Origin of the sequence: Nostoc sp., assembly GCF_036916655.1 — a bacterium.
Taxonomy (GTDB): domain Bacteria; phylum Cyanobacteriota; class Cyanobacteriia; order Cyanobacteriales; family Nostocaceae; genus Nostoc.
Genome location: NZ_JBALFY010000046.1, coordinates 1 through 57,671, shown reverse-complemented (window position 1 = coordinate 57,671; position 57,671 = coordinate 1). Strand labels below are relative to the sequence as shown.

The following is a 57,671-nucleotide window of genomic DNA, read 5'->3' as shown; positions in this document are numbered from 1 at the left end:
AATCGATGTCTGCTATGGTGAGTAACTCACTACTGTTACGAAAGGATTTTAGCAGACGACGCTGGGCGATCGCTTGGGCTTGGGGTGCAGAAAAACCTAATTTAATCAAACTTGCGACACTTGCACTATTAATATTTGTAGCCGTCAGACGACGGCCAAACTCTATTAATCGCAGTCGTTGTTTGGTATATTCCAGTTCATTAGCATCGGCAACTTGCTGTTGCTGACGGAAGTTTTGCCCCAAATTTCGCAAGATATTTTGATTACCTTGTAATGTTGGGATGCAGAACATCTTACCAATCTCACCGGGATTACCTAAAATTTTCGCTTGGTTGGAATTAAAAGTTAAACCAGATACACTTAAACAAGCTTCTGTACCAAACCTCGCATCGCTAAAATCTGCTTGGTTAAGAATATTCGCACCTTGGAGATTTACCAATTGGTTAAACTCCGCTTCTCGGAAGCTGACAGCTTGCTCAAAAGTCGCTTCTGTTAAAAAGAGAAACTGATTAAAATCCGCTTTAGTAAACTGGACTTGATTGGCAAAATCCACATCCGAAAAATCAGCATTTCCTTGCCACTGCACATTATTGAATTTAGCCAACTGTTTAAAATTTGCTTGGTTGAAGTTGGCAACTTTTTCAAAGATACTATTTTGAAAATCAGCGAATTCCTGAAATTTTATTTTTTTGAAATTAGCTTTCTCAAAAAAAATACTGCCCTGAAAATTGCTTGGTTGCTTGAAGATAGCACTGGTGAAACTAACGGGACGAGCGAATCTGCTTTCAGTCCAATTAGTGGATTGGAGAAAAGTTGCACCTTGGGCATCCACAGACTGAAGAAAAAATGTATTAGAGAACTTCACTTCCCCATTGAAGCGAGTTTGCACCAGTGTTAAGACACCACGAAAAACAGCGATTTCACTGGCGGGGGTTGACTCTGTTCCTAAGAGCGATCGACAATCTTTCGAGTTGGGTAAAGAAATTGCAAGTGACTCTAGACAAACAAAGCGCAAACGTTCTAGTTCTTTTTGTTCAGTAGCGGTGAAAATGGGAGCAATGGCTTTTGCATACAATGGTGTTCTTAAACCCAAATCGCTGCCCACAAAATCCCCCAAAATCAAAGTATAACTGAGGTCTAAACCCAGAGGTTTCGCACCTAGTTCTTTTCGCAGCAATTGGTAAAAAACATCACGAAAGCTAGCGTTTTCTGGCCGCAAATCAATCACCATTTTCTGCAAATCTATAGTTAGATTGCCTTCGCGGAGTGTCGGAGTACGCAGTCGTTCTTGTAATAATTCTAGAGTTAAGGGTGTGCGTTCTGGTTGTGCTGCCCAAACAGGTAGGGGGAGGAAGAGGAGAAGAATTAAAACGCAAAGGAACGCATTCGCAAAGCGTCTGTCTGCGACACGCTGCGCGAACGCAGAGAAGTAAAGCGCAGAGGTACGCAGAGAAAACCCTCTGTGTACCTTTGCGTTTAACCTCTGCGTGCCTCTGCGTTGAAAAAATAAATTATGCAAATTGTTCGATCATTCATTGCTAATTAGCAGAACAATTTTACCCGCTACAGACCCGCTTTCAATCAGTTGGTGTGCCTTAGCCGCTTCTTTTAAAGGAAACTTGTGGCTAACATGGATTTTTAACTTGCCCTCATCGATCCAAGTGGCAGATTGTTCGAGAATTTCTGCATGATGCTGGAGACTCTCTTCTAATCCTAGCAACGCTGGTGTCAACATTAATTCTAAACCAATGCGGAGATTGCGTAGTCTCGCAGTTTTCCAAATAGTATTGGCATCTGGTTCCAGAATCGTCACAATATCGCCATAGACTCGCACTGCGGGGAAAGTTTTGTGAAAGGTTTCGCCGCCTACGGTATCAAAAGCTAAGTCTACACCTTCGCCGCCTGTCCAATCTAATATCGCTTGCACAAAGTCGGTTTGTTTGTAAAAAATTACATGATCGGCACCGAGTTCTTTGACGAAATTAGCTTTTTCTTCAGAACCCACTGTAGTGGAAACAGTAGCACCTTTGAGTTTCGCCAATTGAATTGCTACATGGCCGACACCACCAGCACCCGCATGAATCAAAACCCTTTCCCCAGGTGACAAGCGTCCCCGTTCATATAGAGCTTCCCAGGCAGTGATTAACGCCAAAGGCGCTGCTGCTGCTTCGGCAAAGGAGATAGACGCGGGTTTACGTGCGACAAACCGCTCATCCAAAACGGTATATTCAGCGTAATTGCCTTGGTGTGCGCCTAAGCCACCATAGCAAAAATATACCTCGTCGCCTGGGCGAAAACGCTGAACGCCAGCACCCACCGCCTCGACAATACCCGCACCATCACATCCTAAAATTGTTGGCGTGCGATCGGGGTAGAAAGTACCTCGACTACGAAGTTTAGTGTCAATGGGGTTAATGCCAGCCGCTACTAAACGTACTAAAAGTTCAGTATTCTCAACAGGAACAGCAGGGTTTGGTACATCCTGTATTTGCAGAACTTCGGGACTGCCTGCTGCTGTCATCAAGACTGCTTTCACAATTCTTTCCTCCTGCCTTTAGATGCACGTTCTTATGCAACTTTAGCGCAATAGGGTAGATACACAGCGATGTTTGAGGGAAAACTGCGATCGCACTCATTAACGCGATCGCTACTTATTCTAATCACAATACCCCTTGACTATTTGTTACAAATTTCGGTTATATAACCTGCGATACGATCTTTAATAGATTGACTTTTATTTCATGTATCTTTATCTTTTTACCACATTCTGGTAAAGCAATAGTGTAAATACGTTCTGATGATGTTGCTGATTAATCAGTCAATAGGGACAATCTCGTAAAAACAAATATCTTGAGTACTTATTACATTGTTTGAAGTTATGTAGCCTTTTGATTACGGCCTATCAACCACTGCGGTAGACTATGCGTTGATTATGATTCTTTCGCAGAGAAGAACACTCGAAAGGAGCCGTTTATTCAATGTCTCATTCCGTAAAAATCTACGATACCTGCATTGGCTGCACCCAATGCGTCCGCGCTTGCCCTACTGATGTACTTGAGATGGTTCCTTGGGATGGCTGTAAAGCTGCTCAAATTGCCTCTTCACCCCGTACAGAAGACTGTGTAGGCTGTAAGCGTTGCGAAACCGCTTGTCCCACCGACTTTTTGAGCATCCGGGTTTACCTGGGCGCTGAAACAACTCGCAGTTTGGGTCTAGCTTACTAAAAAGCTGAGTGCTGATCGGAGTGCTGAGTGCTGAGTCCTAAGTGCTGAGATAAAAAGAAGTAAATCAGAAATACAATTTTTTGGTTCTTTACTCGGAACTTGGAACTCGGAACTTGGCACTCAAGACTTTTAAGTGTCTCAATCAGGAAGCACTTTTAGCAAGCATCGTACAGTGGACACTGCCCGCTTTACGAAATCGTAATTTTAGATTGGGGATATAATCTCTGGGTATCTAAATCCTAGAAGCCGTATTTTTCCCGTCAGCTTTTAACCTGACGGTTAATCAGTTGTAAAACCCTAAAATCCATAACAATACCTAGTGGTAGAGGGAGTATTTACTCCCTTTTTTCTTTGCAAAACGTCCACTTTATGCTACCTACTATACTGGATTTAATCATCCTGAAAAAAAAGTGGTGTGAACAATGTGCGGAATTGTTGGATATATAGGCACTCAAGCGGCGACAGAGATTTTACTGGCTGGGCTGGAAAAACTAGAGTACAGGGGCTATGATTCTGCTGGAATCGCCACTATTTGGGAAGGTGAGGTAAATTGTGTGCGGGCAAAGGGCAAACTCCATAACCTGCGTTCTAAGCTCGAACAAATAGAAACTCCTGCCCAAATTGGTATTGGTCATACACGCTGGGCAACTCATGGTAAACCAGAAGAGTACAACGCCCATCCCCATTTGGATACGGCAAAGCGAGTGGCGGTTGTGCAAAATGGCATTATCGAAAACTACCGCGAGTTACGCGAGGAACTCAAAGCCAAAGGACACATATTTCTTTCTGAAACCGATACCGAAGTTATTCCCCATTTAATAGCCGAATTTTTAAAGAATCTTTCCCCCTCATCTTCCTCATCTCCCTTCCTAGAAGCAATTCGCCAAGCTGTTAACCACCTAAAAGGAGCGTTTGCACTTGCAGTTGTTTCTGCTGATTTCCCCGATGAATTGATTGTTGTCCGCCAGCAAGCGCCTTTGGTAATTGGTTTTGGGCAAGGGGAATTCTTTTGTGCCTCTGATACGCCTGCGATCGTTGCCTACACCCGTGCGGTGCTACCTTTAGAAAATGGCGAAATTGCCCGCCTCACTCCTTTGGGCGTTGAGATTTACAATTTTGCTGGCGACAGGTTGAAAAAACAACCCCGACTGCTCAACTACAATCCGGCAATGGTTGAAAAGCAGGGCTTCAAACACTTCATGCTCAAAGAAATCCATGAGCAACCAGGGGTAGTAAGAGCTAGTTTAGACGCTTACTTTAATCCAGCCGAATCTACCGAATCGCCAATCAATCTTGGTTTACCTGGAGATTTCTACAACGATTTAGAACAAATTCAGATCCTCGCCTGTGGTACTAGTTGGCACGCAGCATTAATCGGAAAATATTTACTCGAACAATTAGCAGGAATTTCCACTCAAGTACATTATGCTTCTGAGTATCGCTATGCACCATCACCCGTGACGGCTAACACGTTGATTATCGGTGTTACCCAATCGGGCGAAACTGCTGATACCTTAGCAGCTTTGACGATGGAAAAAGAACGTCGGCAGGGGAAAGAACCCAAATATCAAGCGCGACTACTGGGTATTACCAATCGCCCCGAAAGTAGCCTTGGTCATTTAGTGCCGCACGTTATCAGTACCCTAGCGGGAATTGAAATTGGGGTAGCAGCAACGAAAACTTTTACCGCCCAACTGATGTCATTTTATGCTTTGGCATTGGATTTAGCGGCTCGTCGTCAGACAGTTTCAAAAGATACATTAGATCAAATTATTAGTGGGTTGCGGCAGATTCCCAAAGAAATTGAGGCAACTTTGGAAAGTCAGGAACGTTTAACCGAACAGTTAGCCCACGAATTCGCCGAAACCCAAGATTTCATTTTTATAGGAAGAGGAATTAACTTTCCTATTGCTTTAGAAGGGGCATTGAAATTAAAAGAAATCAGCTATATTCACGCCGAAGGATATCCGGCTGGAGAAATGAAACACGGGCCCATTGCACTTTTAGATGCGAAAGTACCTGTGGTGGCGATCGCAATCCCTGGTAGTGTTTACGAAAAAGTTATTTCTAATGCTCAAGAAGCCAAAGCCAGAGATTCTCGGTTAATCGGCGTGACTCCCGTCAACGATGGCGAAGCTGCGGAAATCTTTAACGATCTTCTTCCCGTCTCTCATGTGGAAGAATTACTTTCTCCGATTCTGACAGTAGTTCCTTTGCAATTATTGGCTTATCATATTGCCGCCCGTCGCGGTTTAGATGTCGATCAACCTCGTAACCTTGCTAAAAGTGTTACTGTAGAATAGTATAATTTCATGCTTAAAAAATATAAGTATAATGGCTTCTGAAGAACTTAAATGGCTTGCAGAAGCCATTTTTATAGCAATAATAATCAGTATAATATATTGATTAATACTTAAGTAAGTATTCGCTGGATTTGCAGTAAAGGGTAAAATTATCCAAATGCGATCGCTTCCTTGAAAGGATAGCTGTAATACCGCCAGATTGGGAGTGGCAACCCATCAAGCGGGAAACACCTGTGCGCGTTAACACAGATAGAGGATTGCGATTTCAACCTATTCCCAGCCTTCTCACAACCATGTTGCACGGGAAAAAATGCTTAATTAACTCTGGAAAAACAGAGCAGGAAATTCAATGGCGGAAAGTACAAGGAGGCGGTTGCAGTAAGGTTGGACTCTACTTAGTTAGTAAGCCGTTTAAAGCGAATTACACGGATAAAAATGGCAAGGAAAGAGAAGGTTATTTTGCTTAATGCCTATTCCCATTGAAAATGACGCTCATTACAGCGCTTCCGGCTATTATGCAATACAGTTTTTCTCCTCGTCCTCTCCTATCAAAGCTTTTAGATTTGAGAATGTACCTCATAGCTGCTGTAAGTGCTGTATCGAGCAGATTTACTTCTAGTGGCGTCTCCAGTCTCAAGTTACTTTTGCTAGCGTAGTGATATAGAGTTTATCGCTTCCCAGTAAGCAGCTGAAAGCAAAAGGATTAATATGGCTCATTTAAATCAGCGTCGTCCCCAAAATGTCAACGGCGATTTTTATGTAGATACTACCTGTATTGATTGTGATACCTGTCGCTGGATGACTCCTGAAGTTTTTTCTCGTGTTGATGAACAGTCGGCGGTTTATCATCAACCAACCAACGAGGCGGAAAGATTAGCAGCACTTGAAGCACTTTTAGCTTGTCCTACTAGTTCTATTGGCACAGTTGAGAAACCAAAAGATATCAAAGTTGCTCAAGAAAAGTTTCCCATATTAGTAGCAGAAAATGTTTACCACTGTGGCTATCATTCTGAAAAATCTTACGGTGCTGCTAGCTATTTAATTCAACTTCCAGAAGGTAATATTTTGGTGGATTCTCCCCGGTTTACGCCGCCTTTAGTTAAGCGTTTAGAAGAACTGGGGCCAATTCGTTATATGTATCTAACTCATAAGGATGATGTGGCAGATCATCAAAAGTTTGCCGAGCATTTTCAGTGCGATCGCATCCTCCATACTGATGATATTACTGCGGATACTCGCAATGTGGAAATACAGCTAACTGGTTCTGAACCATTTGCCTTGACTCCAGATTTATTAATTATTCCAGTTCCCGGTCACACCAAAGGACAAACAGTCCTACTTTATAAAAATAAGTTTCTCTTCACTGGCGACCATCTCGCTTGGTCAGAAAGCTTGCACCAACTGGCTGCATTCCACGGTTTCTGCTGGTATTCTTGGTCAGAACAGACTAAATCAATGCGTAATTTGGCTAATTACTCTTTTGAATGGGTGCTACCAGGTCATGGACGAAGGTTTCATGCCGATCGAGAAACGGTTCGCCAGCAGATGCACAAGTGTATTGAGTTAATGGAATCTTTGGATTGACATTAAAAAATAACTGACTTTTCACGTTATCTAAAAAAACCTAACCCCCTTCCCAACGCGAAAAGCGGTAAAAGTCAAAGTCTCTCTCCTTTTAGGAGAGAGATTTAGAGAGAGGTCAAACTATATTGCATACAAACCAGCGATCGCTATAACCTGGGTTTTACCACCCTTTTAACCAAACACGGATTATGAAAAAGCTGATCAACAAGCCGGAAGACTTTGTGCGGGAAAGTCTAGAAGGTATGGCGGCGGCTCATTCTGATTTAATTAAACTGAACTACGATCCGACTTTTGTCTATCGAGCCGATGCACCAATACAGGGTAAGGTAGCAATTATTTCTGGTGGTGGCAGTGGACATGAACCAATGCACGCTGGCTTCGTGGGCAAAGGAATGCTGGATGCAGCTTGTCCTGGCGAGGTTTTCACTTCACCAACTCCCGACCAAATGCTAGAAGCCGCAAAGCTTGTAGATGGAGGTTCAGGTATCCTTTATATCGTCAAAAATTACAGTGGCGATGTCATGAACTTTGAGATGGCAACGGAGTTAGCCCGTAGTGAAGGCATTCGATCGCTAAATATTTTGATTGATGACGATGTAGCAGTGAAAGATAGTCTTTATACCCAAGGACGGCGGGGTGTCGGAACAACAATCCTGGCGGAAAAAATTTGTGGCGCGGCGGCTGAGGCTGGGTATGATTTGCCACAAATAGCGAATTTGTGTCGCCGGGTAAATCTGAATGGGCGGAGTATGGGAATTGCTCTAACATCCTGTACAGTCCCGGCTAATGGAACGCCGACATTTGAATTGAGCGATCGCGAAATCGAATTAGGTATCGGTATTCACGGTGAGCCAGGAACAGAGCGTACAGCCATCAAACCAGTAGACGAGATTACCGAAATTTTGACGCGATCGCTCCTTGAAGATACAGCATACAGCCGCATACTCCGCGAGTGGGATGAAGACAAAGAAGAATGGGTAGATTTAGAACTAACAAATCTCCCATTTACCAAAGGCGATCGCTTGTTAGCTTTTGTCAATAGTATGGGTGGAACCCCGATTTCCGAACTGTATCTTGTTTATCGCAAACTCGCCCAAATCTGCGAACAGCAAGGATTGCAAATTGTGCGAAACTTGATAGGCCCTTACATCACATCTCTAGAAATGCAAGGTTGTTCCATTACCCTGCTGAAATTAGATGATGAGATGATCCGGCTATGGGACGCACCAGTAAAAACGCCAAGTTGGCGCTGGGGAATTTCATAATTACGTTAGCGTAGCGGTAGCAACGTAGGAGCGTCATTACAAATTATGTTGAGTCAAACGCAGATATTGCAATGGTTGCAGGCTTATGCAACCGAGATAGAGCAGAATAAAGCATATTTGACAGAATTAGACGCTGCGATCGGAGATGCTGACCACGGAATCAATATGGATCGCGGCTTCAAAAAGGTAAGCGCTCAGTTACCAACTCTTACAGACAAAGACATCGCCAGCATTCTCAAAGCTGTGAGTATGACCTTAATTTCTTGCATTGGCGGTGCTAGTGGCCCTCTTTATGGCACCTGGTTTTTACGAGCCAGTACAGCAGTAGTTGGTAAACAAGAATTAACAGAACAAGATATTTTAGGACTACTCCAAGCAGGCTTAGACGGTGTGCGACAACGCGGTAAAGCGCAACTAGGAGACAAAACGATGATTGATGTGCTATCTCCTGCTGTAGCCGCTTTTAGGCAAGCTGTAGAAGAAAATAAGGGGACACTGGAAGCTATGCAAGAGGCTGTAGCAGCAGCCCAAAATGGGTTGCAGGAAACTATACCAATGCAGGCGAAAAAGGGACGGGCTAGCTACTTGGGTGAACGGAGTATTGGACATCCAGACCCAGGAGGGACTTCTGCTTATTTGATGTTGAAAAATTTACTAGCTGTATTGGAAAGTTCTAGGGAATTTTGAATTGAAATTTTTAGCGGTTTTCGTATGGACAAACTATCAAAAATAATAATTAACCACAACTCAATATATTATATTTAACTCATTCAATAAATGCTTCTTGAAGAGTAAATGCAAATTATCTAGCAGTCGTGTCCAGTGTATCTATGCTAAAAAACATCGAATTTACATAATCGAATTAAATAAATATAACTCTTGTGGGGTGGGCATCCTGCCCGCCCAGTTTATGCAAGTTTATTTGTGGAACAGCTTACTTTTCTACTGCATAGTCTAACACCATGCACCAATAAATTGAACAGCGTATGAAAATTTGGAATAAAAATAGTAACGAACATGGCATCTTTGGAATCGAATGAAATTACCGCCATTGAAGTAGATAATGTCAGGTTTGAAACTGTAGTATCGGCAAGTGCTGTAACCATCCCTGAAGCCAGGCGTGGTGTTTTTACTTCTATACAGCTTGGTATTCGGATTACCAATAATACGCAAAAACCCTTTTACTTTTCATCCAATGTTTATTCGATATTTCCAGAAATGATAGCACCAGATGGTCAAGTGATGGTAACAGGTTTGCACTCTGAACGAATTAACCCACCAATTGAATCTGATTATATGTTGGTAGCGCCAGGAAAATCAGTAACTTTTGTTTGTGATGCCTTTCTTTTTTGGATACAGAACCGAAAGAAAAAGCGTGACCGAAAGCTAACTTTTAACATCCCGTTTCCATTTGATGATATTTATGTTTTTCGCCCAGTGTATCCAGGTTTATATCAATTTCACTTCAAGTATCGTAATTCTCGTGAAGGTATGGAGGAATATAATAACTGGATTGAACCAATAATATTACAAACAATATTACAAAATATTTGGACTGGAGAGATACTAACTCCGTTTGTGGATATTCAATTAGTAGAGTCATCACCTTAAGTCATGAGGATAGAAAATATGACAGTAAGCGTACTGTAGACATTGCCTAAGAACTCAAATTTATCTAATTATCTGATTCACAACAGATGCACTCTGAATACGCCATTTACCTCGTTCTCGAATCAAATCATATCTAACTCGCAAATTCTCGTTAGAAGACTTTTGAAACTGACCATTTTCATATAACTGTGTCGCTTCCTTCACCGTAGCTACCACTGCGGCACGATCTGCAAATAACTCAATTTTCTCTACAGATTCCACCTTCATACTATGATCGTACTTGCGGTAGCGGTTGTCTGTCTTATCTTGTTGAGCAATCAGCCGCCATTGAGACAAAGCGGAACCAGTTAAAATATTCTCTAAATTATTGATATTATGATTCGGCCCTAAAGCTTCGGCTTTGGTAGATAGCCAATTCTGAATAACTTCTTCTGCCGTTGCATCTGTTAAAGGGCCATCTGTTGGTTGTGGTTTACTACCTGGAGGGGGAATAAGTGTTGGTGGTTCATTTATTTGTATAAACAATTGTGAAACAGGTGGAGTTCGTGTAGGAAAAAACAGATTTTTTAACCATCCAAAAGTTGTTGTGGCTAACACCCAGAAAACTAATAGACTCACCAAAGAAATAAATACTCTCCATACCAGCCGTGTTTTCCCTTCGATGGTGTTAGCAAAGGTTCGCCGCCGCCGGGGACGACGCGAATGAGGACGATTATCTGGTACGCGTACTCGGCTAGCAGATGGAGTCGGTTTTCTCCGGCGACGCTTTTGATTATGATTGGGTGTAGCACTTTTAGCTGAACCGTTCAAATGCTCCTTTGTGCCTCTACTCATCCGTTCAGCAGCAGGAACCTCTGATTTTACACTCTCTGATGAACTCCATATAGGAGGTGGTGAGAAATTTGAATATTCAGGTGTTTCTGGCAAATCTAGGTCAGGTATTCTGTTGTGATTAAATTTCCCGGAATTCCTAGTTGAATTATTAGGGAAAGGCGAATTATTGGTCTGCGGCTTGGTAAAATATTGGGGGTTAATTACAGCCCATTCATTAGTTGTTTCTGCATCCGTTGGCAGTGCTTCTAAATAAGCTTGTACCTGTTGGTTAGCAAAGTAATCTTTTAGAAAAGCTTGCTGGTTTGCTAAATCTCGAAAATGGGGAAATACTTCGTGTTGCAACCACTGTTCTGCATATAAACACAGCCCTGGTAACAAATCTGGAGAGTCTTGAGATTTTTCGCGAATAAAAGCTAAAGCTTCGTACTCTTGACTAAGTTCTAAAACACGGGTTGCTTCTTCAGTTTGTCCTAAGAGTAAAGCACATAGCGACTGTTCTAAATGGACATCTTGGCGCTTACCCAGACGTATGAGCATTTGCCTTGCTTGACGAATTAAAGCCGGTTGCCGTTGAGCAAATCCCCGTGCTATCAAGGCATAAACAGCTAAGTAAGTGGCAACAGCAGAATTACGTTTGCTTTGGGCTTCAAATAACTTGTGCTGTTCTGCGACTGTTAAGTGGTTGCGTAACTGCTGGATAAAACGCAGAAAGTCATCTATATTTAAACCAGAGTCATCATTGTTCGTGCCATCAATTCCGCCACGATCTTCTAAGAGATTTTGTAATAATTCTAAACCTTGGCTGCGTTCGGCAGTTTTCTCTTGAGGTAGTGCCAACAACTCCAAAATTCGATATGGCCGCAATTTGTAAAGATCCGCCTGAATTTCCGCCTGGACACTGGTGAACAACCCTTCGCGTACTAACAGTTCTTGACCAGTTTCTAAGGATATGGCGGCATTTTCGTAGTGACCTTGTTGCCACTGTTCGCGACCTAATTCTAGACAAGCAAGGGCAACAGTGAGAACAACATCGGGATGTTCAGCACTTTCGTGTATTTCTTCGTCTGCTAAATTATTGCTTTTTCTTGCACTTGTAGCACCATTTTTATTTACTAGGTACGGACGACCTAGTTTGAGTACAAGTTCGTATTCCCCCAACTCCTGCAAAATTAATAAAGCGCCAACTAATTCATCTTGGGTAATTTCGATCCCCAGACTTTGGATGTCACTACCCCGTTTGGTGCTTTCTGGACGATTTTCCAGTGCTACTGCGGCAGCAGCAAGGTTATCAGGGTCATAGGCGTGAGCAAGATAAAGCTGATCGTAGGTACTGCGTTGTTTTGGATCTGATAAAACCACGTAAGCTTCTTCTATGAGTTGTTTACGAGAAGAAATTGCTGCCTGAGAATACTCACGTCGAGGCAATTGTACAATGCGATCGCTGTATGCCTGCCGCAATTGTTCTTCACTTGCCGCTAACGGTAGTCCTAAAATTCGGTAGTAATCTAGCGGAATTCGCACAGCCTACTTCCCCTGCACCGTGATCAACATAATTCACCTAGAGCGTTCCAGGCCTGTAAAACCGTGCCATAACAGTGCCGTATAGAATTTACTCTACAAGTGTATATTGCAACAACTTGTTTTGTACCTTCTCGAAATTTTGAGTCACATTCTAGTACTAATTTTTTGTTTTCGCCTAGAAAGCCTCAATTTTTTGTCTTATTTCTTAGTATTTTTGTTTAACACAACTATTATCAGCCTTCGATATCACAAACCACAACTACCGCTTTTAATCACGGCATAAATGTTGTGGTTGCAAGAATCTATTGATAATTGATTTTTTCGGGACTTTCCCAGTAGAGGGTAGCAAAAATACCACTATTGAGGATTAGACCCTGATAACAGGAGAAGCAAATCATATCATAATTAACTTTTAATTACAATTACCAATTTGGGTACAAAGACTTTTGCTTCTTTTTTTTAAATTGTTAATGGATATGCAGAAAGCAACCTATCTTGATTGCTAGTCTATGAAGGGGAATATTTAGGAGTGCTGAGTTTTGAATTCTGAATTCTGAGTTCTGAGTTCTGAGTAAGACATAATACTTATGAATCTTTTTACTCAGCACTCGTTACTCAGCACGGGCTAAACCTTAGCTATCTGCTAACAGCACTGTTTAGGTGAGAGAGAAAAACCCAAAACGGTAAATATTGCCGTTAGAGTCAAATCCTCACGGGGCATGGGCTGAAAAGTTAAAAATCAAAAATTAAAACTCCAGCTATTCCCTAAGACCCTTTTTTGGTGCATAAATAAAGTTTGATTGTTGAGTCTTGCAAACGCTAGCCTGTTAAAAGCTGAGTTGTTATCAGACCAACTTATTTTAAGACTGTAACTTTAAGTTGTACAACAGGGATACTCAAAAATAATGGTTCAAGAGCGTACTTTACCCACATTTAATCCTGCTACTACGCACATTACGAAGGAAGAAGGGTTACGGTTGTATGAGGACATGGTATTAGGACGCCTGTTTGAAGACAAGTGCGCTGAAATGTACTACAGGGGCAAAATGTTTGGTTTTGTCCATTTGTACAACGGTCAAGAAGCCGTTTGCAGTGGTGTTGTCCAGTCAATGCGACCAGGTGAAGATTACGTTTGTAGTACTTACCGCGACCACGTTCATGCTCTAAGTGCGGGTGTACCAGCAAGAGAGGTAATGGCAGAATTATTTGGCAAAGCCACAGGTTGCAGCAAAGGGCGCGGTGGTTCCATGCACATGTTTTCTGCCGAACATCGCTTGCTCGGTGGCTACGCTTTTGTGGCTGAGGGAATTCCTGTAGCTGCTGGAGCGGCTTTTCAAAGCAAATACCGCCGCGAAGTGCTAGGAGATGAAAGTGCTGACCAAGTTACAGCTTGCTTTTTTGGCGACGGTGCAGCTAACAACGGTCAGTTTTTCGAGACGTTAAATATGGCAGCCCTGTGGAAACTGCCAATTCTGTTTGTGGTCGAAAATAATAAGTGGGCTATTGGGATGTCTCACGAACGAGCCACTTCCCAGCCAGAGATTTATAAAAAAGCCAGTGTGTTTAACATGGTGGGCGTGGAAGTCGATGGTATGGATGTACTAGCAGTAAGAGCCGTCGCACAAGAAGCTGTAGCCCGTGCCCGTGCAGGTGAAGGCCCAACATTAATTGAAGCACTTACCTACCGCTTCCGGGGTCACTCCTTGGCAGATCCAGATGAAATGCGAAGCAAAGCGGAGAAAGAATTTTGGTTCGCCCGTGACCCTATTAAGAAGTTAGCAGCTTATTTGCTGGAGCAAAATCTGGCGGATGAGGGAGAAATCAAAGCCATTGACCGTAAAATTCAGGATGTAATCGACGAGGCAGTTAAGTTCGCCGAAAGCAGCCCTGAACCAGACCCCAGCGAGTTATATCGTTTCGTGTTTGCAGAAGACGAGTAAATTTTGGGAATTGGGGACTGGGGACTGGGGATTGGGGACTGGGTACTGAGGACTGGGTACTGGGAAAGAGTTATTTTAATCCCCAATCCCTAATCCCCAATCCCTAATCCCTAATCCCCAATCCCTAATCCCCAATCCCTAATCCCCAATCCCCAATTAGGACTAAATTTGTGTTTAGCATTGCAGTTCAACAGCAACAGTACAAGACCTATATTCTTTCTGATGAAGCCGCTGGTTCTCAGTTGGAAGTCGTACCCGAACGGGGTGGTATCATCACTCGTTGGCGCATTCAAGGGCAAGAAATTTTCTATCTGGATACTGAACGCTTTACTAATCCTGAGTTGAGTGTCAGAGGTGGGAATCCAATTTTATTTCCTATTTGTGGCAATCTACCAGATAATACTTACACTCATAATGGTCAAAAATATACACTCAAGCAACACGGTTTTGCTCGTGAATTGCCGTGGTTAGCAACAGAGCAAAAAACTAAAGATCAAGCTAGTCTCACTATCGTTCTGAATAGCAATGAGCAAACTAAGGCTGTTTATCCTTTTGATTTTCAACTGGCTTTCACCTACGAACTTCAAGGTAATACCTTAGAAGTCCGCCAGCAGTATAAAAACTTGTCATCCACACCAATGCCCTTTTCGGCTGGTTTCCATCCGTACTTTCTATGTGGTGATAAAACTCAGCTAGAGCTTGAAATTCCCTCTCAGCAGTATCAAGACAATCAAACTAAAGAATTTCACTCCTTTGACGGCAATTTTGACTTTAGCCGTGATGAAATTGATTTTGCCTTTGGACAGCTAACGAGTCAATCGGCCACTGCGATAGATCGCAGCCGAAAGTTAAAACTCAACTTGGATTATGATGATTTCTCCACCTACCTGGTATTTTGGACAGTCAAAGGCAAAGAATTCTACTGTCTAGAGCCGTGGAGTGCCACTCGTAACTCTCTCAATACTGGTGATAACCTGACTGTGTTAGCACCAGGAGCTAGCCACACTGCATCTGTAAGGTTAACGGCAAATTTTTTCTAAACCCCTTTACAAATCTACAGATGTTTGTGCTATGATGGCAAAGTTGCGAAATGCAGCGAAAGGGTCGCTAACTCAACGGTAGAGTACTCGGCTTTTAACCGATTAGTTCCGGGTTCGAATCCCGGGCGACCCATATAGAAGCTTATTGGATTAAATAAAGGGGCGATCGCTCCTCATTTATAATTTTAGTAAAAAGCATTTGGGATACTGGGCTACCAAAGCTACTAGTTATAGGGTAGCTAAATGTACAGCAGTAGGGAGCGTGTATGAGACATAGTACAGCAGTAGGGAGCGTGTATAGGACTTTTTTATATTAACTATGACGTAAACTTTTTCAACATAGGCACACGACACTAGTTATAATTTCCTATAAGTTGAAAAAACTCTTAAGATTTAGCGTAATGATTACGCTTCTCTCAGACCGATTAGCTGACAACCACATTAGGAGGACTATCTATGGCGCTTGTACCACTGCGGCTGCTGTTGGATCACGCAGCTGAAAACGGTTACGGCATCCCAGCTTTCAACGTTAACAATTTGGAGCAGATTCAGGCAATCCTGAAGGCTGCTGTCGAGACAGATAGCCCCGTAATTTTGCAAGCTTCACGCGGCGCTCGTAATTATGCTGGCGAAAACTTCTTGCGCCATCTGATTTTGGCTGCGGTAGAAACCTATCCTCACATTCCCATTGTCATGCACCAAGATCATGGGAATGCGCCTGCTACCTGCTACTCAGCAATTAAGAACAACTTCACCAGCGTGATGATGGATGGTTCTTTAGAAGCTGATGCGAAAACCCCCGCTAGCTTTGAATACAACGTCAATGTTACCCGCGAAGTTGTAAATGTAGCTCATGCTTTGGGTGTCAGCGTTGAAGGTGAACTCGGTTGTTTGGGTTCTCTAGAAACTGGTGCTGGTGAAGCTGAAGATGGTCACGGGTTTGAAGGTACACTCGACCACTCTCAATTGCTAACCGACCCCGATGAAGCTGTTGACTTCGTAGAAGCAACCCAAGTAGATGCTTTGGCTGTTGCCATTGGCACTAGCCACGGTGCTTACAAGTTTACCCGCAAGCCGACAGGTGAAATTTTGGCAATCAGCCGCATTGAAGAAATTCATCGCCGTCTGCCTAACACCCACCTGGTAATGCACGGTTCTTCTTCTGTACCTGAAGATTTGCTAGCACTGATTAATCAATATGGTGGTGCAATTCCTGAAACCTATGGTGTACCTGTAGAAGAAATTCAAAAAGGTATTAAGAGTGGTGTACGTAAGGTAAATATTGACACCGACAACCGTTTGGCTATTACTGCTGCTGTCCGTGAAGCTTTGGCTAAAAAACCAGAGGAGTTTGACCCCCGTCACTTCCTCAAGCCTTCGATTACATACATGCAGAAGGTTTGTGCTGAACGCTATCAGCAATTTGGTACTGCTGGTAACGCCAGCAAGATTAAGCAAATTTCTTTGGAAGATTTTGCTGCTAAGTATGCTAAAGGTGAACTCAACGTTGTTACCAAAGCAGCTGCTAAAGTTTAATATTTACAGCTAATAAATAGGGGCATAGCGCTGCTATGCTCCTAAAAACTGAGGATTTTAATGTTGTCAGAAACCGGGTGTTTATCCGGTTTTTTGTTTTATAAGAAGAATTCAGAACTCAGGAGTCAGAATTCAGTATGAATTCTGTACGAGTGGGTGATAGCGCCGACGGCAAGCGAGTCCGCGATAGCGGAGCGGTAGCGAGTATTTTCGAGGCTTTGAATCTCCTTTCCCTTGAAGGGAAGCGGGGTTAGGTCTGTATTCCATGCAATTGAAAACCGCTATATTTGCAAAAGAAACTGATATCTAAAGTGGCTAATCTTCTGTTTTGGGAGTTATCAAGAGCGATCGCACTTAGTTCCGCATTATTGAGTAATTAAATTTTACCCTCAAAAAACCTTAACCGAATCGTATTGGGGGTTATTGTTTCTACGGATTGCAATTCTCACGAGTCTTTAATTACAAATTACGAATTATTTTAATCCCCTTGCGGATGTTCATCCCACAAGGTTGTTATTTCCCGTAAACTCTGATGATTGCCATTGCCCAAAATCAGATGATCTAGTACCGGAATGCCCAAAAGCTGCGCCCCTGCTAATAACTGACGCGTCAATTCTATATCTTCCTGGCTGGGTTCAAGGTTCCCAGAAGGATGGTTGTGGGCAACTATTGCCCGTGTTGCGCCTTGACGAATAACTTCTCGAAAAATATCACGGGGAGAGGCGAGGGTTTCAGTTGCAGTGCCAATGGTAATTACTTGCGTACCCAGCAAACGATTTTTGACATCTAACAGCACCACTGCAAAACGTTCTTGTGTCTGCCACATCAAATCTTGGCTGAGGGTAGCAGCAGCAGCAAGTGGGCTATCAATTAATGTGCGATCGTTTGGACGAGATTGAAAGGCGCGTTTACCTAATTCAATTGCTGCTAAGATACTTGTCGCCTTTGCTGGGCCAACACCAGAAATTTGCATCAACTCTGCGGGGCTAACTTCTCGCAGAACTACCAAAGGATCGCGTTGATGTTTGCCTAATTCGCTCAAAATATATTGCCCCAAACCGACAGCAGATAGTTTTCCCGGCCCTTGACCGGTGCCTAGAAGAATTGCGATTAACTCTGCTGTCGCTAAAATTTTGGCTCCATGCGTCATTAATCGTTCACGCGGACGCTCATTTGTAGGTAGGTCGGCAATTCTGAGGCAATAGGTCATATTAAACTAAGAAAATAGCACCAGACATAAAACTATTCTTAGTTATCCCTCGTTTGCTCTTAAAATCATCTTTATTTGAGAAAATCTTTAAGCTTGGTAAGTTTGTGTGGGTAATTTCATTTGCAACTTTCAAAGGGAACACTAAAAATAAGTTAACTAAGTCTGACAACAAGCGGGTTTGCCTCTACACAAACCCATTAAACCCCTTTATCTTCGCTGATTACTGATAAATTTGAGTTGCTTTCAGCATGTGGTAGGTAATAATTAGCTGGGTGAGTGCGAGAGGATAACTTTGCAGTGTTTCTCCAGTTGTACCAGCAATTTTACCCAGTTCGGGATTACTTTCGCGATCGCAAATACTTCGTAAGTGGGGCATATCAGAACAAATAATATGCTCTAATTTATTCACCTGTTCTAAGGTGGCATGACCATCAACTTCTAAGACATCGACAGGTTTACTCATATCTCTGTCTAGCCCCAAGCGGATTGCTGAGTCAGAATTACCATAGCCAGAGTTGATAATCTCGGTAAAATCTGGGTGGGGAATTGTCGGACGTAATACCAGACGGACATTTAGATGTCCATTGATTTCATCGTCATTCTCGGCGGGTGGATAGAAACTAATGACTATATCAGACCATTGTCGCTGCGGACGAATAAATTGTGCTGAGTCTGGTTCACGTTTTTCTAGTTCCGCTAGCACTTGTTCCGCAGTGTAGCCGCGCTTTTGCGTGTCTCGCTTGACTTTCCATTTAGCGCGTAGTTCTTCAGGCGGTGCAAGGTAAACTTTTACGTCGTAAGAGTCACGGGCGGCACGAGTAGAATAACCGAGTAATCCCTCAATAATTACAAATTTACTGGGCTTGATATACTGCGGTGGCTCGAATGTACCAGTTTTATGGCTGTAAACTGGCTTTAGAATTGGCTGTCCTGTACGTAGCAACGATAGATGTTGCTGCATAACATCTAAGTAGTTGCAGTCAGGGTGGAGGGCAGTGATACCAATTTCTGCACGTTGTTGGCGATCGTAACGGTGATAATCATCTGTACAAATGAGCGTGACATTTTCTGGGCCGAGTACTTGAGCGATTCCTCGCGTTAGTGTTGTTTTACCAGCCGCACTGTCGCCGACAATACCAAGAATGATTGGACGGCTCATCATAACCTCCCACAATAAAAACAACTTTAGTAATAAAATACCCACAATAGTTTTTATTCTAGAAGGGTTTAAGCAAGTAACTCAAACAAAGACTTGGTATGCAATATCTCTACACATAAAATGTTTGTGCGATGCCTACGGCGGTAAACTACGTTTTTTGCACAATAATTTATAATCTACATGATTGTTAAATTTATTTATACGCATAAAAACTAGTACACACGGCGGAAATAAACCACCCATTCAAAATCAATGAAATGCTTACACTGTATTAATTTTGAATTCTGTCTTGCGATACTAGTCATTCCTTAATGAACCCACTCTCAACCGCAAATATTCAATTTTGATACAAGCATCCATAACTACATTGAGTCCTGCATCTATAGCTTTTTGTGCTGATAGTTGATGCCAGATACCCAGTTGTGTCCAGACAGTTTTCGCATTGATAGAAATTGCTTCATCTACAATTTCTGGCAAGTACTCAGAACGGCGAAACACGTTAATAATATCCACAGGTTCGGGTAATTCCTGGAGTGCAGCATAACTGGCTTGACCGTCAATTTCTTTAATTAGAGGGTTGACGGCATAGACTGTATAGCCTGTTTGCCTCAAGAATTGGGCGATTTGATAACTGGTGCGATCGCGTTTATCAGAGTGACCGACAACAGCGATGGTTTTTGCTTGAATCAACACCTCACGCAGGGCGTTATCATTTTCTTTAAGGTTTGGCATGATTTAAAATATCCTGAGCGTAGGCGCAGCCCATCGTAGACATTGCTTTGGGGAACTCCAAGAAATAAATTATCCAATATTGTGTGGTGGGTATCCTGCCCGCCATACAGACTGGGCGGGCAAGATGCCCACCCCACAAGAGTTAATTGGAGATTTTTTTATTTTTTAGTTCCTTGTTTATCATACTGAGTTGCATTTAAATATAATTTTGACTTTTAAAAAATCATTTACGAGCAAAAAAGACTCGTCTCCTATTATCAATGCCCAATTTTATGACAACTAAAACATTAGGACTCGAACAACACCTGTATGATTATTTGCTGTCAGTCTCTCTGCGAGAACCAGAAATTTTAACTCAATTAAGACAGGAAACAGCCGAGTATCCAATAGGGAGAATGCAAATTGCTCCCGAACAGGGGCAGTTTTTGGCGTTACTGGTGCAGTTGTTGGGAGCGAAGAAAACTTTGGATATTGGGGTATTTACAGGTTATAGTTCCTTGGTGGTGGCATTGGCGTTACCGAGGGACGGTAAGGTGGTAGCCTGTGATATTAGTGAGGAGTTTACAACGATCGCTCGACGCTATTGGCAAGAAGCTGGAGTGAGGGATAAAATTCAACTGCATATTGCCCCAGCTTTGGAGACTTTGGATCGGCTACTGGCAACTGGAGAAGCGGAAACTTTTGATTTTGCTTTCATTGATGCAGATAAGAGGAACTATGATGATTATTATGAGCGATCGCTGCAATTAGTACGTCCGGGGGGATTGATTGCCATCGATAATGTCCTCTGGTCAGGTAGGGTTGCTGACCCCCAAGTGCAGGATAATAGAACTAAAAGAATTCGTGCTTTTAATCAAAAGCTGCATCAAGATGAGCGAGTTAGTCTCAGTTTAGTTGCGATCGCAGATGGTTTAACTCTGGCATTGAAGAAGTAATACTATTTTGGATTTTGGATTTTAGATTATATTGGTATAATCTTTTTCAAAGCAGCTTATCTGGCGTAATCGGTAGGTCACGAATCCGCTTACCTGTGGCATGATAAACTGCATTAGATATGGCAGCAGCTACCCCAACAATCGGAAGTTCCCCTAAGCTTTTGGTTCCTAGTGTATTCACATAAGCATCGTGTTCTTCAACAAATTGCACTTCCATATTGGGAATATCTGCATGAACCGGAATCAGGTAATCTGAAAGGTTAGCACCAACTATTCTGCCCTGATTGATATCCATTACAGTTTTTTCCATCAGCGCCATACCGATTCCCCAGGTAATGCCGCCGATAACTTGACTCCGCGCTGTCTTAAAGTTGAGAATTCGTCCAGCACCATAAACGCCTACGCAACGTCTAACTTTGATTTCTCCCAATAACTCATCGACTGCAACTTCGACAAATGTTGCACCAAATGAGTGTTTGGCGTATTGTTGGCTTTCTGGATTGAGTGAAGATTCTTCTGTAACTTCTAAACTTTCTAATCCATGACGGCGGAGAATATCGGTGTAGCTGTCTCGCTTTGATGGATCTTGTTTTAAAAATATTTGCCCTGACTCAACGGTAATATCTTCTGCTTGAGATCCATAAAGCAGAGAATTTGCATCTGCGATCGCCATTTTAATTATTCTATCCCGTGCAGCGATCGCAGCTTTATGCACCGCCGGCGAAACACTAGCAACGGTAATTGAGTTTCCTGTAATCGGGGCTTTGGGAAGATTGCTATCACCTAATTCAAACTGTACTGGTAAGCCTAATACTTCAGCGGCTACCTGCGTCATTACTGTATACGTGCCAGTACCGATGTCTTGAGTACCACTTTGTACTTTCACTTCTCCGGTGGCAAAAATTTCTACCCTTACCGATGCTGTTTGAACGTTGGTGGGAAATGTTGCACTTGCCATTCCCCAACCAATCCGAAAATGATTATCCCGCATGGAACGGGGAACTGGGTTGCGTTGTGACCAACCAAAAATTTCTGCCCCTTTTTGGTAACATTCTTTTAGGGATTTACTTGACCAAGGTAATCCTTTGTGGGGATCGATATCTGCATGATTTTTTAGTCTTAGTTCTATTGGGTCAATATTTAAGGTGTATGCCAGTTCATCCATTGCCGACTCTAGGGCAAACATTCCCGTGGCTTCTCCTGGCCCACGCATGAAGGTTGGTGTACCGACGTTGATGCGTGCTAAACGGTATTTAACTTCCAAATTGGGACAGGCGTACATCATTATTGTGGCTGTACCCACAGGTTCTACAAAGTCATCGAAGAGGGAAGTTAAGGATGTGCCAATGTGATTGATCAGGGTTAGTTTACCTTCTTTGGTTGCACCTAACGTTAGCTGCTGCTGAGTTTGGGATCTATGCCCGCAAGCAGTGTACATTTGCGATCGCGTTAGCACGACTTTCACGGGGCGCTTGACTTGACGAGATGCGATGGCAGCTAAGATTGTATGCGATCGCAGCAGTGCCTTACAACCAAATCCACCGCCTAAATATTTGGAGATGACGCGGACATTTTCTTGAGGAATATTCAGAACAGATGCGATCGCTCTTTGGGTTGCAGAAACGCCTTGAGTGGTTTCATACAATGTCAAATTATCCCCTTCCCATATTGCGATCGTTGCAGAAGGTTCTAGGGGATTATGATGTTCTATTGGTGTGGTATATACTTGCTCCACCAACACATCTGCCTGGGCTTTCCCCAATTCAACGTCCCCTCTGGTGATTTTACCCGGCATCATGCCAAAAAATATTGATTCGGGTTCAAATATCTCTGCACGTGCCATTGTGAGCGTTGGAATGGCTTCTGCGTAGATAATTTTTATCTTAGAGGCAGCAGCTTGGGCTTGTTCTAAAGTTTCGGCAATTACAATCCCCAAATGTTGACCATCGTAGTAGATATTATGGTCTTTTTCGGTTGTCTGGGGTTGTTGAGGGCCAAAGAAGGGTATTTTTATCAGAGATGGAGTTTGTTGGTAAGTAATAACATCGATCACACCAGGGGCGACTGCGGCGGCGGATGTGTCTATTTGAATAATTTTACCGCTAGCGATCGCACTTTGAAAAATCACTCCATAGGTTAAATTCTCTATTGGCACATCGGCTGTGTAAGGTGCTTCTCCGGTAACTTTCAGCCTACCATCAACGCGATCGAGTGGTTTACCGATAATTTTATTCATAATTTTTCTGCCACAACTGAGAGTGCGCGTACCAAAGCGCGTTTGACTAATTCAATTTTGAATTCATTGTGTGTTTGCGGTTTCGCTTCTTTGACGGCTGCTTCGGCTGCGACTGTAAAGATAGCTTCGTTAATTACTTTCCCTTTTAATAACTCCTCAGCTTCCCATGCACGCCAAGGTTTAGGTGCTACTCCCCCCAAGGCGATGCGCGCTGATTTGATGATATTTTGTTCTATATCTAAAGTAACAGCTACGGAAACGAGAGCAAATTCGTAGGAAGCACGATCTCTAACTTTTAAATAATGGGATTTATAGGCAGAATTAGCCACTTCAATCGCAACAATTAATTCTCCCGGCTGTAATATAGTTTCTTTTTGTGGCGTCTCACCTGGTAAGAGATAAAAATCATGAATTGAAATTCGCCTATTTTTTTCTATCCCTTGGATGCAAATCACCGTATCTAATGCTGTTAAGGCTACAGCTAAATCTGAGGGATGAACGGCAATACAATGTTCACTCGCTCCGAAAATAGCGTGCATTCGATTGTAACCTGTAATTGCCGAACAACCGATACCGGGAGTATGTTTATTACAAGGAAAAACCGGATCGCGAAAGTAACCACAGCGGACTCGTTGCAGTAAATTACCGCCCACTGTTGCCATATTTCTTAGTTGCGGTGAAGCACTTTGTAATAAAGCTTGGCTAATTACTGGATACAATTCTTGAATTTGGGGATGAAAAGCCACATCGCTCATACGAGAGATTGCACCAATGCGGATTCCATCAGGCTGAAATTGAATATCTGCTAGAGGCAAACCATTAATATCAATTAATATATTCGCTGTTTGGACACCATCTTTCATTAATCCGAGTAAATCTGTGCCACCAGCAATAAATGCAGCAGTTTTGTCTTGCTCAACTGTTGCGATCGCTACTTCTTTTGAGGTAACTTTAGCATAACTAAATGGCTGCATTTTCTGTTTCCTCTAGCACATCCTGAATCGCTGCGATAATATTTGGATATGCTCCACAACGGCAGAGGTTTCCACTCATTTTTTCTCGAATTTCCACCTCAGATTTTGGTAGTTCTTCCAATATCATCCCTACGGCTGAGACAATTTGACCCGATGTGCAGTAACCACATTGAAAAGCATCATGGGTAATAAAAGCTGTTTGCATGGGATGAAGTTTGCCATCTTGTGCTAATCCCTCAATTGTGGTAATTTTACTCCCAATGTGCATTATGGCTAGAGTCATACAAGAGTTGATTCGCCGATTATCAACTAATACAGTACATGCACCACATTCACCGCGATCGCAAGCTTTTTTAGTGCCCATCAAACCCAGCTTTTCGCGTATTGCATCCAGTAAAGTAACACGAGGTTCTAGCTTTAGGGTGTAGGAAACATTATTGATATTCAAAGATAATTCTACTTCCTCTAAACCCAATATTTTCAATTCCTGGGTCACGTCGCTTCGCTCCGAATTCAAAATTCAAAATTAATAATCCCCATAAATTTATTTATGGGCTTGAACAAGTAAAAAGTTAAAATAAACAAAGAAGTTTATTAATATTTTTACTTTTTACCGAAAAATTTGGTTTAAAGCCCCGTGCTAGAAGCACGGCTTTAAAGTAATGAGTAATGAGTGGATGAAAAATGGGTATTTACTCATTACTCATTACTCATTACTCATTACTCCAGAATCACCGTGCGTTCACGGCGGTGAGGATGTCAATTCTTAATATCGTGTTACCAAAAATTTAGAGTTGTTTTTGGTAATATTCCTCAATTGCACCGACAGCTTTTAATAATGGCGAATCCAACGGCTCAATCCAATCCGCCACACCATGAGCTAGACCAAGGGTTGAAGTTCCTCCTGATGGTTCAAGTTTATCATTCAATGTCTGGTTTTTAATCGATTGTAAGGATGCGATCGCACTATTTATCTGTGCTGAAAGCTCAGGTTTTTTATCTTTTAGCATCTGTTCAGCAATCTCAGAGGCTCGATCGATCAGCTTGATAAATTCTTCTGTTTTGGTTCCCATGATTTTTACGGACAATTAAACTTTTCTGCAACGATATTTTCTCCATCAGACCACTTGATATTTGGATCTTTTGAATCTTTAATAAATGTCTGTTGACCACCACCTGGATAGCATTCCGCAGGTGCTTGAGGACCAACAATGCCTTGATAAGTTATCGTTCCGGCTGGCAAAGTTATTTTTTCTATCATAGTGGCTTGATTGCCCCATGCTTGATTTAGAGCGAGATTCTTGATGACTTCTACATTTGTTTTATATTTGTCCGCTGTTAAATACCTGCCGTATTTATTTCCACTGTTACTATAGTAGCGATAAAAAGTCTGAGGCTGTTCTATTTTTACTTCCTGACATTTAGAATTCAGAAAAGTAATCGCAACTTCATATTCTAGAGGACATGAAGCGCTAACATCTTGGGCGAGGACTTGTGGTGAGTTTACAAAACGTGGCAATGAACTGACTGAAAAACTTAGCAGGCTTAAACCGATACATATAGAAGCTGATTTAAATTTCATCCCAACACCTCTTCACAATCTTTTTTGAATATAAGAATGATACAGCAAGCTTAGTTCTGTTACAGTAAGTTTATGAAATTTAAAAGTCAAATTTAGTCAATTTATTGCCAAAATTGACGTAATGGTATTTATTCGAGGTTGTCAGATTCGCAAATAATTCTGAGAGCGTGTAGTTTTTATTACCAGCAGTAATCGTAAATTAATATTGTTTCTTTCCCCAGTTAAGAGTTCCCTATTCCCTATTCCCCTGAGAAAGATGAACACAAATCTAACTGAGAAATCATCCAAACCTATAGTAGAGAAAGTTGCTATTGTCGGTGCTGGCCTAGGTGGTTTAGCTGCTGCCATAGCACTGAGAAGCCAAGGGATAGACGTTCAAGTATACGAAAAAGCTCAAGAATTTCGTCCGGCTGGAACTGGACTCGGACTTGCCCCCAATGGCTTGAATTCCTTAGATGCGATGCCTACGGCTGGCTGCGCCAACGCGCCGGGAATTGTCGAATCGCTCAAAAGTTCAGGATGCGAAGTTCACCACACGGTTTTAAAGAATATTCAAGGAGAAACAATCCGAACTAACGCAACTAAATATTTAGAGCAATACGGACAACCATTGTTGACTATTTGGTGGTATCGTCTACAGCAAGTCTTAGCATCAAGATTACCATCTGATATCATTCACCTCAATCATCGCTGCATCGGTTTTGAGCAAGATGAAAACGGTGTGGAAATTCATTTTGACGGTGAAAAATCAGTACATACAGATTTGCTGATTGGGGCTGATGGCGTCAACTCTGTCATCCGAGAAACTTTATTTGGCGAGGGTAAGCCTAATTATATTGGTAGTATGTGTTGGCGTGCCGTCATCAAGTATCGCCACGAGCTATTTAATGACTATGAACTAGTTTTTGTCAAAGGCAATAAACAGTTTATGTATCTTCTTAATGTGGGCGGCGGCTATACCAGTTGGATTAGTCGGAAATTCTCGCCTGAATACTCCCTTTCTCACAGTGCTGATGAGGTGAAGTCTCGTATTCTCCATGAATTAGCCGATTGGGATGAATCCTTTCGAGCGGTGGTAGAAGCGACACCAGCCGAGCAAATTTGGGAAGGACCGATTTGCGTAGGCGTAGCCCGCCGTAGGCATCGCTCGCCGTTAAGTCGCTGGAGTCAAGGCAGAGTCACGCTCTTAGGCGATGCCGCCCATCCAATGGCTCCTGCTATGGGACAAGGAGCCAATACCACTTTTGAAGATGCATACCAACTGCGAGAGTGTTTTTCTGATTCAGCGAATCTCCAAGCAGCTCTGACTAGCTACGAACAGTGTCGCATCGAGCGCACGAAAATCATTCAAGCTCGTAGTGCCTTAGGCGAGATGCGATACTACGACAACCTCGCGTCATCTACAGGGCAGACGCAAGAACGGCAAATGAGTCTTAATAATGATTTTCACAAATGGGTGTATGATTTCAAGCCATCTGTAAAAAGTTAAAGCTCCGCGTCTACATGAATTGCCTCTACACCTTGCGATATAATTTTGTGCAGAAAATTAAAATCTTTCCACACCTTCAAACTGTTTGAGTGCTGATGCATTTGCAGCTTCACCACAAGTTCGTGGTGTGGGGAATATCTTTTCAGGATTTGCTAACCCTTTAGGATTAAAAACTTGCCGTACCCATTGCATAGTTTCTAAATCAACTTGGCTAAACATCTGTGGCATATAGCATTTTTTCTCTTCACCGATGCCATGTTCGCCAGAAATACTACCACCAACTTGGACGCAAAGTTTGAGAATTTTTCCACCCATTTCTTCTACTTGCTCTAACGCACCAGACACAGAATTATCATAAAGAATTAGCGGATGAAGATTGCCATCCCCAGCATGAAATACATTAGCAACACGATAACCGTATTGTTTACTTAATGCCTCAATCTCATGTAAAACATAAGGCAACTGAGTCCGGGGAATTACACCATCTTGTACATAATAATCTGGACTTAAATGCCCAGCTGCCGCAAAAGCTGCTTTGCGTCCTTTCCATAATTTCAATCGGGTTTCTGGGTCAGTAGCAGAAGTGACATTACGCGCACCATTTTTTTTACAAATTTCGGTAACTCGCTGCTTATTTCCTGCAACTTCCACTTCTAAACCGTCAATTTCTATGAGCAGAATTGCAGTAGCATCGCGGGGATAACAATTAGTTGCAACAACATCTTCAACTGCATTAATGCTGAAGTTATCCATCATTTCCATCCCACCAGGAATAATGCCGGCGCTGATGATGTCAGAAACAGTTGCTCCAGCAGCTTCAATGCTAGTAAAATCTGCCAACAGCACACAAATTGATTCTGCACTTTTGAGAATTCGCAAAGTAATTTCTGTGGCAATTCCTAAAGTGCCTTCAGAACCAACAAAAACACCGGTTAAATCGTAACCAGGCATTTCTGGGATTTCTCCGCCTAAATCGATAATTTCCCCTTCTGGTGTAACAATTTTTAATCCCAAAACATGGTTAGTCGTAACACCGTATTTGAGACAATGCACCCCACCAGAATTTTCAGCAATGTTGCCCCCAATAGAGCAGATAATTTGACTAGAAGGGTCAGGAGCGTAGTAAAATCCAGCACCACTAACGGCTTGTGTTACCCAACTATTAATCACCCCTGGTTGTACAACTGTCCGTTGATTTTCCAAGTCAATACTGATGATTTTCCGCATTAACGAAGTTACAATTAAAACAGAGTCTTTCACTGGTAAAGCACCACCAGATAGACCAGTGCCAGAGCCGCGTGCGATGAAGGGTATAGAATATTGATTGCATATCTTCACCACTTGGGCAACTTGTTCTGTAGTTCTGGGTAACACAACCACAGCCGGACTTTGGCGATAGCCAGTTAAACCATCGCATTCATAGGTAATGAGTTCTTCTCGGCGTTGCACCACACCATTTTTGCCAAGGATAGCCTCAAATGCTTTGAGAATTGGTTTCCAGTTGCGTTGTTTTTTATCTTGGGCAAGCATAGTTTTTTAAAGTTCAAGGTAGATGTTGCAGGCTGGTTAGTATAGCTGTAATTACTATTGTTGCAAGAATAGCAGTCAAGGGTGAGTAAAAGCGATCGCATAATTTGAGTACGGAAGGTGCGATGTCTCTTAACAAGTGCGTTGAATGATGGTAAAATCCGATATTCTGTGAATTGTGGGATTAAAGTAATATAAAGTAACACATTCAACAGGAGAGGGTGAAATGACTTACCAAGTTTTAGATTCCACCTCAAAATTAATTGCCAAGCTGCAAACCCTAGCACCCGAACAGCAACAAGAGGTGCTAGATTTTGTAGAGTTTTTAGTACAAAAATATGCTCAACCCCAACAACCACCTCAAAAACGGGTACTAGGTTTAAACCAAAATAAGATTTGGGTAAGTGATGATTTCAATGACCCTTTACCTAATGACTTTTTGTTAGGTGAAAGTGAGGAATGAAACTGTTATTAGACTTTGCAATAATGATTAATCAATAAAATTTCCAGTTTTATCAATACAGTAACCCTCTCCACCAATCTCTACCGAGGCTAACCCATTATAAAAGCACTCAGCCTCATCAAACTGAGGTTGGATAATAAATTCGCCTTTAATATTTATGTAACCAAACTTCCCACCAATCCTTACTGCTGCCAGCCCTTCTGAAAAGAATTTAGCTTCCTCAAACTGAGGTTGAATAATAATTTTCCCTGTTGTGTCTATATATCCCGATTTGCAGTTAACACTAATCTCTGCTAGTCCTTCAGCAAAAAACCAAGCCCATTCAAACTGTGGCTGGATAATTATCCGCCCATTTTTGTCTATGTAGCCCCACTGTTTGTCAATTTCAACTGCCGCTAACCCTCCACAGAATTCTAAAGCATCATCAAACTGTGGTTGGATCAGCACTTCTTTTGTTTTCCGATGTATATAACCCCACTTGCGATAAATTTTGATCGGTTTTAGCCAGTCGGCAATAGACGGTAGTAAGTTTACTACAGTAAAAGTCAAGGCTTGCAATGCCTCTGAAGCTGAAGCATAGCGATCGCGAAAATTATATCGCACCATCTTGGTCAAAATCTCTGCTAGTGCATCACTAACTTGGGCACGATTTTGCCAAATTATCTCATCATTATCATCTTTATCCAGCTTCATAGGATGATTGCCTGTTAGCGCCTGAATTGCCGTCATACCTAATGCATAAATATCACTACTAAATTTTGGTATACCTATTGCCTGTTCAGCGGGTGCATAACCTTGACTTCCAATAGCAATTGTACTTGTCAATAAACCTGATACACTCATCGTTTTAACAAATCCAAAGTCAATTAAAATTAATTTGTCATCACATTTGCGCCGCATGATATTTGATGGTTTTATATCCCGATGAATAACATGATTCTGATGCAGAAAAGCCAATGTTTTTAGTATCTCTTCTAAGAATTCAATTATCCTAGTTTCATTCCACACTTTACCCAAAGCTATTTCCTGGCTCAAGTCATGCCCATCAATGAATTCTTGAACAAGATAAAATTCTTGCTTTTCCTCAAAATAAGCGTAGAGTTTGGGAATCTGGTTGTGACTTTGACTCAATTGGTAGAGAATTTCGCCTTCTTTCTGGAATAGGCGCAAAATATCGGAATTAGGAATATCTCCATTCCTTTCGTTGGGCTGAAGCCGCTTGACAACGCATTTAGGCTTAGGGTTTGTAGGGATATCTAAATCTTCAGCCAAATAAGTTTCCCCAAAACCACCAGAGCCCAACTTATCAATGATTTTGTAGTGTTGCCGTAGTGTTCTTCCAATCATTGCGCTGATTTTACAGACTTTTCTCTTTAGATTTTGACACAACCTACCTAGTTATTGCGGGTCAAAGACTACGCACTCTCTCATCCCCAATCAACTAACCTAGAAATAACGCTCTCAAATACTGGATAAAATCATGGTTCAGCAAGTTCTAATCAATGATGATGATTACTATGTGCCAGATGCTAACCAGCTAGTCACTGAAGATGACACTTTAGATAATTTTGCTACTTCCAAACAGAAACGCCTTTTAATTAGCTCACTTTACAGTTCTATACAGCAGCAGACTTTTTTAGCAGCAGCTAATGTCGGTATTTACCATACGGACGGTCAACCTGCAATTGTACCCGACGTTTTTCTCAGCTTGGATGTGCAAGTACCTCAAAATTGGTGGGAAAAAGAAAATCGTTGTTATATGGTTTGGCGTTTTGGCAAACCTCCAGAAGTCGTCATTGAAATTGTATCTAATAAAGAAGGTGATGAGCTTGGCAAAAAACTGCAAATTTATGAACACATGCGGGCTAGTTACTACATCGTATATGACCCAAATCAGCAATTAGGAGAAAAAGTACTACACATTTATGAACTCAGAGGAAGGCGCTACTTTGAAACTTCCGAAAATTGGTTAGAACAAGTTGGTTTAGGCGTAACTTTGTGGGAAGGTGAATTTGAAGGCAGACAAGATAATTGGTTACGCTGGTGCTACCAAGATGGTAATATTTTATCGACTGGAGATGAACGCGCCGAACAGGAACGAGAACGTGCCGAACAAGCAGAACAACGTAACCAATTGCTAGCAGAAAGGCTGCGTGCTATGGGCGTAGATCCTGACACTCTATAGGACACTGGCTGTAAAGACACAAAGTTTTTTGCGTCTTTAGTATGAGTCAAAAAGTTATTATGAACTTGTGCAACTTATAAACTCATTTATACGCTGCCAAACCTTCTCTAATAAATCGGGATCATTGGCATCAAACCATTCAATTTGCGGATATCCTCGAAACCAAGTACGTTGTCGTTTGGCAAATTGTCGCGTATGCAAAACTATTAATTCTTTCGCTTCATCTAAAGAAATATCCCCAGCCAAATATTGCTTAATTTCTTGATAGCCCAAAGTATTTAACAAAGACAAATCAGCGCTATATTTTTGACAAAGATTCTCCACCTCTTTAACCAAACCATTTGCTATCATTTGCTCAGTACGCTGTTGAATCCGAGCGCCTAATTTTTCAACATCGCAATCTAAACCAATTTGCAAAATCGGATAATCCGGTGGATTCTCTCCTTGCTGTTCTGAAATTGGATATCCGGTTACGTAAAATACCTCTAATGCTCGTAAAGTCCGTACTGAATCATTGCCATGAATTTTTTGTGCGGCAGTTGGATCAACTTGTTGTAACATAGCGTAGAGTTGTGGTTGACCCAGAGATTCAAGCTGCGATCGCAATTCTGTTTGCGGTGCAACCCTCGGAATTTTCATCCCTCGAACAATAGAACGGATGTATAAACCAGTGCCACCAACTAGTAGAAGTGGAGCAGATGAAGAAGATGGGGGAGAATTAATTAAGGCTTGTGCTTGTAGTTGATAGTCTGCTACCGTCATTGTGTCTGTGGGAGCGCAGATATCTATTAAATAGTGCGGCACTAATTTTTGTTCCGCCACAGCTGGTTTCGCCGTCCCGATATCAAACTCACGGTAAACTTGACGAGAATCAGCACTGATAATTACAGAACCCAAGCGCATCGCCAAAGCCAAAGCCAAACCCGATTTACCTGTTGCCGTCGCCCCACAAATCACAATTAATTTAGTCATTAGTCATTGGTCATTGGTTATAGGGTATGGGGCATTGGGCATGGGGCATTGGGCACAAAAGGCAGAGGTGCGGAGGGGCAGAGGGGCAGAGGGGAAAAACTTACTGCAACTTCTCCCCTGCTCCCCTGCTCCCCTGCTCCCTCATCTCCTCTACCCTCTCCAACAGGACTACAACCCCTGTATAAACTTCTCTTGAAAATGCCCTACAGACGCCAACAAGGCTTTTGTGTTACAATTTTGGAGTGTTTTTACTTTTATTTGCCTTTTGGCGAGTTCAACCCCACACATCAGGAGAGTTTACATGACGAGCAGTTACAGTGCCGATCAGATTCAAGTTCTGGAAGGTCTGGAAGCCGTCCGCAAAAGACCAGGAATGTACATTGGTACTACTGGACCGCGAGGACTCCACCATTTAGTTTACGAGGTGGTGGACAATTCAGTTGATGAGGCTTTGGCAGGTTATTGCACTCATATAGAGGTCGATATCAACGCTGATGGTTCCGTTACTGTAACAGATGATGGTCGCGGTATTCCCATCGATACTCACTCGCGAACCGGGAAATCGGCCTTGGAAACCGTGATGACGGTACTGCACGCTGGTGGTAAGTTTGGCGGCGGTGGCTACAAAGTTTCGGGAGGATTGCACGGGGTTGGTATTTCTGTTGTTAATGCCCTCTCTGAGGTTGTAGAAGTTACAGTTTGGCGAGATAAAAAAGTTCATATTCAGCGCTATGAACGGGGTGTGCCAGTTACCGAACTACAAGTCAAGCCTTACAAAGAAGCTAGAAGCGGAACTTCTGTTACTTTTAAACCAGATACCCAAATATTTACTACTAGTATTGAGTTTGATTACATCACTTTATCAGGTCGCCTACGGGAATTGGCATATCTGAATGCAGGTGTCAAAATTACCTTTACTGACCACCGTCTGGAATTACTAAAAAGCGATACATCTAAGGTAGAATCTTACGAGTACAAGGGTGGTATTAAAGAATATATCGCCTATATGAACCGCGAGAAGCAACCACTGCATGAAGAAATTATCTATGTGCAGGGGGAACGGAATAATGTACAAGTGGAAGTTTCATTGCAATGGTGTACTGATGCTTACACGGATAATGTACTAGGTTTTGCTAATAATATTCGCACAGTGGATGGTGGTACGCACTTAGAAGGCTTGAAGGCGGTTCTAACTCGGACATTAAATGCGATCGCCCGCAAGCGCAATAAAATTAAAGAGAATGAAACTAACCTCAGTGGCGAACATGTCCGCGAAGGTTTGACAGCCGTCATTTCCGTTAAAGTACCAGACCCAGAATTTGAAGGACAAACCAAAACCAAACTCGGTAATACTGAAGTACGGGGAATTGTTGATTCTTTGGTGGGAGAAGTCCTCACTGAGTATCTAGAGTTTCATCCTGCTATAGCCGACTCAATTTTAGATAAAGCTATCCAAGCTTTCAAAGCCGCAGAAGCAGCCCGTCATGCACGGGAATTAGTTCGGCGCAAATCGGTGCTGGAATCTTCGCCATTACCTGGTAAATTGGCAGATTGTAGTTCTCGCGACCCTAGCGAATCTGAGATATTCATTGTGGAAGGGGATTCAGCAGGTGGGAGTGCCAAACAAGGACGCGATCGCCGCACTCAAGCAATCTTGCCTCTACGTGGTAAAATTCTTAACATTGAAAAAACCGATGACGCTAAAATCTATAAAAATAACGAAGTTCAATCGTTAATTACAGCCCTCGGTTTAGGTGTCAAAGGTGATGAATTCGATTCCACTCAACTGCGCTATCACCGGATAGTCATTATGACTGACGCTGACGTAGATGGCGCACACATTCGGACTTTGCTGTTAACATTCTTCTATCGATATCAACGGGCACTCATTGAACAAGGCTTTATTTATATTGCTTGTCCCCCATTGTTTAAAGTAGAACGGGGACGTAATCATGAGTATTGCTATAGCGATCGCGAAAAAAATCAAGCGATCGCCAAATTCCCTGCTAACGCCAACTATACCATCCAACGCTTCAAAGGTTTGGGTGAAATGATGCCACAACAACTCTGGGACACCACCATGAACCCAGAAACTCGTAAAATGAAACAAGTCGAAATTGAGGATGCCGCCGAAGCCGATCGCATCTTCACAATTTTAATGGGCGATCGGGTCGCACCCAGACGAGAATTCATCGAAACCTATGGTTCTAAGCTCAACTTCACCGATCTAGATATCTAATACCAGCATTCCTAAATCATTCGTCAAAAACAAGATCCCCGACTTCGTAAAAGTTGTCGGGGATCTGTCGTATAGAAGTGATGCCCCTTGCTCTGCTTTACCGAAATAACTCTTTTTCGTCAGGCTTAGGTTTGAAAGCCACGCTAACAACTAAATTAAAAAAAATTTAGGTTGACTTGTAACATAAGTAGTATCTTAGCACTACATAACTACAAAAATTCTAAATTTACGTTAGCCAAATACACATAATTTGCACATTAGCAATTTTTTCCAAAAAATTAATATTTGAGCGCTAGCAAAATTACCAACTTCGTTAGAAGCCTGAGTCTAGACAGTACTCTTTGCTCTGACTAACTGATTAATTTCGCCTAAACTAGAAACACGTTTGTTATAACCCCAGAAAATAACTGAATATCGTCTATCAAACAGCAATTAATAAGTATTCTGAGGATTTATCATCATAAGATGACAGAAACTCACCGAAATAAAAGTATTTAAATTTACAATTAAGTTACGTAAAAAAGCTTTGTAACTAAAATCATCAAGTAATATTCTGGGTTCTGTATGATGGCTGGTGGAAGTACACACCAGAAGTCTGAAAACTTGTTAATATCTTCATGTAGAGTCATGGCGATCGCGATTGTATCGTATGTATCTAATGTACTTTTGCCTAAGATAGGACTATATTGGCGAATTCGCAGGACAAAATGTTTTTGAATTGATTAAAATATCCTTGTATACAATAAGAAGAGTTTGTCAACTTTCATAGGGCTGAAATCGCCACAGTGCGCTAACGTGTGAATAAGGCCGAATTAGTGAAACCTAAATTGATCTCCGATCTGGTCGATTCCGTCACCGCCTTAACTCCTTAGTTAAGGTAGTTAGTACGCAGAAGGTTAACTGCTTTCAGGCAAGCACCACCACAGTTGTTGTATTTACCCAAGGTCAAGACCCACTTGAGTCTAAGGGATGCGTAATTTATGAAGGAAATGTAAAAATGGGTAGGTTAAGATTAATAGTCTGAGTTAACATAAAATACACTCTTCCTCAGTAATTAATGTTGTGTAAAATACATGAACTTCGGCAAAAGCAAACGTACTTACTTCGTAATGTCATAAGAATGTCACTGCAATTCCGAAAAGTGGAAAAAAAATTTCAGGGTATTAATCCCGTTTTTAATGTCTTTTTGGTGAAAGTGGCTAACAGTTGCTTAATGAATTCATGATTAATACACAAAAAGAGTGCAATTTCTGTGAAACAGGCTACAATCGGAAGAGTCTTTATAGGAAAATCTGCCAAACAGTCTGAACTCATTTGTATAGAGTGGCAAATTTTTTGAAAAAGGCAAGTCTTTATTTGACCAGCTAGTTGAAAGCAATATGTGATAGCAACACATATAACATTTACGAAAGTGAGCAAGTCACCTTTAGTAATTGCTGAAACTAAAGTAAAAACCCTCCTACCAAAGGAGTAAAACGTCCGAAAATATCTCTGGCAAATCTGCCAATAAGCTTATTTTCGGTTGGTAATTGGCTCGTTTAAAAGAGCAGTAAACACATCTTGAGTAATTGATTCTGCAAGGAGCATGAGGAACGCGGCATGAACCAGGCTAACAACGTACTCGAAAGCATATATCAGCCTGACCTAGAAATAATAAATCAGCCTGAGCTCGAGTTAGAAGAACTCTTAATAGACGATGAAGAGGACTTGCTGATCATCGATGAAGGTGACGAGGAATTTTTAGAGCCTCAGTCTGATGAGGACGACGCAAAGTCTGGAAAAGCCGCTAAATCGCGTCGTCGGACACAAAGCAAGAAAAAGCATTACACAGAAGATTCAATTCGGCTTTACTTGCAAGAAATTGGTAGAATTCGGCTGTTGCGGGCAGACGAAGAAATTGAATTGGCGCGGAAGATAGCCGATTTACTGGAATTAGAGAGGGTACGCGAAAGACTTTGTGAACAGTTAGATCGCGATCCTCGAGATAGTGAATGGGCAGAAGCAGTACAACTGCCACTACCAGCCTTTCGTTATCGTCTCCATGTTGGTCGTCGGGCGAAAGACAAGATGGTGCAATCTAACCTCCGTCTTGTAGTTTCAATTGCTAAGAAATACATGAATCGTGGTTTGTCGTTCCAGGACTTAATTCAGGAAGGCAGTCTCGGTTTGATTCGTGCCGCTGAAAAGTTTGACCACGAAAAAGGTTATAAGTTCTCCACCTATGCAACATGGTGGATTCGTCAAGCAATTACCCGTGCGATCGCAGATCAATCCCGCACAATTCGTCTTCCAGTTCACCTTTACGAAACCATTTCTCGGATTAAGAAAACTACCAAGTTGCTATCTCAAGAGATGGGTCGCAAACCCACTGAAGAAGAAATCGCCACTCGCATGGAAATGACCATTGAGAAGCTGCGGTTCATTGCAAAATCTGCCCAGTTACCTATCTCATTAGAAACGCCTATTGGTAAAGAAGAAGATTCTCGATTGGGCGATTTTATTGAATCCGATGGTGAGACACCAGAAGACCAAGTTTCCAAAAATCTTCTGCGCGAAGACCTTGAAAAAGTCCTCGACAGTCTCAGCCCACGCGAACGTGATGTTCTCAGATTACGTTACGGCTTGGATGATGGTCGAATGAAAACCCTTGAGGAAATCGGCCAGATTTTCAACGTTACCCGCGAACGGATTCGTCAAATTGAGGCGAAGGCACTCCGCAAGTTGCGTCATCCAAATCGTAATAGTGTTCTCAAAGAATATATTCGGTAGTCAATCAGTCATTGGTCATTAGTAAATAAACAAATGACAAATGACAACTGACAACTGACCTATAAATAAAAAGCCTGGTAGTGAATTCGCACTCCAGGTTTTTTTATTTATAGGTCATCTTAAATATTAAAACTTACAGGATGCCCCAAAAATGTAGGAAGCCTTGACCAGAAAAAACCTCGACTAAAATGGCTGCTGAAAAGCCAATCATTGCCAAGCGACCATTCCAAATTTCTGCTTGTGGGGTAAAGCCCCAACGCCAAGCGTTGCGATCTTCAATTATAGGAGTGGTGACTTTTGTTGTGCTTGCATTTGTCATGGTTAGGACTCCAAACTTATATTTTTAAGGTTTATTGCCTTATGTAAACTAATATAACAAATATTTTGAGAAAAGCAACATTTTTTATACTTTTGTTTCTATACCTTGACATCAATAGGAATAGCTATTTATACAAATCAAAACATCTGCCTCCAGTGAGATTTACTGAGGTAGAAGAGATGTTATCTAGATTTCTACTATCATAGATAATCTTATTTTTATTGAGAGTTATTATCAAATAATTCTTTTGTATTGCTTGATTTTCAATAGAGTTTGTTATTTTAAATTTAAAACTATTGATAATATATAGAGATATTGGAGTCAAATACTGCCCAGAACCCCGACTTCTTTAAGAACTCGGGGTTAATACTGTTCGGTTAAGACAAGAGACGCGATGAATCGCCGTCTCTACAATAATCAGTCTGTCGGAAACTGGGAACGAGATCAGCCCTACATAATTTACGATCGCACTTCAGCCACAGTAATGATTTTTTCATCGCGGCTGAGTTGAATAATGCTTTCACCTTTCACATCTCTACCTAAGAGTGGCACTGTTTCCACAGGGATTCGCACTACCCGTTCCTTATTCGTCACTAAAGCTACCTCGCCAGATGCGTTGGCGTAGCCCGCCGTACCACTTTGTGGAAGCAAGCTACGCGTAGCGTCTCCAAGAGTTGGCATCGCCATCACCATGCCAGCTAAGTTGTCAGTTTTGGTAGCAAATTTCAGCGCTTGCGTGCCTAAATCACCGCGATTAGCCGCTCTTAACTGACTCGCAGCCATCCGCTTGGCATATCCTTCTTGAGTAACTAGCAGCAGTTGGTCATCCTTACCGACAGTCACACAGCCAACCATTTGCTGATTTTTCAATAAGCGAAATGCTTGTAAACCCATCGCGGTGCGTCCCATAATCGGTAATTGTTCATCATTGACTGCAAAGCGCAAGATTCGCCCACCAGAACTAGCTAAAATCAGATGCTCCCCTGGAGCGATGAACTGGGTAAATGATAATTCATCATCGTCTTTGAGCTTCAAAATCGTGATTCCGCGCCGAGTCAGGTTAGTAAATTCTTCCAGAGACAGGCGCTTAATTCTTCCTTGTTTTGTTAGAAGAATCATCTGCTTAGTTGCGAGATTTTCTGGCAGCAAAAAGCGGCTGACTACAGCTTCTTGAGCGCCTTGAGCAGTACTACTCAGCATCGTAATCAAAGGTTTTCCCCGTGGAGAACGCCCAGTAGTTGGCGGAATTTCTCCCACATTCACCGGATACACTTTGCCACCACCCGTTAGTATTAGCAAGTCTTTCCCGGTGTCAGTCAACACAGTTTGGATAATGAAGTCATTATCATGTAGACCATTTTCAGCTTTTGACTTTCTCCCAGATGGTTGAGTGCGGCGGACATAACCCCGTTGAGTAAATTCTAAAATCGCTTCCTCTACTGGTTCAGAAGATTTAAGTTCCTCCTCCTGTGCCCCTCTGCTCCTGTGCCCCTCTGCTCCTGTGCCCCTCTGCTCCTCTGCCCTAGACTTCTGCTCCTCCCCAATTTTCGTCCGCCGGGGATCGTTGTACTTGCGCTTGAGCGATCGCAAATCTTTTTTCAGTGCCTTGAGTAATTCGCGGCGATCGTTGAGTAATTGCTCCAATAAACTAATTTGTTCGCTGATCTGCTCAAATTCTTGCTGCAAATTTTGCTGCTCTAAACTAGTGAGGCGGCGCAACGGCATCGCTAGAATTGCATCTCCTTGTACCTCACTCAAATCTAGTTGGCTACAAAGATTAATTTTTGCCGTACTACCATCGGGAGCTTGGCGTAAAATTTGAATTACCTCATCCAAATTAGATAGCGCTTTCAGCAAACCTTCCACCAAATGCACGCGACTTTGGGCTTTACCCAACTCGTAATTGTAGCGACGGTTCAGCGTCTCTTCTCGGAATCTCAAAAACTCCTGCAAGAGTTGGCGCAAACTTAATTGGCGGGGTTGTCCATCCACGATTGCGAGAAGAATTGCCCCAAAAGTCACTTGTAAAGCAGTCTGGTGATATAAATGCTGGAGAATTTCTTGGGGATTGGTATCGCGCTTGAGTTCAATTACCACCCGCATCCCTTCGCGATCGCTTTCATCTCGAAGATCGGAAATTCCTTGCAAGCGTCCTTGATTTACTAAGTCCGCTACCTTCTCAATCCAGGCAGCCTTATTCACCTGATAAGGCAATTCTGTAATGATAATTGCCGTCCGTCGCTTACTTCCCCTGCTGGCTGGAATTTCCTCTAAAGTTGCGACTCCCCGCAGCAGAATTCCACCTTTACCTGTGGTGTACGCTTCCCGAATTCCCGCTTCACCAATGATTTCTCCACCAGTAGGAAAATCTGGCCCTGGAATTAACTCAAATAATTTTTCATCTGGCAAATCTGGGTTGTCGATTAAGGCAATTAACCCATCGACAATTTCCCCCAAATTGTGTGGCGGTACATTTGTCGCCATGCCTACGGCAATCCCAGAACAGCCATTAAGTAACAGAAACGGCAACTGAGCAGGTAACACCGTTGGTTCTTGCTGTGAATTATCGAAGTTCCCGACAAATTCCACAGTTTCTTCCCCAATTTCTGTCAACATTCCCTCATGGCTGATGGGTGCGAGGCGCGTTTCTGTGTAGCGCATCGCTGCTGGCGGGTCATTATCGACACTGCCAAAGTTCCCGTGTCCTGCTAGTAAAGGATAGCGGCTAGAAAAATCCTGCACCAGCCTGACTAAAGCATCGTAAACTGATTGGTCGCCGTGAGGATGGTATTTACCCAACACATCACCCACTACACGGGCACATTTTCGATAGGGTCTATCTGGTACTAAACCGAGTTCGTGCATTGCATACAAAATGCGCCGATGCACTGGTTTTAAGCCATCACGCACGTCTGGTAGCGCTCGCCCGACAATCACGCTCATGGCATATTCTAGATAAGACCGCTGCATCTCGGTATGCAGGGCTGTTGGAATTACCTGTCCCGATGAGAGAAGGTTTAACTGTTTTGCCATGAGTTTTTTCCCTGAAATTTAACTACACAAAAGCCGATGGAACTCAACACTGCGGCAACCACAGCATAACGGATGAAATAGGATTCATAACAAAATTTTGATAGTCACAGAAAAAAAGCAGTAGTATCATCCTTGATGACGAGGATGCAATTGACTATTAAAAAGGATGCACACGAGTATAATCTACATAAACTTAGTAGCCATGATACTTACCGAAGAAGAATTCAGAATTCAGGAGACAGAATCCAGAATGGATTTTGTGGGACTGGATAGAGAATCGAGGTTTAAAGCAAGCGATTTTAAACGCGCGTGTCCGCTCTTAGCGTCTCCCCTTCTCCCAAAGGGAGAGGCTGCGCCAAGGGAGAAGAAAAAAATTTTTCCATGACTGTTACGCCTGACTTGACTGCTGGGTTATTCTGAATTCTGAATTCTGTTTTCTGACTCCTTTTGATCGTGATTGCATTTGTTAATTTTGAATTCTGGAATTCTTGAATCTCCTCACCTCTATAACTAAAATTCTCATGAAAACTGTTTTAATTGTTGAAGACGATCTAATTAATGCTCGTGTTTTTTCCAAAATTTTGTCCAAGCGTGGCGGCTTGGGTGTGAAACACACTGAAAATGTCGAAGAAGTCATAAAAATTGCCCAATCAGGAGAAGCCGACCTGATTTTGATGGATGTTTCTCTATCCAGAAGTGTTTACCAAGGTAAGTCTGTCGATGGCATCAAGATTACACAAATGTTAAAATCCGATCCAAAAACAGCAAACTTACCTGTGATTTTGGTAACAGCACATGCTATGGAAGGCGATCGCGAGAACTTTCTCAAGCAAAGCGGTGCTGATGGCTACATTTCTAAGCCAGTTGTTGACCATCAACTGTTTGTTGACCAAATCATCGCACTTCTACCCACAGACTAACACTGAGAATTAACGACTTATTTCAGGAATACTCGCCCGCCAATGTTTTTGGGCGAATAGTTCCTGTATTTTGTTAGTATATATGTACTACGAAAAGGTACTGTTATGCAAGAGGGGAATGGGAAGTGGGGAATAGGGAGAATAAAAAATTACCTCTTTCCCCTCTGCACCTCTGCTCCCCTGCTCCCCTGCTCCTATTGAGTAGGCTGTTTTCTAGGCGTAGGCGCTGATGATGAGTTTTCTCTTTGCTGTAGAGCTGCTTGAATACGGGGTAATTCTAGGAATTTTTTCGTATCAGACAGGAGGCGATCGCCCCAAAGATTTTCTTTGAGGAAATTCAAATTAGCATAGCGCGAATCGATACGGAGTGCAGCTTCTCCTAAGGTGAGTGCTTGTTGGCGATCGCCTTTAGTATAGAGTGCCACTGCCAAGGCTAATAAAGGTTCTGCGGCTTGTTTATCAAGGGTTACAGCCGATTGCCATCGCTTAATCGCTTCGGGGATATTACCCTGTTCGTAGTTGATTAAGCCAATATTGTTAAGCGCTGGCCAGAATTTTTTATCTTGAGAGACAGCTTTATCGTACTGGGCGATCGCATCTGGCAATCGACCCAGCAAATAATAAGCATTACCCAAATCAAATAAACCCTCTGGGTCATTGGGTTTTAACTTCAAACCATCTTGGTAATTGACAACAGCAGCCTGGTAATTTTTCTGTTGAAAATTAGCTGAACCCAAGGCAAACAAAATATCACCATTTTTGGGGTTGATAGATTGCGCTTTTTTTAGACTAGCGATCGCCCCGTCAAACTCTTTAGTTTGCAGTTGCAATCCACCTAACAGCAACCACACCTTATCATTCCCCGGAGCCAGTTGGCTAGCCAGCCTCGCTCGTGGCAAAGCTAAGTCAACCTGTTGAAACTGAGCTAGTTGAGCTGCCTCTTGTGCCAAGCTCAACCCCTGCTTCTCTAACTTTGTCGCATCTAGTTGCAGCGTGTGGGGTATTAATGCCTGCGCGTTAGCGGCTTTTGGCATACTCCACAAACTACAGATCATTAGAAAAGAAATCAAACGTACATATTTAGGCACACTACCGCCTTTAAGCCACTAATCAAAGAATCTTTCAGCTAGCTTAAACGATCTCCGCTGTTGACGGTAGCAAAATCTTACCAATCTTGGGGAGAGGGATGCAAGAAGAAGCAAGGGAGCAGGGAGCAAGGAAGAATAGTTTTCCCCTCCGCACCCTGCCCCTCTGCTTCTTTTCAATGCCCCTCAAGAGTACTGAGTAATGAGTGGGGGAGAAGAGGGAGCAGATAGCAAGGGAAAAGAATTTTCCCCTCCGTCCCCCGCACCCTGCCCCTCTGCCTCTTTTCAATACCAATCCCCATTAGAAAAACTTATTACTTTGGTCATACATCAGTCTGGGCTTACTAATGACTTTGGTCATACATAGGTTCGGAATTTTTGAGTGATAATCGTTATGTATGAATTTATACGGAGAAGTAAATATTAGACATCTTGATGCCAAAACAAAGCCAACTGTTTAAATTACTGAATCCGAACCTAAGCAAAATAGAACTTTAATGCAAATAAGGAGTTAATTTCATGTTGAAAGCCAACCGTTTATCGATAGTCTTAGCCGCTACTGCCTTGATCGTTGTTCCTACTCTTTTGACTGCGCCTGCAAATGCCCAGACGAAAGTCCAGGTTGTTGCTCAAAGGGATCAAGATCGCGATCGCGATGACAGACCCAATTCTAGAGAAGTTAGAACACCAGTAGACAGAGGCAATTTGAACCGCGACGGCAGACTCAATCCTGGAGAAGTCAGAAACTCTAGAGACAGGGATAATTGGAACCGCGACGGCAGAGCTTATCCCGTACAAGTCAGAAACCCTAGAGAGCGGGATAATTGGAACCGCGATCACCGCGACAACCGTGACAACCAATTCAATAACAGAGTAGTCAGACTTGGCAATGGTGACATCAGATATCCCAATGGGCAAATTATTCCTGCGAGATCCATAGCCAGACTGCGTAATCAAGGTTACTTCCGACTTCCCAACGGCGACATTCTTCTTCCCAATCAGGAAATTGTTCCCGCTGGGAGATTAGTGAGAGTGCGTGATGATTACTTCAGACTTCCTGATGGATTAGTATTGCAAATAAACCTTTAAAACAAACACTAAAAACCCAAAATCATTGTCAGTATAGCGCTACCAGGCTATAGTTTTAGCCGTGAATAACTAGCTTGGTAGCTGTTCTTTATAGACAAAATGGACATGAAAATTGATACACCAAATACCGTAGATTCTTCAGCATCAGTTCCAGAGGTAAAGAAAAAAAAGGGCAGACGCAATTGGCTTTCTTGGCTAATAGCTCTTTGCCTTGTGGGTGGAATTGGCTATGCCGTCTATTACCAAGTAACGGTTGCTCCCCGTCAAGAAGCTAGACGCCGGGTATTGACAAAGCCTGTAGAAAGGCAAAGTTTAACAATCACAGTTTCAGCAAACGGAACAATCAAACCTGAGCGGTCAATTAACCTCAGCCCGAAAAATTCTGGTATCTTGAAAAGCCTACTTGCAAAAGAAGGAGATATTGTCAAACAAGGACAGATTGTCGCCTACATGGATGATTCCAACCTGCGGGGGCAACTCACTTCTGCTCAAGGACAATTGGCACAAGCTGAGGCAAATTTGCAAAAAGCGATCGCAGGTAATCGTCCTCAAGATATTGCTCAAGCACAAGGAGTATTAGACGAAGCCGAGGCGAATCTGCAAAAAGTACAAACAGGCAATCGCTCTCAAGATATTGGTCAAGCACAGGCACGCTTGCAAAGCGCTCAAGCCGCTCTTCGCCAAGCAGAAGATAATTTTATTCGGAATCAACAACTTTACAATGCAGGCGGTATCTCCCTCCAAACTCTTAACCAAAATCGTTCCAGTCGCGACAGTGCCCAAGCTAATGTAAATGAAGCACAGCAAGCACTGGCTCTGCAAAAAGCCGGGTCACGTCCAGAAGATATTCAGCAAGCACAAGCTGTAGTGAAGCAGAGACAGCAAGCTTTGGCACTGATTAAAGCTGGAACCCGCCAAGAAGATATTAACGCAGCCCGTGCCCAGGTAACATCTGCTCGTGGATCGCTGCAAAACATCCAAGCCGAAATCAACGACACGATTATTCGCGCACCCTTTGAAGGTGTGGTGACAAAGAAATATGCCGATCCTGGTGCTTTCGTGACACCCACAACTGCCAGTAGTGAAGTCGCTTCTTCTTCTTCTTCTTCAATCTTGTCTTTAGCTTCAACCAATGAAGTTGTCGCCAATTTAGCGGAAACAAATATTTCCAAAATCAGCCTTGGTCAAAAAGTCTCGATTAAAGCAGATGCCTACCCAGGAAAAACCTTTGAAGGTAAAGTGAGCCAAATTGCTGCCCAAGCAATCGTAGAGCAAAACGTTACCAGTTTTGAAGTGAGAGTATCACTTTCAGACCCTCAAAGACTACTACGGTCTGGGATGAATGCAGAAGTAGATTTTCAAGTCGGTCAAGTTGCAAATGTTCTAGTAGTACCAACGGCCTCAGTGGTGCGCCAAGAAAATGCCACAGGTGTGTTTGTGGCAGGGAAGAATAACAAACCTGTGTTTACTCGTATTGAGACTGGTGTCACTGCCAATAACTTTACCGAAGTTAAATCGGGATTGACAGGAGACGAAAGGGTATTACTCAGTTTTCCCCCAGGATCGCGTCCGCAATCAACACCAAGAGGAGGAGTTTTCCCTGGTTTAGGTGGAGGTGCAGGCGGTGGCGGTGGCGGAAGAGGAGCCGGTGGCGGCGGAGGTCGTTCCGGCGGTGGTTCCCCTTAAAGTTAGTTTTAACAATAAAGAATTCAGGAGTTAGGAGTCAGAATTCAGTGTGAATTCGAGTTTGACTAGCGGATAAATATGTGGGTTTAATTCCTCCACTAATTGATTCTGAATTCTGGATTCTGAATTCTGCATTCTTCTTTAAATACAACATTATGTTTAAGATATTTAAGGGCTTTTCCAAAACTAAGAATACCCGCACAGTACCGTTTCTGGAAATCTTGACAATGGCGGCAGAGACTTTGTGGAGTAATAAATTACGCACAAGTCTCACTATGTTGGGCGTGATTATTGGGATTTCTTCAGTTATTGCCATTACCTCTGTCGGTCAAGGGGTACAAAAGGGGGTTGAGCAACAGATACAAGCATTGGGTACAGATGTCATCCAAATCTTGGCGGGTGCGGCTAGAAGTGGGAATGTCCGTCAAGGAGTTGGTTCTAGCAGTACCTTGACTTGGGAAGATGCTAAAGCGATCGCTACACAAGCGCCATCAGCACAGATGGTTTCTGCTTATCTCCAACGCAGCGCCCAAGTTGTCTATGCTGGACAGAATACTTCAACAACCATTTATGGCACAGATTTAAACTACCCAGAAGTCAGAAATACTCACCCCCAACAAGGGAGATATTTTACTCAAGAAGAACTAGATACTGCCGCCCAGTTTGCCATTCTTGGCCCTACAGTTCAAAAAACACTTTTTGACCAGGGAGCCAATGTCATCGGCGAGAAAATTCGGATTCAGGGAGAAGCTTATGAAGTGATTGGAGTGATGGAACCTAAAGGTTCTCAGGGGCCGATGGATCGAGATGACCAGATTTTCATTCCTCTCACTACTATGTCAAAGAGACTAGTTGGGAACAATGCCCTAGTAGGCGTTTCTGTAAATGGAATTTTAGTCAAAGGCGCTAATCAGGAGCAGTTAGAAGCCGCTCAGTTTCAAGTTACCAATCTCTTACGCCTGCGTCACAACATTTATCCACCACAAGCTGATGATTTTCGGCTGACTAATCAAGCTGATATTGTTAGTACCTTTACTAGTGTTGTGGGTTTGTTTACAGTTATGGTGGTAGCGATCGCGGGAATTTCTCTGGTGGTTGGTGGCATTGGTATTGCTAATATTATGCTAGTTTCTGTGGTTGAGCGGACGCGAGAAATCGGGATTCGCAAAGCTGTAGGGGCAACTAATTCGGCAATACTTAATCAATTTTTAGCCGAAGCGATCGTGATTTCCATTGTCGGCGGATGTATTGGTATGACAGTTGGTATTTTATTAGCCTTTATAGCTTCAAGCATTTTCAAATTTCCGTTTATAATTTCTTTCTTGTCGATCGTTGCTGGCTTTGGACTCTCGTTAACCGTTGGCTTAATTGCTGGCGTGATTCCAGCACGGAATGCATCTAAATTAGATCCAATTAACGCTTTAAGAAGCGACTAACTTAAGAATGCTGAGTAATGAGTAATGAGTAATGAGTAATGAGTGATGAGAGTTCATTTAATGGTCAGTAGAATGAGTAAAGTTGAGCGATTTGAAGACTTGATTGCTTGGCAAAAAGCAAGAATCCTTACTACAGATATTTATCAGGTTAGTCAGCAGGGCGCGTTTGCTAGAGACTTTGGATTATCGGGACAAATACAAAGGGCAGCAGTATCTATTATGTCTAACATTGCGGAGGGTTTTGAAAGAAGTTATTTAGAAAAATTTCATCAGTTTCTTTCCATAGCCAAGTCATCCTGTGCAGAATTGCGTTAGCAATTAACACTGTCCTAAACTATGTGACTACGGCTACAAATTAACTTTCATTACTCACTACTCACTACTCACTACTCACTACTCATTACTCATTACTCATTACTCATTACTCAGCTTATGCCAACAATGATTTGGATGGAATCTATTACTAAAACTTACCACTTGGGAGAAGTTAGTGTTCCAATACTGAAGGGAATTCAACTCTCTATTGAGGAAGGGGAATACGTCTCGATTATGGGTGCGTCAGGTTCCGGTAAGTCAACGCTCATGAATATTTTGGGATGTTTAGATCGTCCCACAACTGGAGATTATATTTTTGAAGGCAGAAATCTGACTACTTTTGATGATGATGAATTAGCCTATATCCGCAATCAAAGGATTGGTTTTGTGTTCCAACAATTTAACCTATTGGCGCGGGCGACAGCATTGGAAAACGTGATGTTACCAATGGTTTACGCTAACTTACACAAGGCAAAACGCCGAGAAAGGGCATTAGAAGCCTTAGAAAAGGTAGGATTAGGGGAACGCATAAGTAACCGTCCTAGTCAATTATCTGGCGGACAACAACAACGGGTAGCGATCGCTCGTGCTTTGGTCAATCGACCTGCATTAGTTTTGGCAGATGAGCCAACAGGAGCTTTAGATACTGAAACTTCCCATGAGGTAATGAGCTTGTTGACTGAACTTAATGACCAGGGAATCACCATTGTGATAGTCACTCATGAGCCAGATATTGCTGCTCAAACCAGAAGGATTATCCGAGTTCAGGATGGTTTGATTGTCGGCTAATTTGTTAATATCAACCAGTTGAGGGGAGATTTACAATTCAAAATTCTGTAGATTAATCAAAATGAAAACTTTGATTTTATCCTCAAAGAAACCCAATTAATGACTACATCTAGATTATGAATTTCAGCTTGTTTTTCGTGCATTCTACCTGGATTAGTGTCGCGTTTGCTGTAGCCTTGCCGTCAAGTATGGCTCTTCTTTTTCCCACTTTAGCCAGTGCTGCAACTCCCCCAAAACCTCAGAATTCCTCAAGTTCTACACAGGCTCCTGATTACCTCAACCCTAATGCCAATCCTCTCCAATTTCCCACAAAACCGGATGAGGTAAAGATCCAGGGAACTGTGCCAATCACTTTAGCACAAGCTTTGGAACTAGCACAACGCAACAATCGAGACTTACAGGTAGCGATATTACAGCTAGAACGCAGTCGTTCATCTCTACGCGAGTCTCAAGCTGCCTTATTTCCTACTCTGGGAATCAATGGTAGTCTAACCAACAGTGGTAATGGTTTTGTTAGCAATTCATCTCAACCCAGCACTTCTTTCAATGGTTCAGCACAACTGAATTATAATGCTTATACTTCCGGGAATCGAGAGGCAACTATCCGGGCAGCTGAAGAACAACTACGTGTGGATGAACTGAATGTTGAAAGTCAGTCTCTCACAATTAGGTTGAATGCCACCACTCAATACTACGATTTGCAACAAGCCGATGAAGAAGTAAGAATTAATCGGTCTGCTGTGGAAAATGCCCAGGCTAGTTTGCGGGATACTCAAGCTCGACTAAGTGCTGGAGTAGGTACGCAATTTGATGTGCTGCAAGCTCAGGTGAATTTAGCAAATGCCCAACAAGTTCTGACTAATGCTATCTCACAACAGCGAATTGCCCGTCGTCAGCTTGCCACTCTGCTAAGTTTGTCGCAGTCAGTTGATATCAGTGCCGCCGATCCCGTACAATTATCGGGTCTTTGGCCGGAGACAGTAGAACAAAGTATTGTGCAAGCGTTTCAAAATCGTCCAGAATTACAACAGTTTTTAGCACAACGTAATATTTACGAGCAACAGCGACGACAGGCACTTTCACAGCTAGGGCCACAGATTAGTTTGGTAGGCAGCTACAACGTGCTAGATCGGTATAACGATGGCGTCAGCATTACTGATGGGTATTCCGCAGCAATTCAAGGAAGTCTAACTTTGTTTGATGGGGGTGCAGCAAGAGCGCGTGCGGCTCAATCGAAAGCGAATATTGCGATCGCAGAGACTCAATTTGCTACCCAGCGCGACCAAATTCGCTTTGATGTGGAACAGTACTACTCTCAATTGCAATCCAATTTAGATAATGTGCAAACTTCTAGTGTGGCTTTAAATCAAGCTAGAGAAGCTCTGAATTTAGCAAGGCTGAGGTTTCAAGCTGGTGTAGGCACTCAAACAGAGGTAATCTCTGCTGAAAATGACCTGACAAGAGCAGAAGGTAATCGAGTCACAGCTATTTTGGATTACAATCGCGCTTTAGCTAATTTGCAAAAATCAGTCACTTCCAGAGCTTCGCGTTAAGGTCAAACAATTTTGGATTTTAGATTTGCAATTTTGGATTGCTCAAATCATTAGACATCTGGTGAAAGTAAATATGCGTTATCCAGAAACTTTGTAGAGACGTAGCACTGCTACGTCTCTACATTCATTTTTTACAGCCTTGAAGCAACTGGGTTTATACTCAGCACTCTTATGGCACTGTAATAACCGCTACTGGGCAATGGGCTTTACTTAAAATTGCATCAACTCTGTGACCGAAGAAAACGCGACCTGTAACCATGCGGATGCTACTTCCGAGAAGAATCAAGTCAACTTCTTGGGTTTGGGCAAACTTAAGGATTTCTCTTTCGGGGCTGGTTCCTTGAAGAATATAGGTTTTGACATCAGCACCCAGATTACGGCCAATTGCGGCTTGCTGTTCGAGCAAATCGTGGGCAATTTCCTTGACTGGATTTAGCGATCGCTGTTCATAAAGAATATACTCAACCTGTGGTAAGTTAATCACGTTAACAATCATCACTAATGCCCCGGTTTGAGCTGCGATCGTGCTTGCCATCTCTACGGCATTTTTGCTATATTCTGTCCCCACCGTTGGCACGAGAATTTTTTTCAGTTGTTGTTGAGGGATTTTGCATATCTCGCCTTTGGATTGGGGTAAGTGCGACTTCACCACCATCGTTGCACAAGGCGCTTCTTGTACAACCCGGTCAACAAGCAAATTAAATAATGCTTTCTGGGGGCGGATCTGTTCAGAAGCTCCCAATACAATTAAGTCATAATTTTTGTTCGCTTCATTTAGAATTACCTGCGCTTTATTACGCCCAGACTCCGTTTTTGTTTGCAGGGTGGTATCAGCCGGGAGCCGCATTTCCTCAGTCACAGAAGCTAAAGCTTGCTCGGCGGCAGTATCTTTAACCTGGGTTGCCTCCGTCCGGCGGGCTTTGCTTTGAGGTTGCTTATCACTCAGGGCATATAGAGAGGTAACTTCTATCGAGTTTTGGTGAGCCATGTAACCAACTAATTGCGCCGCCAATTGGATGTTAGGACCACCACTAGTAGGTATTAAGACACGCTGAATCTGTTTGATAAAGCTGCGGCTATCTTGCTCTTCTTGTTCCAAACGTCGAGCTTCCTCTTCACTCATAACTACTTTTGACAAAGACCAGCGCAAAAGGGGCGGAGCCATTAAGGAAGTGACGATCGCTACCATCACAATAATCGAGTACATTTGGGGATTCAGCACTCCCAAAGATAAACCAATGGTAGCAACGACAATTTCCATCGCCCCGCGAGCATTCATCCCCGAACCCATCGCCAAACCTTCCCAGTGACTCAAGCCGCCGACGCGAGAACCAATGTAAGCACCTGTAAATTTACCAACACAGGCGACAGCGAGAACAATTAAGCCAAATATTAACGTTTGGGGGACTAACAAGGTTAGCAAGTTAACTTTTAAGCCAGCTGAGGCAAAGAAAATTGGCGCTAAAAAGGCTGCTGTGAAGACTTCTAGCATGTGTCCGGCTTCATTGCTAAAGCGGCGGGATTGACCTGCGAGAATCCCCAGGACGAAAGCACCTAATGCTGCTTCTAAACCTAATGCGTGGGTAAGTGCTGCTGCCGAGAGCGAAAGAATCAGCACAACCGAGATACTAGCGGCGATGCCACCAACGTAGTCATCAACCCAGCGTAAAATCTGATCTACAATAGTACGCCCGATTGTGAAGGCGATCGCGAGAAACAATATAGCCGCACTCACGGAATGAAAAATTGTCCCAAAATCAAATTTGCCGCTACTAGCTAGACCTGAAACCACAGAAAGTAAAATCCAGCCGATGGTGTCGTCGGTCATCCCTGCTGCTAAGGTAACTTGACCAATGTCACGGCGAATCAGGTTTAAGTCCATCAGCACTTTTGCAATCACTGGCACTGCTGAAATACTCATTGCTGTAGCGATGAACAGACTGAATACTAGTCGCTTTTCTGGGTTGGCTAAAAAACTATCTGGTAATAGCCAGCCCAGTCCAAATCCGGTGATAAAGGGGATAATAATTCCGCCCAGCGAGATGAGTAGAGCCGTTTTACCTTTGCGAAGAATCAGCTTGAGATCCGTTTCCAACCCAGTTACAATCAGCAAAAATAACACACCTAACCAAGAAATCACCGAAAGTAAATTAGATTGTTCTTGACTTTTGGGAAAGATGAGCGCCTGTAAGTCGGGAAGCAGCAAACCAAATAGAGAAGGCCCAAGCAACACACCTGCGAGTAATTCTCCAACAACAGGCGGCAGATTAATCCGGCGCATCAACTCACCTAATCCCCGCGCTACCAAAAGCAACAGTGACAGTTGTACTAGCACCAACAGCAACTCATGATGACCGAGAGGTTTAATTACACCATCACCTACTACTTTCTGTGCAGCGAGTACAGGCACTAATATCAGGGACAGGTTTTGCATAATGTCCAAAGGTTGGTTTAAAGGGGTTGCTTAAGTAAATCCTGAAAATGTTTACTTTCACATCGGCCTATGAGATTAAACTGTCATTATCCTGAGACATTTGGTAAAAATGATATGGGCTACAATTCGGGAATTGTGTTTACCAATGATTTCGGGCAACCCATAATTAATTTTTGGAGATGGGTATGTATTAATGGCAAGATGATTGTGTGCGATCGCCCGAAGTTATCAAAAGTAAATTTTTGATCGTCAACTTATTTTCTGGCGCGAACAAAAAGCTTTGTAGTGTCTATCCAAATACCTCGATCGGTTGCTAGTTTCTCAATTTCTGCTTGATATTCAACTTGCAACTGATTTAATTTATCTGGTGATAATGTTGACAAGAAAGGATTACCTTTAAAATTTATCTTAAGTACTGTCTCAGATAATCTGCTATCCGTAAGCTGGCGATAACGTCCTGATGGCTCAATCTTAATTTCGATATCTCTAAAACCTGCCTGGTTGAGCAAATTTCGACATTTTTCTGGAGTTCCAAGTGGTTCAAGGATGTGTGGTAATGACACACCCAAAACTCTAGCGCAAACCCTCTGTTGAATAGATGCTATTAAAGCAGTTTCGGGAGGACAGGTAAATGCTACATACCCTCCTGTTTTCAAGTAGCTGTACCACTTTTGCAAGGTAGCAAGGATATCAGGAAAAAGTACAATGGCTTCACAGCAAAAGACAGCATCAAAACTACTATCACTAAAGTTTAAATATTCTGCATCCGCTTCAATCAACTCGATATTTTGTAATTTTGCTGCGGCAATCTTTTGTCTTGCTTGCTGCAACATTCCAGGGGTCATGTCAATTCCAATCACGTAGCCCTCTGAACCAACTTTTTCAGATGCGGGTATAGCAAGTAAACCTGTTCCAGTCGCCACATCAAGAATTTTCTGTCCCGAATGTAGTGGAACAAATTCAAGTAAAATTTTGGCTTCTAGAGGATGGCGAGTACCTTCTTCATGGTCATAAGTTGTTCTACTACCATAAAATTCTCTTAGTTGCTGCTTATAATTATCTAGATCAGTCATAACCAAATGTTAAATTTTCTCCACTTTATAGTAGCTCTTATTGTGATATTGAGTTGCTGGTTGCTGAATCCAACCCTGACAGCACAAGCCGCAACTTCATCCACCACTGTTTACGAACAACGGATAATCCACAGTCCAGATGGTATCGGCAAATATTACATGGGGCGCGAAATCGCCCAAGTGATGGGATACACCAGCGCTGGCTGGCTAGAACGTCCCAGCCGAGAGGGAGACGAACAGCCAAGTAAAGTAGTTAACGCCCTCAATCTGAAACCTCATGATGTAGTGGCAGATATTGGCGCTGGAACAGGTTACTTCAGCTTTCGCATCGCGCCGTTATTAACAGCAGGTAAGGTGTTGGCTGTAGATGTTCAACCAGAAATGTTAGAAATCATTGAGTTGTTCAAAAAAGAGAAAAATATCACCAATGTTGAGCCAGTTTTAGCAACCCTTAACTACCCCAATTTACCATCTGAAAGTATTGATTTGGCATTGATGGTGGATGCTTACCATGAACTTGAGTATCCCCAAGAAGTGATGCAAGGAATTGTGAAAGCACTTAAACCAGGTGGTCGAGTAGTTTTGGTTGAGTACCGGGGTGAAAATCCTTTTATTATGATTAAAGGTCTGCATAAGATGACTCAAAAGCAAGTCCGTAAAGAAATGCAAGCTGTTGGTTTGGTTTGGCGTGAAACTAAAAACTTGTTACCTCAACAGCATTTAATGGTGTTTGAGAAACCCAATACTAATTCGTAATGACACTCGTGGACTCGCTACCGCTACGCTAACGTAATTCGTAATTAAGGTGTCAAGCCATAATAAAGTAAAACTTCTTGCTATCTAGGAAAATCATGGTCAACCTATCATTCAAGCAGCGAATTCCTCCTTTAGAAAATGGCGATCGCCTCACTCGCTACGAATTTGAACGACGCTATCAAGCAATGCCCCGTCATCAAAAGGCCGAATTAATTGAAGGAGTTGTATACTTGGCATCCCCATTACGTTTTGAAAGTCATGCTGAACCACATGGTCATGTAATTGGTTGGTTGTGGACTTACGAAATTGCCACTCCTGGTGTGAGATTGGGAATTGAGCCAACAGTCCGCTTAGATCGGGATAATGAACCGCAACCAGATGGAGTGCTATTAATCACACCAATATCTCAAGGACAATCTCGTTTGAGTGATGATGATTACATCGAAGGTGCGCCAGAACTCGTAATAGAGATAGCAGCTAGCAGTGTTGCTATTGATTTACATGACAAGAAAAAAGTCTATGGTCGTAATGGGGTAAAAGAATATATTGTTTGGCAAATATTTGAAAACAAATTAGATTGGTTTCGCCTGCGACAAGGAGAATATGTATCCTTAGAACTGGATGCAGATGGAATTATCAAAAGTCAAGTATTTCCGGGTTTGTGGTTGTCAACGTCAGATTTACTTGTTGGCAATATGCCGCAAGTATTGGCTGTGTTGCAGTTAGGATTAAATTCGCCAGAACATCAAATATTTGTGCAGCAATTGTCTAGTTAGAATTCAGGGAAACATTTGATGATTATTTTGGCATTAGTCTATTTTTTGGGGAATGAGACTAGCGCTTTTGGTTGCACTATCCCAAACAATCCAGCTAAGAGAATTATCTAAATCATCGGGGCTATTTGAAACTTTAAAATAAAGCTTTTCTGCACGTTTTCTTTCAATAGCAAAGTCGGCATTTTGAGCATAAACGACGATAAAACCTTTGTCTCGCAAACAATACATCGCCCAAGCTTTCAATGAGTGCTTGTACGGTTCGTGTGGAATTGGCGGTTTTACGATCGCGTCTTCAATTACTTGAAATATTTGCGTGAGGTTTGCGGTCATAGTAGATACTCTTGTGATTACCCCTAATTTAACTAGCTTCTGGATCGCAACGGATTTCAATCATAAAGCCATCTGGATCGTAAAAATACACTCCTCTACCAGTAGGACGAGTAACTGGGCCGTGTGCGATCGCTATTTTATTTTCTCTGATTACTGTCACCGCGCGATCGAATAACTGTGGATCGATATCAAAAGCCAGATGGTAGGCTCTAGTGAAGGTCTTTTCGGGGTTTGGGTTTGGTGGTGTTAAATCGGGTTCCCCAAATAAATCGAGGATTGTACCATCCGGGGTGATGAAGTTGGCTACTTTTCCAGATGTGACGAGTTCCACGAGAGTTGCAGGTACTTCGTCGCCTGTGAGTTCGTGCAAACCCAAGATTGTACCATAAAAGTAGCGGGAAGCCTGCATATCCTGGACGTTGAGGGCAATATGATGTACTTTACGCAGATTTCCTGGCGCAAGGACATTGTTTAGGGATTGGGTGCTGGATAGCATAGTAGAACAAAATCTCAATACTTAGATAGAAGTTGAACTTTTTTCTTAAAGCTTACTATTTATAATAAAAATCTATCATGGCTTTTGATTATTCTTTAGACTTTAAAGTTATTGATTTTCGCCAACATCCTGAACTCTATCGTGTTGGCAAGGGTGAGCAGGGTGTACTTTTGGTTGAACCATACAAATCAGAAATTCTTCCTTACTGGCGGTTTAAAACTCCTGAGATTGCTAGAGAGTCGAGTGAAAAAATTTATGAGATGTTTCTTGATTATTTAGATAAAGATGATTTTGTTGGTGCTGATATGGCACGGAAGTTTATCCAAATGGGTTATACTCGCTCTCGCCGTTATGCTAATCATAAAAGTGGCAGAAAGTATAAACAAAATTCGGAAACTTCAGATGCCAAAAAAGAAATTCTTCCTTATGAAGTAGACCCCGTGAAAGCGGAATCAGCAGCAATATTTAAAGCTAAGTGGTTACAAGCAAAGACAAATGAGAAATATCAAGAGCTTTTAGCCAAACATAAGCAGATGTATGACAATATCTCACCTTCGCAAATAAATATACCTGGCGATTAGAAATCGCGTCTACACAAACAAAGTCCGCCTGCGCGGACTCAAAAATTTGAAACTCAGGTTGGTGGGTTTTGTCTGTATCGCCGCAAAGTTCATTTGCTAGGGCGAGTATCTGAGGTGGATGAACGGAGTTCTGAACTTCGTCTATGAGTCTTTGAACTCCGTAAACTTGGCGTTATCGCCAATTAATTTAAGAGTAAGGTGATTGCATTTCCCCTTCACCAAGCCGACAAAAATCATTAATATCCCCGACTTCTTGAAGAAGTTGGGGATCTGGATAGCAACAAATTACTGCATGAACTTTTGCATTATTCTTTCGCAAACCCAATCAATCATCACTTGCATCGTCAATCATTTCTGGTACTAAAGCTGGGTTACTTTTACGTTCTTCTGGTGATTGCTCCCGGATAACATCGTCGATTCTCCGAGGGTGTTTGATTTTGTCGAGTAGCTCTGGACTTAATTGTAATGCCTCACCTTCTGGATTCGACTTTTCAGCTTGATTAGGAACTGTTTCTTTATTCATCACTATTTCCCCAAACTTATAAGCCAAGCTTAAGTTTTTTGTGGTGAGGTACACACTATCTTGAGACTTAATTTCAGATAGCGGTGGGTAAGAAATGCGTCACCCAACAACCCATCGTACTCTTACGGAAAAGCAAGCTACGGGTAGCGTCTCGCAGAGAAAACATCGCGCTTTGGAGATTAAAGATTCAGCAACGCAGCAAAAACGGAGTTTCCTCGGTGCGCTCGCATTTCCCCTTATTCACCCATTGAAACTTGACTGCGCTCAAACAACCACCCATCGCCGACTATCTCCTCTAGGCGTTGATTGAGTCGAGGGAGGAAATAATCTGGATCAATTTGCTGGGTAAACCAAGTATCAAACGCTTCCTGTGTTTCAATTCCTTGGGCACTTGCTGCACCTGATATAATTTTGAAACTATCCTCCTGAAGTTCCTCTAACTGGGGATGACCTTCACCTCGGCGGCTGCAAAAGAACATTGCAGTTGCTCCTAACACAGCTTCTAGTTCATCGCCTTGAGGAACTCTATTATATAAAACACGGATAAGTCTAATGGTTTGTCCTAAAGGTGCTTGAATTCTCAGCGTCAACCAGATTGCTTGAGCTAGGTAAACTAAACCGTTACTTTCATCTGTTAAACCTAAATTACCCAGAACTGTTACCAAATCACTATATGCACGAACCTGTGTAAGTGCTGAAACAGCTTGTAGATTTAGTTCTAATTGCTTAGGTTTATCTCCAGTTTCACCTGCCCAATAAGCCATATTTGCCAGAGTAGCGGCTTTACCTTTGACATCGCCAATCTGCTTAGTTATTTCCAAGGATTGCTCCCAGAGTGCGATCGCTCTCGGTATGTCCCCTTGTTGGGCGAATACCCCTGCCATGTTGTTGAGGGTAGTGGCTTTACCTTTGACATCGCCAATCTGCTCCTTTATTTCCAAGGATTGCTCCCAGAGTGCGATCGCTCTCGGTATGTCCCCTTGGTCGGCGATTACCTGTGCCATGTTGTTGAGAGTAGTGGCTTTACCTTTGACATCGCCAATCTGCTCCTTTATTTCCAAGGATTGCTCCCAGAGTGCGATCGCTCTCGGTATGTCCCCTTGGTCGGCGATTACCTGTGCCATGTTGTTGAGAGTAGTGGCTTTAC

The 57,671-nt window shown here is 42.6% G+C and carries 49 protein-coding genes and 1 tRNA gene (1 of these 50 running past the window's edge); 27 read left to right on the top strand and 23 right to left on the bottom strand.

Annotated elements, in window-relative coordinates:
• Positions 1–1,519: the 5' portion of a pentapeptide repeat-containing protein gene (locus V7L31_RS12280; protein ID WP_334696476.1), read on the bottom strand. Its footprint begins 758 nt before the window's first position; only the first 1,519 of its 2,277 coding nucleotides appear in the window; it begins with the start codon at positions 1,517–1,519; its stop codon lies off the left edge, out of view.
• A gap of 9 nt (positions 1,520–1,528) precedes the next feature.
• The gene (locus tag V7L31_RS12275; protein WP_334696475.1) at positions 1,529–2,536 is read right to left on the bottom strand and encodes a zinc-dependent alcohol dehydrogenase family protein; all 1,008 of its coding nucleotides are present in this window, start codon (positions 2,534–2,536) and stop codon (positions 1,529–1,531) included.
• Positions 2,537–2,978: 442 nt separating this feature from the next.
• On the opposite strand from V7L31_RS12275, the gene psaC reads away from it, so the two are divergent.
• The 7 genes from psaC to V7L31_RS12240 all read left to right on the top strand — a co-directional run bounded on the left by psaC (position 2,979) and on the right by V7L31_RS12240 (position 9,987).
• Complete coding sequence (gene psaC / locus V7L31_RS12270; protein WP_334696474.1) at positions 2,979–3,224, top strand: photosystem I iron-sulfur center protein PsaC; 246 nt, start codon at positions 2,979–2,981, stop codon at positions 3,222–3,224.
• 422 nt (positions 3,225–3,646) lie between these two features.
• Complete coding sequence (gene glmS, locus V7L31_RS12265) at positions 3,647–5,527, top strand: glutamine--fructose-6-phosphate transaminase (isomerizing) (RefSeq protein ID WP_334696473.1); 1,881 nt, start codon at positions 3,647–3,649, stop codon at positions 5,525–5,527.
• Between the two features lie 233 nt (positions 5,528–5,760).
• Positions 5,761–5,994, top strand: coding sequence for a hypothetical protein (locus V7L31_RS12260; RefSeq protein WP_334696472.1), 234 nt, complete (start codon positions 5,761–5,763; stop codon positions 5,992–5,994).
• A gap of 241 nt (positions 5,995–6,235) precedes the next feature.
• Positions 6,236–7,111, top strand: coding sequence for an MBL fold metallo-hydrolase (locus V7L31_RS12255; RefSeq protein ID WP_334696471.1), 876 nt, complete (start codon positions 6,236–6,238; stop codon positions 7,109–7,111).
• A 188-nt stretch (positions 7,112–7,299) separates the two neighbouring features.
• Positions 7,300–8,376 (top strand): dihydroxyacetone kinase subunit DhaK, encoded by a 1,077-nt coding sequence (gene dhaK, locus V7L31_RS12250; protein WP_334696470.1) that lies wholly within the window; start codon positions 7,300–7,302, stop codon positions 8,374–8,376.
• A 45-nt stretch (positions 8,377–8,421) separates the two neighbouring features.
• On the top strand, positions 8,422–9,063 hold the full coding sequence (gene dhaL, locus V7L31_RS12245; protein ID WP_334696469.1) for a dihydroxyacetone kinase subunit DhaL: 642 nt from the start codon (positions 8,422–8,424) through the stop codon (positions 9,061–9,063).
• 330 nt (positions 9,064–9,393) lie between these two features.
• The gene (locus V7L31_RS12240) at positions 9,394–9,987 is read left to right on the top strand and encodes a hypothetical protein (RefSeq protein ID WP_334696468.1); all 594 of its coding nucleotides are present in this window, start codon (positions 9,394–9,396) and stop codon (positions 9,985–9,987) included.
• Between the two features lie 60 nt (positions 9,988–10,047).
• On the opposite strand, the gene V7L31_RS12235 is transcribed toward V7L31_RS12240, so the two are convergent.
• Positions 10,048–12,342, bottom strand: coding sequence for an IMS domain-containing protein (locus V7L31_RS12235; protein WP_334696467.1), 2,295 nt, complete (start codon positions 12,340–12,342; stop codon positions 10,048–10,050).
• A 905-nt stretch (positions 12,343–13,247) separates the two neighbouring features.
• Here V7L31_RS12235 and pdhA point away from each other — a divergent pair.
• From pdhA to fba, 4 genes are all read left to right on the top strand, one after another.
• Positions 13,248–14,282: a pyruvate dehydrogenase (acetyl-transferring) E1 component subunit alpha gene (gene pdhA, locus V7L31_RS12230; RefSeq protein WP_334696466.1), complete on the top strand. Its 1,035-nt coding sequence runs from the start codon at positions 13,248–13,250 to the stop codon at positions 14,280–14,282.
• Positions 14,283–14,452: 170 nt separating this feature from the next.
• Complete coding sequence (locus V7L31_RS12225; protein WP_334696465.1) at positions 14,453–15,322, top strand: aldose epimerase family protein; 870 nt, start codon at positions 14,453–14,455, stop codon at positions 15,320–15,322.
• 61 nt (positions 15,323–15,383) lie between these two features.
• Positions 15,384–15,455: transfer RNA gene (locus tag V7L31_RS12220), tRNA-Lys, on the top strand.
• Between the two features lie 323 nt (positions 15,456–15,778).
• A complete protein-coding gene (gene fba / locus V7L31_RS12215; protein WP_100898838.1) occupies positions 15,779–16,858 on the top strand; it encodes a class II fructose-bisphosphate aldolase in 1,080 nt (359 codons plus the stop codon).
• Between the two features lie 478 nt (positions 16,859–17,336).
• On the opposite strand, the gene radC is transcribed toward fba, so the two are convergent.
• From radC to V7L31_RS12200, 3 genes are all read right to left on the bottom strand, one after another.
• A complete protein-coding gene (gene radC, locus V7L31_RS12210; RefSeq protein ID WP_334696464.1) occupies positions 17,337–18,068 on the bottom strand; it encodes a RadC family protein in 732 nt (243 codons plus the stop codon).
• A 220-nt stretch (positions 18,069–18,288) separates the two neighbouring features.
• Complete coding sequence (locus V7L31_RS12205; RefSeq protein WP_334696517.1) at positions 18,289–19,227, bottom strand: phosphoribulokinase; 939 nt, start codon at positions 19,225–19,227, stop codon at positions 18,289–18,291.
• 297 nt (positions 19,228–19,524) lie between these two features.
• A complete protein-coding gene (locus V7L31_RS12200; RefSeq protein WP_334696463.1) occupies positions 19,525–19,959 on the bottom strand; it encodes a CoA-binding protein in 435 nt (144 codons plus the stop codon).
• Positions 19,960–20,231: 272 nt separating this feature from the next.
• Between V7L31_RS12200 and V7L31_RS12195 the strand changes: the two genes are divergently transcribed.
• The gene (locus tag V7L31_RS12195; RefSeq protein WP_334696462.1) at positions 20,232–20,894 is read left to right on the top strand and encodes a class I SAM-dependent methyltransferase; all 663 of its coding nucleotides are present in this window, start codon (positions 20,232–20,234) and stop codon (positions 20,892–20,894) included.
• 46 nt (positions 20,895–20,940) lie between these two features.
• On the opposite strand, the gene V7L31_RS12190 is transcribed toward V7L31_RS12195, so the two are convergent.
• The 5 genes from V7L31_RS12190 to V7L31_RS12170 all read right to left on the bottom strand — a co-directional run bounded on the left by V7L31_RS12190 (position 20,941) and on the right by V7L31_RS12170 (position 25,686).
• Positions 20,941–23,130, bottom strand: coding sequence for a xanthine dehydrogenase family protein molybdopterin-binding subunit (locus tag V7L31_RS12190; protein ID WP_334696461.1), 2,190 nt, complete (start codon positions 23,128–23,130; stop codon positions 20,941–20,943).
• Positions 23,127–24,104 (bottom strand): FAD binding domain-containing protein, encoded by a 978-nt coding sequence (locus V7L31_RS12185; RefSeq protein ID WP_334696460.1) that lies wholly within the window; start codon positions 24,102–24,104, stop codon positions 23,127–23,129. The genes V7L31_RS12190 and V7L31_RS12185 overlap by 4 nt, the downstream gene beginning before the upstream one ends.
• A complete protein-coding gene (locus V7L31_RS12180) occupies positions 24,091–24,600 on the bottom strand; it encodes a (2Fe-2S)-binding protein (RefSeq protein ID WP_334696459.1) in 510 nt (169 codons plus the stop codon). The genes V7L31_RS12185 and V7L31_RS12180 overlap by 14 nt, the downstream gene beginning before the upstream one ends.
• A 292-nt stretch (positions 24,601–24,892) precedes the next feature.
• Positions 24,893–25,177: a hypothetical protein gene (locus V7L31_RS12175; RefSeq protein WP_334696458.1), complete on the bottom strand. Its 285-nt coding sequence runs from the start codon at positions 25,175–25,177 to the stop codon at positions 24,893–24,895.
• A 5-nt stretch (positions 25,178–25,182) separates the two neighbouring features.
• A complete protein-coding gene (locus tag V7L31_RS12170) occupies positions 25,183–25,686 on the bottom strand; it encodes a hypothetical protein (RefSeq protein ID WP_334696457.1) in 504 nt (167 codons plus the stop codon).
• A 256-nt stretch (positions 25,687–25,942) separates the two neighbouring features.
• Between V7L31_RS12170 and V7L31_RS12165 the strand changes: the two genes are divergently transcribed.
• Positions 25,943–27,175 carry an FAD-dependent oxidoreductase gene (locus V7L31_RS12165; protein ID WP_334696456.1) on the top strand — a complete coding sequence of 411 codons (1,233 nt, stop codon included), beginning with the start codon at positions 25,943–25,945 and terminating at the stop codon, positions 27,173–27,175.
• Between the two features lie 57 nt (positions 27,176–27,232).
• Here V7L31_RS12165 and glcD read toward each other — a convergent pair whose 3' ends face one another.
• Complete coding sequence (gene glcD, locus V7L31_RS12160) at positions 27,233–28,705, bottom strand: glycolate oxidase subunit GlcD (RefSeq protein WP_334696455.1); 1,473 nt, start codon at positions 28,703–28,705, stop codon at positions 27,233–27,235.
• 223 nt (positions 28,706–28,928) lie between these two features.
• Between glcD and vapB the strand changes: the two genes are divergently transcribed.
• On the top strand, positions 28,929–29,165 hold the full coding sequence (gene vapB / locus V7L31_RS12155; protein WP_334696454.1) for a type II toxin-antitoxin system VapB family antitoxin: 237 nt from the start codon (positions 28,929–28,931) through the stop codon (positions 29,163–29,165).
• Positions 29,166–29,192: 27 nt separating this feature from the next.
• On the opposite strand, the gene V7L31_RS12150 is transcribed toward vapB, so the two are convergent.
• Entirely contained in the window at positions 29,193–30,512 is a 1,320-nt protein-coding gene (locus V7L31_RS12150) for a WG repeat-containing protein (protein ID WP_334696453.1), read from the bottom strand.
• Positions 30,513–30,645: 133 nt separating this feature from the next.
• Between V7L31_RS12150 and V7L31_RS12145 the strand changes: the two genes are divergently transcribed.
• Positions 30,646–31,350 carry a Uma2 family endonuclease gene (locus tag V7L31_RS12145; protein WP_334696452.1) on the top strand — a complete coding sequence of 235 codons (705 nt, stop codon included), beginning with the start codon at positions 30,646–30,648 and terminating at the stop codon, positions 31,348–31,350.
• Between the two features lie 57 nt (positions 31,351–31,407).
• On the opposite strand, the gene miaA is transcribed toward V7L31_RS12145, so the two are convergent.
• Entirely contained in the window at positions 31,408–32,322 is a 915-nt protein-coding gene (gene miaA, locus V7L31_RS12140) for a tRNA (adenosine(37)-N6)-dimethylallyltransferase MiaA (protein WP_334696451.1), read from the bottom strand.
• A gap of 301 nt (positions 32,323–32,623) precedes the next feature.
• Here miaA and gyrB point away from each other — a divergent pair, with 301 nt between their 5' ends.
• Positions 32,624–34,561, top strand: coding sequence for a DNA topoisomerase (ATP-hydrolyzing) subunit B (gyrB, locus tag V7L31_RS12135; protein WP_334696450.1), 1,938 nt, complete (start codon positions 32,624–32,626; stop codon positions 34,559–34,561).
• A 1,599-nt stretch (positions 34,562–36,160) separates the two neighbouring features.
• Positions 36,161–37,330 (top strand): RNA polymerase sigma factor RpoD, encoded by a 1,170-nt coding sequence (gene rpoD, locus V7L31_RS12130; RefSeq protein ID WP_069073375.1) that lies wholly within the window; start codon positions 36,161–36,163, stop codon positions 37,328–37,330.
• Between the two features lie 133 nt (positions 37,331–37,463).
• Here the strand turns inward: rpoD and V7L31_RS12125 are convergent, their stop codons facing one another.
• Together V7L31_RS12125 and gyrA are read right to left on the bottom strand one after the other, a co-directional pair.
• Positions 37,464–37,649 (bottom strand): chlorophyll a/b-binding protein, encoded by a 186-nt coding sequence (locus tag V7L31_RS12125; RefSeq protein ID WP_179067968.1) that lies wholly within the window; start codon positions 37,647–37,649, stop codon positions 37,464–37,466.
• 459 nt (positions 37,650–38,108) lie between these two features.
• Positions 38,109–40,682, bottom strand: a complete 2,574-nt coding sequence (gene gyrA / locus V7L31_RS12120; RefSeq protein ID WP_334696449.1) for a DNA topoisomerase (ATP-hydrolyzing) subunit A — start codon at positions 40,680–40,682, stop codon at positions 38,109–38,111.
• A gap of 521 nt (positions 40,683–41,203) precedes the next feature.
• Here gyrA and V7L31_RS12115 point away from each other — a divergent pair.
• A complete protein-coding gene (locus tag V7L31_RS12115) occupies positions 41,204–41,602 on the top strand; it encodes a response regulator (protein ID WP_292847718.1) in 399 nt (132 codons plus the stop codon).
• 194 nt (positions 41,603–41,796) lie between these two features.
• On the opposite strand, the gene V7L31_RS12110 is transcribed toward V7L31_RS12115, so the two are convergent.
• Positions 41,797–42,690: a tetratricopeptide repeat protein gene (locus V7L31_RS12110; RefSeq protein ID WP_334696448.1), complete on the bottom strand. Its 894-nt coding sequence runs from the start codon at positions 42,688–42,690 to the stop codon at positions 41,797–41,799.
• Positions 42,691–43,206: 516 nt separating this feature from the next.
• Here V7L31_RS12110 and V7L31_RS12105 point away from each other — a divergent pair.
• From V7L31_RS12105 to V7L31_RS12080, 6 genes are all read left to right on the top strand, one after another.
• Positions 43,207–43,776, top strand: a complete 570-nt coding sequence (locus tag V7L31_RS12105; protein ID WP_334696447.1) for a hypothetical protein — start codon at positions 43,207–43,209, stop codon at positions 43,774–43,776.
• Positions 43,777–43,881: 105 nt separating this feature from the next.
• A complete protein-coding gene (locus V7L31_RS12100) occupies positions 43,882–45,462 on the top strand; it encodes an efflux RND transporter periplasmic adaptor subunit (protein ID WP_334696446.1) in 1,581 nt (526 codons plus the stop codon).
• Between the two features lie 155 nt (positions 45,463–45,617).
• Positions 45,618–46,898, top strand: coding sequence for an ABC transporter permease (locus V7L31_RS12095; protein WP_334696445.1), 1,281 nt, complete (start codon positions 45,618–45,620; stop codon positions 46,896–46,898).
• 45 nt (positions 46,899–46,943) lie between these two features.
• Positions 46,944–47,213: a four helix bundle protein gene (locus V7L31_RS12090; protein ID WP_334696444.1), complete on the top strand. Its 270-nt coding sequence runs from the start codon at positions 46,944–46,946 to the stop codon at positions 47,211–47,213.
• 117 nt (positions 47,214–47,330) lie between these two features.
• Positions 47,331–48,002 (top strand): ABC transporter ATP-binding protein, encoded by a 672-nt coding sequence (locus tag V7L31_RS12085; protein ID WP_292847700.1) that lies wholly within the window; start codon positions 47,331–47,333, stop codon positions 48,000–48,002.
• A gap of 116 nt (positions 48,003–48,118) precedes the next feature.
• A complete protein-coding gene (locus V7L31_RS12080) occupies positions 48,119–49,555 on the top strand; it encodes a TolC family protein (protein WP_334696443.1) in 1,437 nt (478 codons plus the stop codon).
• A 169-nt stretch (positions 49,556–49,724) separates the two neighbouring features.
• Here the strand turns inward: V7L31_RS12080 and V7L31_RS12075 are convergent, their stop codons facing one another.
• The gene (locus V7L31_RS12075) at positions 49,725–51,989 is read right to left on the bottom strand and encodes a cation:proton antiporter domain-containing protein (protein ID WP_334696442.1); all 2,265 of its coding nucleotides are present in this window, start codon (positions 51,987–51,989) and stop codon (positions 49,725–49,727) included.
• A gap of 254 nt (positions 51,990–52,243) precedes the next feature.
• Positions 52,244–53,062, bottom strand: coding sequence for a class I SAM-dependent methyltransferase (locus V7L31_RS12070; protein WP_334696441.1), 819 nt, complete (start codon positions 53,060–53,062; stop codon positions 52,244–52,246).
• 6 nt (positions 53,063–53,068) lie between these two features.
• Here V7L31_RS12070 and V7L31_RS12065 point away from each other — a divergent pair, with 6 nt between their 5' ends.
• The gene (locus V7L31_RS12065) at positions 53,069–53,818 is read left to right on the top strand and encodes a class I SAM-dependent methyltransferase (RefSeq protein ID WP_334696440.1); all 750 of its coding nucleotides are present in this window, start codon (positions 53,069–53,071) and stop codon (positions 53,816–53,818) included.
• A 95-nt stretch (positions 53,819–53,913) separates the two neighbouring features.
• A complete protein-coding gene (locus V7L31_RS12060; RefSeq protein ID WP_334696439.1) occupies positions 53,914–54,594 on the top strand; it encodes a Uma2 family endonuclease in 681 nt (226 codons plus the stop codon).
• 33 nt (positions 54,595–54,627) lie between these two features.
• Here the strand turns inward: V7L31_RS12060 and V7L31_RS12055 are convergent, their stop codons facing one another.
• Positions 54,628–54,924: a hypothetical protein gene (locus tag V7L31_RS12055; RefSeq protein WP_334696438.1), complete on the bottom strand. Its 297-nt coding sequence runs from the start codon at positions 54,922–54,924 to the stop codon at positions 54,628–54,630.
• Positions 54,925–54,952: 28 nt separating this feature from the next.
• The gene (locus V7L31_RS12050) at positions 54,953–55,420 is read right to left on the bottom strand and encodes a VOC family protein (protein ID WP_334696437.1); all 468 of its coding nucleotides are present in this window, start codon (positions 55,418–55,420) and stop codon (positions 54,953–54,955) included.
• 77 nt (positions 55,421–55,497) lie between these two features.
• Between V7L31_RS12050 and V7L31_RS12045 the strand changes: the two genes are divergently transcribed.
• Complete coding sequence (locus V7L31_RS12045) at positions 55,498–56,001, top strand: DUF4385 domain-containing protein (RefSeq protein ID WP_334696436.1); 504 nt, start codon at positions 55,498–55,500, stop codon at positions 55,999–56,001.
• Positions 56,002–56,326: 325 nt separating this feature from the next.
• On the opposite strand, the gene V7L31_RS12040 is transcribed toward V7L31_RS12045, so the two are convergent.
• A complete protein-coding gene (locus V7L31_RS12040; RefSeq protein WP_334696435.1) occupies positions 56,327–56,524 on the bottom strand; it encodes a hypothetical protein in 198 nt (65 codons plus the stop codon).
• A gap of 236 nt (positions 56,525–56,760) precedes the next feature.
• Positions 56,761–57,671, bottom strand: a 911-nt coding sequence (locus V7L31_RS12035) for a tetratricopeptide repeat protein (RefSeq protein ID WP_334696434.1), incomplete at its 5' end; no start/stop codon positions are given.

Excerpts from the sequence above, each read along its gene's own strand:
- psaC (WP_334696474.1), top strand. The coding sequence starts at position 2,979 with ATGTCTCATTCCGTAAAAATCTACGATACCTGCATTGGCTGCACCCAA.
- glmS (WP_334696473.1), top strand. The coding sequence starts at position 3,647 with ATGTGCGGAATTGTTGGATATATAGGCACTCAAGCGGCGACAGAGATT.
- V7L31_RS12255 (WP_334696471.1), top strand. The coding sequence starts at position 6,236 with ATGGCTCATTTAAATCAGCGTCGTCCCCAAAATGTCAACGGCGATTTT.
- dhaK (WP_334696470.1), top strand. The coding sequence starts at position 7,300 with ATGAAAAAGCTGATCAACAAGCCGGAAGACTTTGTGCGGGAAAGTCTA.
- dhaL (WP_334696469.1), top strand. The coding sequence starts at position 8,422 with ATGTTGAGTCAAACGCAGATATTGCAATGGTTGCAGGCTTATGCAACC.
- V7L31_RS12240 (WP_334696468.1), top strand. The coding sequence starts at position 9,394 with ATGGCATCTTTGGAATCGAATGAAATTACCGCCATTGAAGTAGATAAT.
- pdhA (WP_334696466.1), top strand. The coding sequence starts at position 13,248 with ATGGTTCAAGAGCGTACTTTACCCACATTTAATCCTGCTACTACGCAC.
- fba (WP_100898838.1), top strand. The coding sequence starts at position 15,779 with ATGGCGCTTGTACCACTGCGGCTGCTGTTGGATCACGCAGCTGAAAAC.
- radC (WP_334696464.1), bottom strand. The coding sequence starts at position 18,068 with ATGACCTATTGCCTCAGAATTGCCGACCTACCTACAAATGAGCGTCCG.
- V7L31_RS12205 (WP_334696517.1), bottom strand. The coding sequence starts at position 19,227 with ATGAGCCGTCCAATCATTCTTGGTATTGTCGGCGACAGTGCGGCTGGT.
- V7L31_RS12200 (WP_334696463.1), bottom strand. The coding sequence starts at position 19,959 with ATGCCAAACCTTAAAGAAAATGATAACGCCCTGCGTGAGGTGTTGATT.
- V7L31_RS12195 (WP_334696462.1), top strand. The coding sequence starts at position 20,232 with ATGACAACTAAAACATTAGGACTCGAACAACACCTGTATGATTATTTG.
- V7L31_RS12190 (WP_334696461.1), bottom strand. The coding sequence starts at position 23,130 with ATGAATAAAATTATCGGTAAACCACTCGATCGCGTTGATGGTAGGCTG.
- V7L31_RS12185 (WP_334696460.1), bottom strand. The coding sequence starts at position 24,104 with ATGCAGCCATTTAGTTATGCTAAAGTTACCTCAAAAGAAGTAGCGATC.
- V7L31_RS12175 (WP_334696458.1), bottom strand. The coding sequence starts at position 25,177 with ATGGGAACCAAAACAGAAGAATTTATCAAGCTGATCGATCGAGCCTCT.
- V7L31_RS12170 (WP_334696457.1), bottom strand. The coding sequence starts at position 25,686 with ATGAAATTTAAATCAGCTTCTATATGTATCGGTTTAAGCCTGCTAAGT.
- V7L31_RS12165 (WP_334696456.1), top strand. The coding sequence starts at position 25,943 with ATGAACACAAATCTAACTGAGAAATCATCCAAACCTATAGTAGAGAAA.
- glcD (WP_334696455.1), bottom strand. The coding sequence starts at position 28,705 with ATGCTTGCCCAAGATAAAAAACAACGCAACTGGAAACCAATTCTCAAA.
- vapB (WP_334696454.1), top strand. The coding sequence starts at position 28,929 with ATGACTTACCAAGTTTTAGATTCCACCTCAAAATTAATTGCCAAGCTG.
- V7L31_RS12150 (WP_334696453.1), bottom strand. The coding sequence starts at position 30,512 with ATGATTGGAAGAACACTACGGCAACACTACAAAATCATTGATAAGTTG.
- V7L31_RS12145 (WP_334696452.1), top strand. The coding sequence starts at position 30,646 with ATGGTTCAGCAAGTTCTAATCAATGATGATGATTACTATGTGCCAGAT.
- miaA (WP_334696451.1), bottom strand. The coding sequence starts at position 32,322 with ATGACTAAATTAATTGTGATTTGTGGGGCGACGGCAACAGGTAAATCG.
- gyrB (WP_334696450.1), top strand. The coding sequence starts at position 32,624 with ATGACGAGCAGTTACAGTGCCGATCAGATTCAAGTTCTGGAAGGTCTG.
- rpoD (WP_069073375.1), top strand. The coding sequence starts at position 36,161 with ATGAACCAGGCTAACAACGTACTCGAAAGCATATATCAGCCTGACCTA.
- V7L31_RS12125 (WP_179067968.1), bottom strand. The coding sequence starts at position 37,649 with ATGACAAATGCAAGCACAACAAAAGTCACCACTCCTATAATTGAAGAT.
- gyrA (WP_334696449.1), bottom strand. The coding sequence starts at position 40,682 with ATGGCAAAACAGTTAAACCTTCTCTCATCGGGACAGGTAATTCCAACA.
- V7L31_RS12115 (WP_292847718.1), top strand. The coding sequence starts at position 41,204 with ATGAAAACTGTTTTAATTGTTGAAGACGATCTAATTAATGCTCGTGTT.
- V7L31_RS12105 (WP_334696447.1), top strand. The coding sequence starts at position 43,207 with ATGTTGAAAGCCAACCGTTTATCGATAGTCTTAGCCGCTACTGCCTTG.
- V7L31_RS12100 (WP_334696446.1), top strand. The coding sequence starts at position 43,882 with ATGAAAATTGATACACCAAATACCGTAGATTCTTCAGCATCAGTTCCA.
- V7L31_RS12095 (WP_334696445.1), top strand. The coding sequence starts at position 45,618 with ATGTTTAAGATATTTAAGGGCTTTTCCAAAACTAAGAATACCCGCACA.
- V7L31_RS12090 (WP_334696444.1), top strand. The coding sequence starts at position 46,944 with ATGAGAGTTCATTTAATGGTCAGTAGAATGAGTAAAGTTGAGCGATTT.
- V7L31_RS12085 (WP_292847700.1), top strand. The coding sequence starts at position 47,331 with ATGCCAACAATGATTTGGATGGAATCTATTACTAAAACTTACCACTTG.
- V7L31_RS12080 (WP_334696443.1), top strand. The coding sequence starts at position 48,119 with ATGAATTTCAGCTTGTTTTTCGTGCATTCTACCTGGATTAGTGTCGCG.
- V7L31_RS12075 (WP_334696442.1), bottom strand. The coding sequence starts at position 51,989 with ATGCAAAACCTGTCCCTGATATTAGTGCCTGTACTCGCTGCACAGAAA.
- V7L31_RS12070 (WP_334696441.1), bottom strand. The coding sequence starts at position 53,062 with ATGACTGATCTAGATAATTATAAGCAGCAACTAAGAGAATTTTATGGT.
- V7L31_RS12065 (WP_334696440.1), top strand. The coding sequence starts at position 53,069 with ATGTTAAATTTTCTCCACTTTATAGTAGCTCTTATTGTGATATTGAGT.
- V7L31_RS12060 (WP_334696439.1), top strand. The coding sequence starts at position 53,914 with ATGGTCAACCTATCATTCAAGCAGCGAATTCCTCCTTTAGAAAATGGC.
- V7L31_RS12055 (WP_334696438.1), bottom strand. The coding sequence starts at position 54,924 with ATGACCGCAAACCTCACGCAAATATTTCAAGTAATTGAAGACGCGATC.
- V7L31_RS12050 (WP_334696437.1), bottom strand. The coding sequence starts at position 55,420 with ATGCTATCCAGCACCCAATCCCTAAACAATGTCCTTGCGCCAGGAAAT.
- V7L31_RS12045 (WP_334696436.1), top strand. The coding sequence starts at position 55,498 with ATGGCTTTTGATTATTCTTTAGACTTTAAAGTTATTGATTTTCGCCAA.
- V7L31_RS12040 (WP_334696435.1), bottom strand. The coding sequence starts at position 56,524 with ATGAATAAAGAAACAGTTCCTAATCAAGCTGAAAAGTCGAATCCAGAA.